The organism is Caldimonas tepidiphila (assembly GCF_003569765.1).
GTDB lineage: Bacteria > Pseudomonadota > Gammaproteobacteria > Burkholderiales > Burkholderiaceae_C > Caldimonas > Caldimonas tepidiphila.
Map to the genome: position 1 here is coordinate 1 of NZ_QXMG01000048.1, position 44,886 is coordinate 44,886.

At 72.2% G+C, this 44,886-nt stretch carries 40 protein-coding genes and 1 riboswitch; of the genes, 19 read left to right on the forward strand and 21 right to left on the reverse strand.

Translation table 11 applies throughout. From position 1 onward, the window contains the following. The 5 genes from D3A59_RS19155 to D3A59_RS19175 all read left to right on the forward strand — a co-directional run. On the forward strand, window positions 1–4,779 hold a 4,779-nt coding region (locus D3A59_RS19155; RefSeq protein WP_119156932.1), incomplete at its 5' end, for a HAMP domain-containing protein. Continuing rightward, complete coding sequence (locus D3A59_RS19160; protein ID WP_240636129.1) at window positions 4,776–6,956, forward strand: hybrid sensor histidine kinase/response regulator; 2,181 nt, start codon at window positions 4,776–4,778, stop codon at window positions 6,954–6,956. The genes D3A59_RS19155 and D3A59_RS19160, both read left to right, overlap by 4 nt. A gap of 97 nt (window positions 6,957–7,053) precedes the next feature. Then, window positions 7,054–7,440 carry a hypothetical protein gene (locus D3A59_RS19165; RefSeq protein ID WP_119156933.1) on the forward strand — a complete coding sequence of 129 codons (387 nt, stop codon included), beginning with the start codon at window positions 7,054–7,056 and terminating at the stop codon, window positions 7,438–7,440. Window position 7,441: 1 nt separating this feature from the next. Next, complete coding sequence (locus D3A59_RS19170; RefSeq protein ID WP_119156934.1) at window positions 7,442–7,705, forward strand: DUF5985 family protein; 264 nt, start codon at window positions 7,442–7,444, stop codon at window positions 7,703–7,705. Beyond that, window positions 7,702–7,974: a DUF5985 family protein gene (locus tag D3A59_RS19175; protein ID WP_119156935.1), complete on the forward strand. Its 273-nt coding sequence runs from the start codon at window positions 7,702–7,704 to the stop codon at window positions 7,972–7,974. The genes D3A59_RS19170 and D3A59_RS19175 overlap by 4 nt, the downstream gene beginning before the upstream one ends. Before the next feature lie 291 nt (window positions 7,975–8,265). Here the strand turns inward: D3A59_RS19175 and cho are convergent, their stop codons facing one another. From cho to D3A59_RS19205, 6 genes are all read right to left on the reverse strand, one after another. Beyond that, the gene (gene cho, locus D3A59_RS19180; protein ID WP_119156936.1) at window positions 8,266–9,123 is read right to left on the reverse strand and encodes an excinuclease Cho; all 858 of its coding nucleotides are present in this window, start codon (window positions 9,121–9,123) and stop codon (window positions 8,266–8,268) included. A gap of 156 nt (window positions 9,124–9,279) precedes the next feature. Beyond that, on the reverse strand, window positions 9,280–9,768 hold the full coding sequence (locus D3A59_RS19185; RefSeq protein WP_119156937.1) for a hemerythrin domain-containing protein: 489 nt from the start codon (window positions 9,766–9,768) through the stop codon (window positions 9,280–9,282). Between the two features lie 107 nt (window positions 9,769–9,875). Beyond that, window positions 9,876–12,290 carry a two-component system response regulator gene (locus tag D3A59_RS19190; RefSeq protein WP_119156938.1) on the reverse strand — a complete coding sequence of 805 codons (2,415 nt, stop codon included), beginning with the start codon at window positions 12,288–12,290 and terminating at the stop codon, window positions 9,876–9,878. Continuing rightward, the gene (locus D3A59_RS19195) at window positions 12,287–14,149 is read right to left on the reverse strand and encodes a PAS domain S-box protein (RefSeq protein ID WP_119156939.1); all 1,863 of its coding nucleotides are present in this window, start codon (window positions 14,147–14,149) and stop codon (window positions 12,287–12,289) included. Before D3A59_RS19195 ends, D3A59_RS19190 begins: the two co-directional genes overlap by 4 nt. Next, entirely contained in the window at window positions 14,116–14,421 is a 306-nt protein-coding gene (locus tag D3A59_RS19200) for a hypothetical protein (RefSeq protein WP_157991594.1), read from the reverse strand. Before D3A59_RS19200 ends, D3A59_RS19195 begins: the two co-directional genes overlap by 34 nt. Window positions 14,422–14,627: 206 nt before the next feature. After that, window positions 14,628–15,125: a hypothetical protein gene (locus D3A59_RS19205; protein ID WP_119156941.1), complete on the reverse strand. Its 498-nt coding sequence runs from the start codon at window positions 15,123–15,125 to the stop codon at window positions 14,628–14,630. Between the two features lie 723 nt (window positions 15,126–15,848). Between D3A59_RS19205 and D3A59_RS19210 the strand changes: the two genes are divergently transcribed. Next, window positions 15,849–17,219, forward strand: coding sequence for a hypothetical protein (locus D3A59_RS19210; protein ID WP_119156942.1), 1,371 nt, complete (start codon window positions 15,849–15,851; stop codon window positions 17,217–17,219). 68 nt (window positions 17,220–17,287) lie between these two features. Here D3A59_RS19210 and D3A59_RS19215 read toward each other — a convergent pair whose 3' ends face one another. Together D3A59_RS19215 and D3A59_RS19220 are read right to left on the reverse strand one after the other, a co-directional pair. Continuing rightward, window positions 17,288–17,620: a hypothetical protein gene (locus D3A59_RS19215; RefSeq protein WP_119156943.1), complete on the reverse strand. Its 333-nt coding sequence runs from the start codon at window positions 17,618–17,620 to the stop codon at window positions 17,288–17,290. Between the two features lie 184 nt (window positions 17,621–17,804). Further along, window positions 17,805–18,905 carry a saccharopine dehydrogenase family protein gene (locus D3A59_RS19220; RefSeq protein ID WP_119156967.1) on the reverse strand — a complete coding sequence of 367 codons (1,101 nt, stop codon included), beginning with the start codon at window positions 18,903–18,905 and terminating at the stop codon, window positions 17,805–17,807. 166 nt (window positions 18,906–19,071) lie between these two features. Between D3A59_RS19220 and D3A59_RS19225 the strand changes: the two genes are divergently transcribed. From D3A59_RS19225 to D3A59_RS19245, 5 genes are all read left to right on the forward strand, one after another. Beyond that, window positions 19,072–19,512: an Lrp/AsnC family transcriptional regulator gene (locus D3A59_RS19225; RefSeq protein WP_119156944.1), complete on the forward strand. Its 441-nt coding sequence runs from the start codon at window positions 19,072–19,074 to the stop codon at window positions 19,510–19,512. Window positions 19,513–19,640: 128 nt separating this feature from the next. Next, complete coding sequence (locus D3A59_RS19230) at window positions 19,641–20,909, forward strand: class I SAM-dependent methyltransferase (RefSeq protein ID WP_119156945.1); 1,269 nt, start codon at window positions 19,641–19,643, stop codon at window positions 20,907–20,909. Next, window positions 20,906–21,229 (forward strand): DUF1840 domain-containing protein, encoded by a 324-nt coding sequence (locus D3A59_RS19235; RefSeq protein ID WP_119156946.1) that lies wholly within the window; start codon window positions 20,906–20,908, stop codon window positions 21,227–21,229. The genes D3A59_RS19230 and D3A59_RS19235 overlap by 4 nt, the downstream gene beginning before the upstream one ends. A 52-nt stretch (window positions 21,230–21,281) precedes the next feature. Beyond that, entirely contained in the window at window positions 21,282–21,911 is a 630-nt protein-coding gene (locus D3A59_RS19240) for a YbhB/YbcL family Raf kinase inhibitor-like protein (protein WP_119156947.1), read from the forward strand. A 116-nt stretch (window positions 21,912–22,027) separates the two neighbouring features. Then, on the forward strand, window positions 22,028–22,723 hold the full coding sequence (locus D3A59_RS19245; protein ID WP_119156948.1) for a histidine phosphatase family protein: 696 nt from the start codon (window positions 22,028–22,030) through the stop codon (window positions 22,721–22,723). Between the two features lie 65 nt (window positions 22,724–22,788). On the opposite strand, the gene ruvB is transcribed toward D3A59_RS19245, so the two are convergent. The 4 genes from ruvB to D3A59_RS19265 all read right to left on the reverse strand — a co-directional run bounded on the left by ruvB (window position 22,789) and on the right by D3A59_RS19265 (window position 27,143). After that, on the reverse strand, window positions 22,789–23,844 hold the full coding sequence (gene ruvB, locus D3A59_RS19250; RefSeq protein WP_119156949.1) for a Holliday junction branch migration DNA helicase RuvB: 1,056 nt from the start codon (window positions 23,842–23,844) through the stop codon (window positions 22,789–22,791). Between the two features lie 46 nt (window positions 23,845–23,890). Then, complete coding sequence (gene ruvA, locus D3A59_RS19255; protein WP_119156950.1) at window positions 23,891–24,466, reverse strand: Holliday junction branch migration protein RuvA; 576 nt, start codon at window positions 24,464–24,466, stop codon at window positions 23,891–23,893. Window positions 24,467–24,517: 51 nt separating this feature from the next. Beyond that, window positions 24,518–25,174: a response regulator gene (locus D3A59_RS19260; protein ID WP_119156968.1), complete on the reverse strand. Its 657-nt coding sequence runs from the start codon at window positions 25,172–25,174 to the stop codon at window positions 24,518–24,520. Window positions 25,175–25,271: 97 nt separating this feature from the next. Further along, on the reverse strand, window positions 25,272–27,143 hold the full coding sequence (locus tag D3A59_RS19265) for a sensor histidine kinase (RefSeq protein ID WP_119156951.1): 1,872 nt from the start codon (window positions 27,141–27,143) through the stop codon (window positions 25,272–25,274). A 105-nt stretch (window positions 27,144–27,248) separates the two neighbouring features. On the opposite strand from D3A59_RS19265, the gene D3A59_RS19270 reads away from it, so the two are divergent. Beyond that, window positions 27,249–28,205 (forward strand): PhoH family protein, encoded by a 957-nt coding sequence (locus tag D3A59_RS19270; protein ID WP_119156952.1) that lies wholly within the window; start codon window positions 27,249–27,251, stop codon window positions 28,203–28,205. 92 nt (window positions 28,206–28,297) lie between these two features. Then, complete coding sequence (ybeY, locus tag D3A59_RS19275) at window positions 28,298–28,744, forward strand: rRNA maturation RNase YbeY (RefSeq protein ID WP_119156969.1); 447 nt, start codon at window positions 28,298–28,300, stop codon at window positions 28,742–28,744. Between the two features lie 30 nt (window positions 28,745–28,774). Here ybeY and D3A59_RS19280 read toward each other — a convergent pair whose 3' ends face one another. The 6 genes from D3A59_RS19280 to D3A59_RS19305 are packed head-to-tail and all read right to left on the reverse strand — an operon-like array spanning window position 28,775 to window position 34,319. Next, window positions 28,775–29,956 (reverse strand): class I SAM-dependent rRNA methyltransferase, encoded by a 1,182-nt coding sequence (locus D3A59_RS19280; protein WP_119156953.1) that lies wholly within the window; start codon window positions 29,954–29,956, stop codon window positions 28,775–28,777. Between the two features lie 51 nt (window positions 29,957–30,007). Beyond that, window positions 30,008–30,943, reverse strand: a complete 936-nt coding sequence (gene xerC, locus D3A59_RS19285; RefSeq protein WP_240636131.1) for a tyrosine recombinase XerC — start codon at window positions 30,941–30,943, stop codon at window positions 30,008–30,010. Between the two features lie 11 nt (window positions 30,944–30,954). Then, window positions 30,955–31,629, reverse strand: a complete 675-nt coding sequence (locus tag D3A59_RS19290; RefSeq protein ID WP_119156971.1) for a DUF484 family protein — start codon at window positions 31,627–31,629, stop codon at window positions 30,955–30,957. Window positions 31,630–31,667: 38 nt separating this feature from the next. Continuing rightward, window positions 31,668–32,534, reverse strand: coding sequence for a diaminopimelate epimerase (gene dapF / locus D3A59_RS19295; RefSeq protein ID WP_119156954.1), 867 nt, complete (start codon window positions 32,532–32,534; stop codon window positions 31,668–31,670). Between the two features lie 38 nt (window positions 32,535–32,572). After that, complete coding sequence (locus D3A59_RS19300; RefSeq protein WP_119156955.1) at window positions 32,573–33,457, reverse strand: LpxL/LpxP family acyltransferase; 885 nt, start codon at window positions 33,455–33,457, stop codon at window positions 32,573–32,575. Further along, the gene (locus D3A59_RS19305) at window positions 33,450–34,319 is read right to left on the reverse strand and encodes a lysophospholipid acyltransferase family protein (RefSeq protein ID WP_119156956.1); all 870 of its coding nucleotides are present in this window, start codon (window positions 34,317–34,319) and stop codon (window positions 33,450–33,452) included. Before D3A59_RS19305 ends, D3A59_RS19300 begins: the two co-directional genes overlap by 8 nt. A 198-nt stretch (window positions 34,320–34,517) precedes the next feature. On the opposite strand from D3A59_RS19305, the gene metK reads away from it, so the two are divergent. Further along, complete coding sequence (metK, locus tag D3A59_RS19310; RefSeq protein ID WP_119156957.1) at window positions 34,518–35,696, forward strand: methionine adenosyltransferase; 1,179 nt, start codon at window positions 34,518–34,520, stop codon at window positions 35,694–35,696. 207 nt (window positions 35,697–35,903) lie between these two features. Beyond that, window positions 35,904–37,526, forward strand: a complete 1,623-nt coding sequence (locus D3A59_RS19315) for a GMC family oxidoreductase (RefSeq protein ID WP_119156958.1) — start codon at window positions 35,904–35,906, stop codon at window positions 37,524–37,526. Window positions 37,527–37,542: 16 nt separating this feature from the next. Here the strand turns inward: D3A59_RS19315 and D3A59_RS19320 are convergent, their stop codons facing one another. Further along, window positions 37,543–37,974, reverse strand: a complete 432-nt coding sequence (locus tag D3A59_RS19320; RefSeq protein WP_119156959.1) for a cupin domain-containing protein — start codon at window positions 37,972–37,974, stop codon at window positions 37,543–37,545. A 173-nt stretch (window positions 37,975–38,147) separates the two neighbouring features. On the opposite strand from D3A59_RS19320, the gene D3A59_RS19325 reads away from it, so the two are divergent. Continuing rightward, window positions 38,148–38,741 carry a TetR/AcrR family transcriptional regulator gene (locus D3A59_RS19325; RefSeq protein ID WP_240636132.1) on the forward strand — a complete coding sequence of 198 codons (594 nt, stop codon included), beginning with the start codon at window positions 38,148–38,150 and terminating at the stop codon, window positions 38,739–38,741. 10 nt (window positions 38,742–38,751) lie between these two features. Here D3A59_RS19325 and D3A59_RS19330 read toward each other — a convergent pair whose 3' ends face one another. Both D3A59_RS19330 and D3A59_RS19335 read right to left on the reverse strand, forming a co-directional pair. Next, window positions 38,752–39,963 (reverse strand): YbfB/YjiJ family MFS transporter, encoded by a 1,212-nt coding sequence (locus D3A59_RS19330; protein ID WP_119156961.1) that lies wholly within the window; start codon window positions 39,961–39,963, stop codon window positions 38,752–38,754. Between the two features lie 7 nt (window positions 39,964–39,970). Further along, the gene (locus tag D3A59_RS19335; protein ID WP_119156962.1) at window positions 39,971–41,587 is read right to left on the reverse strand and encodes a peptide chain release factor 3; all 1,617 of its coding nucleotides are present in this window, start codon (window positions 41,585–41,587) and stop codon (window positions 39,971–39,973) included. A 225-nt stretch (window positions 41,588–41,812) separates the two neighbouring features. Continuing rightward, window positions 41,813–41,909: riboswitch (S-adenosyl-L-homocysteine riboswitch) on the forward strand. Between the two features lie 87 nt (window positions 41,910–41,996). On the opposite strand from D3A59_RS19335, the gene ahcY reads away from it, so the two are divergent. The 3 genes from ahcY to D3A59_RS19350 all read left to right on the forward strand — a co-directional run bounded on the left by ahcY (window position 41,997) and on the right by D3A59_RS19350 (window position 44,839). Beyond that, window positions 41,997–43,436 (forward strand): adenosylhomocysteinase, encoded by a 1,440-nt coding sequence (ahcY, locus tag D3A59_RS19340; RefSeq protein WP_119156963.1) that lies wholly within the window; start codon window positions 41,997–41,999, stop codon window positions 43,434–43,436. Between the two features lie 204 nt (window positions 43,437–43,640). Continuing rightward, complete coding sequence (metF, locus tag D3A59_RS19345) at window positions 43,641–44,480, forward strand: methylenetetrahydrofolate reductase [NAD(P)H] (RefSeq protein WP_119156964.1); 840 nt, start codon at window positions 43,641–43,643, stop codon at window positions 44,478–44,480. A 167-nt stretch (window positions 44,481–44,647) separates the two neighbouring features. Next, window positions 44,648–44,839 carry a hypothetical protein gene (locus tag D3A59_RS19350; protein WP_119156965.1) on the forward strand — a complete coding sequence of 64 codons (192 nt, stop codon included), beginning with the start codon at window positions 44,648–44,650 and terminating at the stop codon, window positions 44,837–44,839. Window positions 44,840–44,886 lie beyond the last annotated feature (47 nt).

Consider the following 44,886-nt stretch of genomic DNA (forward strand, 5'->3'; position numbering starts at 1 on the left):
GTGGACGTCAAGGGCGAGATCCTGGAGCTCAAGGCCACGATCAACACGATGGTGGACCAACTCAGCTCCTTCGCCGCGGAGGTGACGCGCGTGGCTCGCGAGGTCGGCACGGAAGGAAAACTCGGCGGGCAGGCCGAGGTGAAGGGCGTGTCGGGGACGTGGAAGGACCTGACCGACTCGGTGAACTCGATGGCGGGCAACCTGACCTCTCAGGTGCGCAACATCGCCGACGTGACGAAGGCGGTGGCGGCGGGTGACCTGTCCAAGAAGATCACGGTGGACGTCAAGGGCGAGATCCTGGAGCTCAAGGCCACGATCAACACGATGGTGGACCAGTTGCGCCCCTCCGCCGCGGAGGCCCCCCGCGTGGCCCGGGAAGTGGGCACCGAGGGCAAGCTCGGCGGCCAGGCCGACGTGCAGGGCGTCGCGGGCACCTGGAAGGACCTGACCGAGAGCGTGAACTCGATGGCGGGCAACCTGACCTCTCAGGTGCGCAACATCGCCGAGGTGACGAAGGCGGTGGCGGCGGGCGACCTGTCCAAGAAGATCACGGTGGACGTCAAGGGCGAGATCCTGGAGCTCAAGGCCACCATCAACACGATGGTGGACCAGCTCTCCTCCTTCGCCGCCGAGGTCACGCGCGTGGCCCGCGAGGTGGGCACGGAAGGCAAGCTCGGCGGCCAGGCCGACGTGCAGGGCGTGGCCGGCACCTGGAAGGACCTGACCGAGAGCGTGAACTTCATGGCCGGCAACCTGACCAGCCAGGTGCGCAACATCGCCGACGTGACGAAGGCGGTGGCCGCGGGCGACCTGTCCAAGAAGATCACGGTGGACGTCAAGGGCGAGATCCAGGAGCTGAAGAACACCGTCAACACGATGGTGGATCAGCTGCGCTCCTTCGCAGCGGAGGTCACGCGCGTGGCCCGGGAAGTGGGCACCGAGGGCAAGCTCGGCGGCCAAGCCGATGTGCAGGGCGTCGCGGGCACCTGGAAGGACCTGACCGAGAGCGTGAACTTCATGGCCGGCAACCTGACCAGCCAAGACCTGTCCAAGAAGATCACGGTGGACGTCAAGGGCGAGATCCTGGAGCTCAAGAACACCATCAACACGATGGTGGACCAGCTGCGCTCCTTCGCGGCCGAGGTGACGCGCGTGGCGCGCGAGGTGGGCACCGAGGGCAAGCTCGGCGGCCAGGCCGACGTGCAGGGCGTGGCCGGCACCTGGAAGGACCTGACCGAGTCGGTGAACTCGATGGCCTCCAACCTCACGGTGCAATTGCGCGACGTGTCCAAGGTGGCGACCGCGATCGCCGGCGGCGACCTGACGCAGAAGATCACGGTGGACGTGCGCGGCGAGATCCTGCAGATCAAGAACGTGATCAACACCATGGTGGACCAGCTCAGCTCGTTCGCCGCGGAGGTCACGCGCGTGGCGCGCGAGGTGGGCACCGAGGGGCGCCTCGGCGGCCAGGCACAGGTGAAGGGCGTGTCGGGCACCTGGAAGGACCTGACCGACAACGTGAACTTCATGGCCGGCAACCTGACCTCGCAGGTGCGCGGCATCGCCAAGGTCGTGACCGCGGTCGCCAACGGCGACCTCAAGCAGAAGCTGACCGTGGAGGCCAAGGGGGAGATCGCGGCGCTGGCCGAGACCATCAACTCGATGACCGACACGCTCGCGACTTTCGCCGACCAGGTGACGACGGTGGCGCGCGAGGTGGGCGTGGAGGGCAAGCTCGGCGGCCAGGCCAAGGTGCCGGGCGCGGCAGGCACCTGGAAGGGCCTGACCGAGAACGTCAACCAGCTCGCGGCCAACCTGACGACGCAGGTGCGTGCGATCGCGGAAGTCGCGACCGCGGTGACGCAGGGCGACCTGACGCGCTCGATCACGGTGGAGGCCCAGGGCGAGGTGGCGGCGCTCAAGGACACCATCAACGAGATGATCCGCAACCTCAAGGACACCACGCAGAAGAACACCGAGCAGGACTGGCTCAAGACCAACCTCGCGAAGTTCTCGCGCATGCTGCAGGGCCAGCGCGACCTCGTGACGGTGGGGCAGATGATCCTGTCGGAGCTCGCGCCGGTGGTGGGGGCGCAGCAGGCCGAGTTCTACGTGATGAGCAGCGCCGACGAGGCGCAGCGCCTCAAGCTCTTCGCGAGCTACGCCTCGGGCGGGCAGAGCACGCACGGCAAGGAGGTGGCGCTCGGCGAGGGCCTCGTGGGCCAGTGCGCGCTCGACAAGGAGCGGATCCTGCTGACCAACGTGCCCTCGGCCTCCTTCCGCGTCGTCACCGGCCTGTCCGAGACGGCGGCGATGGACGTGCTGGTGCTGCCGATCGTCTTCGAGGGCCAGGTGCGGGGCGTGCTGGAGCTCGCGTCGCTGCAGCGCTTCAACCCCTCGCACGAGGCCTTCCTCGACCAGCTCACCGAGTCGATTGGCATCGTGATCAACACCATCGAGGCCAACACCCGCACCGAGGACCTGCTCAAGCAGTCGCAGTCGCTGGCGCAGGAGCTGCAGAGCCGCCAGCAGGAGCTGCAGCAGACCAACCAGGAGCTGCAGGAGAAGGCCCGTCTGCTCGCCCACCAGAACCAGGAGGTGGAGCGCAAGAACACCGAGGTCGAGCAGGCGCGCCAGGCGCTGGAGGAGAAGGCCGAGCAGCTCGCGCTGACCTCGAAGTACAAGTCCGAGTTCCTGGCCAACATGTCGCACGAGCTGCGCACGCCGCTGAACTCGCTGCTGATCCTGTCGGACCAGCTGTGCAAGAACAGCGACGGCAACCTCACCGTCAAGCAGGTGGACTTCGCCAAGACGATCCACTCGTCGGGCAACGACCTGCTGATGCTGATCAACGACATCCTGGACCTGTCCAAGATCGAGTCGGGCACCGTCGCGGTGGACGTGTCCGAGCTGCGCCTGGACGACCTGCAGCGCTCGGTCGAGCGCAGCTTCCGCCACTTCGCCGAGTCGAAGCACGTGGCCTTCAAGGTCGAGATGGAGCAGCCGCTGCCCAAGACCATGGTCACGGACGTCAAGCGGCTGCAGCAGATCATCAAGAACCTGCTGTCCAACGCCTTCAAGTTCACGCACGACGGCCAGGTGTCGCTGACGATCGCGTCGGCGCGCGAGGGCTGGTCGCCGGACCACGAGGAGCTCGGCCGCGCGCCGCAGGTCATCGCCTTCTCGGTGTCGGACACCGGCATCGGCATCCCGCCGGACAAGCAGCAGATCATCTTCGAGGCCTTCCAGCAGGCCGACGGCTCAACCAGCCGCAAGTACGGCGGCACGGGCCTGGGCCTCGCGATCAGCCGCGAGCTGTCGCGGCTGCTCGGCGGCGAGATCAAGCTGGTGAGCGCACCCGGCAAGGGCTCGACCTTCACGCTGTACCTGCCGCAGAGCCACAGCCCCTCGCGCACGGCCCGGCCGCCGGCGCGTGCCGCGGCCGTCCCCGCCGCCGCGCCGCGGCCGCAGAACCCGGCGGAGCGGCAGCGTGCGCAGGAGGCCTCCGTGCTCGTGCCCGCCGCCGTGGCGGAGCCGGCGGAGGCCGCGCCGGCGCCCGCGGACGAGGACGTCGGCGAGAGCTTCCAGAACGTGGCCGACGACGACCGCCACGACATCGGCTCGGTGGACCGGGTGCTGCTGATCGTCGAGAACGACGTGGGCTTCGCCAAGGTGCTGCTGGAGTCGGCGCGGCAGGCCGGCTTCAAGGGCCTGGTCTGCACCACCGGCGCCGCGGCGCTGGACCTGGTGCGCGAGTTCCACCCGGCGGTCGTCACGCTCGACATCCACCTGCCCGACATGCAGGGCTGGCGCATCCTGGACCGGCTCAAGAGCGATCCGCAGACGCGCCACATCCCGGTCTGCGTGGTCTCGACCGACGAGTCGCGCGACCGCGCGCTGCAGGCCGGCGCGCTGCATTTCCTGGCCAAGCCGCTGCGCTCGCGCGATGCGGTGGACGAGGCGGTCGCGGCGCTGTACCGGCTGGCGGAGCAGCCCTCGCGGCGCCTGCTGCTCGTGCTGCCCGAGGGGGAGGTGCGGCAGGCGCTGCAGCGCAGCTTCGAGCACGGCGTCGAGCTGCTGCTGGCCGACGACGGCCCCTCGGCGCTGGCGCTGCTCGCCGAGGCCGACTGCCTGGTCGTCGACGGCCGCTTCGCCGCGCTGGCGCCCGAGGACGTGCGCGAGGCGATGGAGGCGCGCGGCGCGGCGGCGCACCTGCCGGTGGTGCTGTTCGACGAGCGCGAGGACGGGCCGTGGCAGCGGCGTGCCGGGGGCTTCGCGCTGCGGCGCGCCGCCGGCGTGGACGAGTTGCTGGCGCACGCGGCCTTCTGGCTGCACCGCGACCCCGAGGCGATGTCCGCGGCCGAGATGCAGGCGCTCGCGCGCATGCTCGACCAGCGCCGCTCGCTGGCCGGGCGCAAGGCGCTCATCGTCGACGACGACATGCGCAACATCTTCGCGCTCGCCACCGTGCTGGACGACCAAGGCATGCAGATCGTCTCGGCCGACAACGGCCGCGAGGCGATCCGCCTGGTCGAGGCCGACCCGGAGATCGACATCGTGCTGATGGACGTGATGATGCCGGAGATGGACGGGCTGACGACGATGCAGCACATCCGCCGCCTGCCGCGGGGCCGGGACCTGCCGATGGTGGCGGTGACGGCCAAGGCGATGAAGGGCGACCGCCGCAAGTGCATCGAGGCCGGCGCCTGGGACTACGTCTCCAAGCCGGTGGATCCGGGCCACCTGCTCGGCGTGCTGAAGGGGTGGCTGTGCTCGTGAGTCCCGGCGCTTCCTCCCATCATTCCCGCGCCATCGCCAGCGACGTGCTCGCGGCGGTCGATGCCGGCGCCGACAAGGACCGCGGCGCGATCCTGATCGTCGACGACCTGCCCGAGAAGCTGCTCGTGTTCGGCACGCTGCTGGAGGAGCTCGGCCAGGAGCTCGTCTTCGTGCGCTCGGGCAGCGAGGCGCTGCGCGAGGTGCTCAAGCGCGAGTTCGCGGTCATCCTGCTGGACGTCAACATGCCCGACATGGACGGCTACGAGACGGCCGGCCTGATCCGCCAGTACAAGCGCGCGGCGCACACGCCGATCATCTTCATCACCGCCTACGCCGACGAGATGCAGACGCACCGCGGCTACGAGCTCGGCGCGGTGGACTACATCCTGTCGCCGGTGGTGCCGCAGGTGCTGCGCACCAAGGTGCAGGTCTTCGTCGACCTGCACCTGATGCAGCGGCGCGTGCGCCGCCAGGCCGAGGAGCGGCTCGCGCTGGCCGCCGCCGAAGGGGCGCGGCGCGTCGCCGAGGAGAACACGCGACGCTCGAACTTCCTGTCGCAGGTCAGCCGCGTGCTCGGCGGCTCGCTCGAGGCCGAGGTCGGGATGCGCGCGCTGCTGCAGCTGATGGTGCCGGAGCTGGCGCCGCATGCGGTGCTGCAGCTCCAGGCCGACGGCGACGAGGCCGGCCCGGCGCTGCAGGCGCGGCTCGGCGAGGGGGGCGTGGCCGTCGTCGACGCGCTGCCGGACGCCGCGGCGGCCGCGCCGCTGCGGCAATGCCTGGCGCGCGCGCTGCGGGGCGAGCTGGTGGGCGAGGCGGTGTCCGCGGCCGGGCTGGCGGCGGGGACGGTGATGCCGCTGGTGCACGGCGAGCGGGTGCTCGGGGCGCTGTACGCCGCCGGGCGGCCCGACGCGGGCCTGCTGCAGGAGCTGTCGGGCCGCGCGGCCATCGCCTTCGAGAACGCGCGGCTCTACCGCAGCCTGCGCACCGAGATCAACGAGCGCCGTCAGGCCGAGCAGCGGCTGCAGGAGTCCAACCGGCGCAAGGACGAGTTCCTCGCGATGCTGTCGCACGAACTGCGCAATCCGCTGGCCCCGATCCGCAACGCGGTCGAGGTGATCCGGCGCGTCGGGCCGTCCGACCCGAAGCTCGCCTGGGCGGCCGACGTCACCGACCGCCAGGTGCGGCAGCTGAGCCGGCTGGTCGAGGAGCTGCTGGACGTGGCCCGCATCAGCCAGGGCAAGATCGCGCTGCAGATGGAGTCGGTGGACCTGCAGGCCGTGATCGCGCACAGCGTGGAGACGGCCCGCCCGGTGATCGATGGCCGCCGCCACCGGCTGCAGCTGCAGCTGCCCGCGCATCCGGTGTGGCTGCGCGGCGACTTCGCGCGGCTGTCGCAGGTGATCGGCAACCTGCTGAACAACGCCGCGAAGTACACCCCGGAGGAGGGCGTGCTGCAGCTCGCGCTGCAGACGCAGGACGGGCACGCGCTCGTCAGCGTGCGCGACAACGGCGTGGGCATCGAGCCGGAGCTGCTGCCGCACGTGTTCGAACTCTTCGAGCAGGGCAAGCGCTCGCTGGACCGCAGCCAGGGCGGACTGGGCGTGGGCCTGACGCTGGTGCAGCGCCTGGTGGAGCTGCACCACGGCGCGATCGAGGCGCGCAGCGGCGGGGCGGGGCAGGGCGCGGAGTTCGTCGTGCGCCTGCCCTGCCTGCGCGAGGTGCGCGGGCCCGCGCCCGCCGAGAGCCGGGCGCCGGAGCCGCCGAAGAACGGCTGCCGGGTGCTGGTGGTGGACGACAACGCCGACGCCGCCGAGACGGTGGCGATGTTCCTCGAGCTGGAGGGGCACAGCGTGGAGACCGCGGGGGACGGCCTCGAGGCGCTGGGCCGCGCCGCCACCTTCGAGCCCGACGTGGTGGTGCTGGACATCGGCCTGCCGGGCCTCGACGGCTACGAGGTGGCGCGACGCCTGCGGCAGTCCAGCGCCTGCGCCGGCGCCTTGCTGGTGGCGCTGACCGGCTACGGCCAGAGCAGCGACCGGGAGCAGGCGGACGAGGCCGGCTTCGACCACCACCTCGTCAAGCCGGCAGATCCCCGCCAGCTCGCCCGGCTGGTGGCCGACTGGCGGCAGGCGCGCGGTGCGCCGGGGACCGACGCACTGCAGGCAGGCCGTTCATGAGGATCCGCACAGGAGGAGGGGCGATGCGCGCCCGTGAGTCGTCGTTTCTTGCCCGGGCCCGGATGCCGCAGCAGCCGGGCGCGGTTTCCCGTTCCCGATGAGCAACCGGCAGTCCATCCCCGACGACCTGCGCCGATTCGTGCTGACCAGCGTGCCCTCGGTGCCCTACCTGGAGGCGGTGCTGCTGCTGCTGCGCGCCGAGCCCGGCCGCGAGTGCTCGCTGTCCGACGTGGCGCGCGCGCTCTACGTCAGCGAGCGGATCGCGGGCGAGCTGTTGCAGGCGCTGGTCGAGGCCGGCGTGGCGCAGGCCGGCGGTGCAGGCGGCTACCGCTACGGCCCGGCCGACCCGGCGCTCGCCGCGATGCTCGAGCGCCTGGCGCAGGCCTATGCGCAGGACCTCATCGCCATCACCAACCTGATCCACGACCGCGTGCAAAAGAACGCCCAGCGTTTCGCCGACGCCTTCCGCTTGAAGGAGCGATGACATGGCCGCCCTCATCTACACCCTCTGTGCCCTCACCGCCGCGCTGGCGGCCTGGCTGCTGCTGCGCGGCTACCTGCGCACGCGTTTCCGCCTGCTGCTGTGGAGCGGGCTGTGCTTCGCCGGCCTGACGCTGAACAACGTGCTGCTCGTGGTCGACCGGCTCGTCTTCCCGACGGAGGTGGACCTCGGCCTCGTGCGGCTGCTCACCGCGCTGGCGGCGGTGCTGCTGCTGGTGGGCGGGCTGGTGCTGGAGCAGGACACATGAGCCGCGAGGTGTTCCATCCGCTGCTGCTCGGCGCGATCGCCTGCGCCTCGCTGGTGGCGGGACTGTTCTTCCTGCGCTACTGGCTCAGCACGCGCGACCGCTTCTTCCTGCTCTTTTCCGCGTCCTTCCTGATCGAGGCCGGCAACCGCGTCGAGATGGCGCTGTCGCAGGCCTGGGGGGAGGACGCGCCGCTCAACTACGGCGTGCGCCTGCTGTCCTACGGGCTGATCCTGCTCGCGATCTGGGACAAGAACCGCTCGAGCCGCTGAGGCCCGCGCGGCGCCCCGCCTAGAACGGCGCCTCCGGCCAGTCCTGCAGCGGCGCGGCCTCGCGGCGGCGAGGGGCGGGCTTGCGGCGCGGCCGGGGGGCGGGTGGCTGCTCGCCGCCGTCCTCCGGCGCGGCCGCAGGTCCTGCCGCAGTCGTGTTGCGCACCGCCTCGCCGCCAGCCAAGACGCTGACGGGAAACGGCCAGGGGTGCGCCAGCGCGCGAAGCGGCAGCCGCGGCCCGGACGCCGGCCCGGCCGTTCCGGGGACGGACGCGGGGGGAGCGGTGCCGTCGCTCACAGCGGGATGATCTCCGCCGTGCCGCCGAGGATCGGGCGGCACAGGATCTTGTAGCCGTCGGCATCGAATCCCGCCGCCACCGTGTCCAGCGCCCGCGCCTGCGCCTCGTCGGCGACGCTGCCGAGGTAGCACCAGTTGCGCACCACGTGGATCTGGCGCTCGGCGCCGTCGCGCTCGACGAGGCCGACGGCGCCGGCATAGGGCCAGCAGGCCACGCGCAGCGCCTCGAGGCTGCCGAGCAGCCGGGCTTGGTGATCCTGCCGGCTCTCGTCACCGCGGCAGGCGCCCGCGCACTGGCGCAGCATCGCGCGGAAGCACGCGCGCCCCGGCGCCAGCTTCTCCAGCCCGAGCACCCCGTAGCAGAGGCGCTGCGCGTCGGCGAGCGCGCGCAGTGCCTCGAGCGCCGCGTGGCGGCTGGCGTAGAGGCCGTAGAGCTGCGGCTCGGTCGCGAAGTCGATGTCCTTGGAGTAGACGACCTCGGGCACGCCCTCGCGCAGCCGCAGCGAGCACAGCTGCCGGTTGCGGCGCAGCTTCTGGTTCAGCAGCGGATGTTGCTGCTTGATCAGGCGTGCCTCGAGCAGCAGCGCGCCGATCTCGCCGGCGGTGCGCACATGGCTGATGCGGCGCGTCTGCCGCAGCATGCGCGCCTCGTCCGGGTTGCGCAGGTGCGACAGCACGCGCGCGCGCAGGTTGACGCTCTTGCCGATGTAGAGCGGCAGGTCCCCTTCCTCGCCGTGGAAGACGTAGACGCCCGGCGCCGCGGGCAGCGCGGCGGCGGCCTCGCGCAGGTGGTCCGGGTACTCGTGGCTGCGCGCCTGCTCGAAGTCGGGGCGCCGGCGGCGGGGAAGCTGCATGTCGGGGAGGGCGGCGGGCGCCGCCGTCCCCCGCGCGGTCTTGCCGGGGGCGGGAGGGCGGGCGGCAGGGGTGGGTCGGGGCGGGCCCGATGATCCCACCGCAGCGGCGTACGCGGCGCGCGCGCGGGCCTCAGCCGACATGCCGGCAGGCCCTTTTCACTTCAGCGGCGCGGCCGCGTCGGTCTGGTTCACCACGTCCTCGCGCGGCGCGCCCTCGGCGCGCAGGCGCTGCTGCAGCGCCTCCATCTCGCCGCCGAGCCGCCCGAGCTGCTCCTCGCCGAGCAGCTGCCGCACCTTCGGGAAGAGGTGCTCCTCCTCTTCCTTGTGGTGGTGCACCGCCTGCTCGGTCAGCACCTTGAACTTGGCCTCGTAGGTCGGCTCCTCGGGCGAGAGCTCGAGCAGGTCGGCCATCAGGCGCTTGAGCGACAGGTGCTCCTCCAGCGACTCGAGCAGCGTGTCCTCGGTGCGGCGCGCGTTCACCGCCGGATAGAAGATCTCCTCCTCGGACGCGAGGTGGACCGTCAGGTCGTCGGCGGCGCGCCTGAACAGCGCGGCGCGCCGGGCCGGGTCGCTCTCGTCCACCCCCTGCTGCAGCAGGGCCTCGAGCGAGCGGTGTTGCCTCACGAGCAGGTCGATGCCGTCCATGGTCGGGTGTGCCTTTCTTGCGATTCGTCGGGTTATCCACGGACCCGCCGGCGGCGGGCCTCCTGCCGCCTCCCGGCAGGCGGCATGCCCGCCGGGGCGCGCCGGGTTCAGTGGCCCTTGCGGTCCACCAGCGAGGAGGCGTCCTGCGCGCTCAGCGGCCTGCTGAAGTGGAAGCCCTGGCCGCCGTCGCAGCCGAGCTCGTGCAGGAAGCGCGCCTGCGTCTCGGTCTCGATGCCCTCGGCGGTGATCTGCAGCCCGAGCGAATGGCTCATCGCGATGATCGCGCGCGCGATCGCGATGTCGTTGTCGTCGTGCGGCATGTCGCGCACGAAGCTGCGGTCGATCTTGAGCCGGTCGATCGGCAGGTGCTTGAGCAGGCTCAGCGACGAGAAGCCGGTGCCGAAGTCGTCGATCGCGAGCGAGACGCCGAGCGACTTCAGCGCGTCGAGCTGGCGCTGGCTGTCCTCGATCACCTGGATCGTGCTCTCGGTGATCTCGAGCTCGAGCCGGGACGCCGGGTAGCCCGTGTCCTGCAGCACGGCGCCGACCTCCTGCACGAAGCGGCCCGAGGCGAGCTGGCGCGCGGAGACGTTGACCGCGATGCGGTCGATCTGCATGCCGGCGGCGAGCCACGCGGCGCCCTGCGTGCAGGCCTCGTGCAGGATCTGCAGCCCGAGCGGCACGATCAGCCCGCTGTCCTCGGCCACCGCGATGAAGCGGTCGGGGTCGACCGCCGGCGGCATCGACGCGGGCCAGCGCGCGAGCGCCTCGAAGCCCGTGACGCGGTTGCTGCCGAGCGCGACCAGCGGCTGCCACTGGATGCGCATCGAGTGCTCGAGGATCGCCCGGCGCAGGCACTGCTCGATGCGCATGCGCTCGACGGCGGCGCGCGCCATGCCCGAGGAGTAGAACGCGTAGCGGCTGCGCCCGCGTGACTTGGCGCTGTACATCGCGCTGTCGGCGGCCTGGATCAGCGACTCGGGGGTCTTGCCGTTTTCCGGGAACACCGCGATGCCGATGCTCGCCGACACCGTCACGCGCTGCGTGCTCAGCGGGATCGGCTCGCTCACCGCCTGCAGCAGCTTCTCTGCGAGCGTCGCGCAGTCCTCGACATGCTCGAGCATCGGCACGACGACGACGAACTCGTCGCCGCCGAAGCGCGCGGCGAGGTCGCTGCGGCGCAGCGCCTGGCGCAACCGGTTGCCGATCGTGCGCAGCAGCCGGTCGCCCTCGGCGTGGCCGAGCGAGTCGTTGACGAGCTTGAAGCCGTCGAGGTCGATGAACATCAGCGCGAGCTGGCCGCCGTAGCGCTCGACGCGCTGCAGCTCGCTGTCGAGCCGCTCGACGAAGAAGTGCCGGTTGGCGAGCCCGGTCAGCGGGTCGTGGTGCGCGAGGTGCTGCAGTTGCGCCTGCGCCTCGCGCAGGTCGGAGATGTCGCTGAAGGACAGCACGTAGTGGAAGTCCGGCGCATCGGCGTCGTCGGCCGCGCTCACGTGCTGCAGCGCCGGGAAGCTCTGGCCGTTCGCGGTGAGGCAGCGCACCTCGCCCTGCCAGTGCCGCTCGGGCGCGCGCCGCACCGCGTCCCAGAAGCCGGGGCCGTGCGCCTGCTGGTGCAGGAAGCGGTCGGGATGGAGGCCCTTCACGTCCTCGAGCGAGAAGCCGGTCAGGCGCGTGAAGGCGGGGTTGACGGACTGCACGTGCTGGTGCGCGTCGAGGATCGCGACGCCCTCGGACAGCGTGCGGTAGACCACGTCGGCCATGCGCAGCCGCTGCTCGTCGCGCGTGCGCTCGGTGACGTCGCGCATCGCGGCGACGATGCGGCGGCGCCCGCCCGCGGCGTCGTGCCAGCCGCGCGCGTTGAGCTCGACGTTGCGCGTCTCGCCCTCCGCGTCGTTCATCGACGCGCGCAGGTGCAGCTCGTCCAGGTCGGTCGCCAGGCCCCGCAGCGCCTCGCGGTAGGCCTCGTGGAAGCGCCCGACCAGCGCCTCGAAGCCGCGTGCCAGCGGCCCGTCCTCGCCGCCGAGCAGCGGCTCGAGCGGGCCCTCGACCTCGAAGCGGTCGTTCGCCGCGTCCCACTCCCACACGCCGATCGCGGCGGCCTCGGTCGCCAGGCGCAGCCGCTCCTCGGCACGGTAGCGCGCGCGCTCGCTGGCGTGGCGCACCAGCGCCATGCGGATCGTCGCGACGAGCTCGCGCAGCTCGTAGGGCTTGAGCACGTAGCCGTAGGGCAGGCTCTGCTGCGCGCGCGCGAGCGTCTCCTGCTCGGCGTAGGCGGTGAGGAAGATCACCGGCAGCGCCAGCTCCTCGTGGATGCGCCGCGCCGCGCGCGTGCCGTCGCCGCCGACGCCGAGGTTGATGTCCATCAGCACCACGTCGGGGGACTGCGTGCGCGCCGTCTCCAGCGCGTCCTGCTCCGACGCGCACACGCCGACCACCGTGAAGCCCAGCGCCTCCAGCGAGGTCTTCAGGTCGAGCGCGACGATGCGCTCGTCCTCGACGATCTGCACGCGCGCCTCGCTCATCGGCCGCCCTCCATGTCGCCGTCGTCATGGAGCGGGGGCGGTGCCGGCACCTGCAGCGGCATCCGGATCGTGAAGCGGCTGCCGTGGTCGCGGTGCAGCTCGAGCCGGGCGCCGATCTGGTCGGCCAGCATCGGCAGCAGCTGGAAGCCGAGCGACTGCGTCTTGCCCACCTCGATCGAGGGCGGGATGCCGATGCCGTCGTCGGCCACCTCGATCAGCGCGTCGTGCTCGCCGTCGCGGCGCAGGCTCACCGTGAGCCGGCCCTGGCGCCGCCCGGGGAAGGCATGCTTGAAGGCGTTGGTGACGAGCTCGGTGACCAGCAGCGCGCACGGCAGCGCGCGCTGCAGGTCCAGCGGCAGCTCCTCGGTGCCGATGTCGACCACCACCTCGATGTCGCGGTGCCGCCCGCCGTGGCCCTGGCGCAGCAGCTGCACCAGGCGGTGCAGGTAGACGCCCATGTGGACGTGCGAGAAGTCCTCGCGCTCGTAGAGCAGCTGGTGCGTCAGCGCCATCGCCTTCACGCGGCTCTGGCTGTCGGCCAGCGCGTCGCGCGCCTCGGGCGAGGCGTGGCGCGACTGCAGGCTCAGCAGGCTCGAGATCACCTGCAGGTTGTTCTTCACGCGGTGGTGCACCTCGTGCAGCAGCGCGGTCTTCTGGCGCAGCGCCTGCTCGAGCGCGCGCTGCGCCTGCTTGTACTCGCTCACGTCGACGATCGCGGCGATGGTCTGCCGGCCCTCGGGCGTGTTGACCGGCATCAGGCCGATCTCCACCGGGAACTGGCTGCCGTCCTTGCGGCGCGCGTAGAGCTCGCGCTGGCCGCCCATCTCGCGCGCGCTCGGCGTGCCCTGGTAGTGCTCGCGGTGCGCGACATGCCGCTCGCGCAGCTCGGCCGGCACCAGGACGTCGATCGGGCTGCCCAGCAGCTCGCCGCGCTCGTAGCCGAACAGGTCTTCCATCTTGCTGTTGAGTAGTTTGATGATGCCGCGCTCGTCGACCATCGCGAGGCCGTTGGGCGCGGACTCGACCACCGAGCGGAACATCACCGCGCTCGCGCGCAGCGCCTCCTCGCTTCGCTTGCGGTCGGAGATGTCGGTCGCGGAGCTGACCAGGTGCGTGATGCGGCCCTGCCGGTCGCGCAGCGGCGCGATCATGAAGTCGAGCGGGATCAGCGTGCCGGCGCTCGTGCAGCCGCTGAGCTCGATGCGGATCGACTCGCCCTGCAGCGCGCGCGCGTGGAAGTCGCGCAGCCGCGCGGGCAGCGCGGGATCGTGGCGCCACCAGGCGACGTCCCAGTACTTGCGGCCGATCACGTCCTGCCGGCGCAGGCCGGCGACCTCCAGCGGCGCGCGGTTGATCTCGCGCAGCGTGCCGTCGAGGTCGAGCACGCCGACGAAGGCGAACAGGCTGTCGAGCACGCGGCGCGCCAGGTCCTCGCGGTGCTCGCGCGCGGCCTGCGCCGCGCGTTCGGCGCTCAGGTCGCGCGCGGTCAGTAGCACGCCGATCAGCTCCGGCCCCTCGCCCCACACCGGGTGGTAGCTGAACAGCCAGTCGTGCTCCTGCCGCGGCTCGGCGGCGGTGCCACCGGGCATCGCCAGGTCCTGCACCGGGGTGCCGCTGACCAGCACGCTCTGGATCACGTCGCCGGCCTGCGCCGCGAGCGCCGGCGGCAGCACCTCGTCGAGGCGGCGCCCGATGTGCTGGGCCGCGGGCAGGCCGTCCATCGCCGCGAGCTGGGCATTGACGGAGCAGAAGCGCAGCCGCGTGTCGACCACCGCGACGCCGACGGGTGCCGTCTGCAGCAGCGCCGAGGCGAGGCCGGTGTCGCTCAGGCGCGGGTCCAGCGGCGGCTCGTCCTGCATGGAGCTTGCGTGCGGTGGTTCCTGTGCGCGGGGCCGGCGAGCCGGCCCGGGCGGGATCGGTGCGGGCGGCGGCCGGGCGTGCGCGTCCCGGCCAGGCCGACGCCGACGGCACGGCACAGCCGCTCCGGCACGTCGCTGTTGGGGGCGCGCGGCGGATCCTGCACGGGAGGCGTCGGCTCGATGCCGTCCTCGGGCGGATCCTCGATCGGCTCGATGTCCGCCGGCAGCGGCGGCACGGGAGGGGAGGGTTCCGGCGTCGGTTCCACCGGCATGTGCAGATGCCAGCCCTGGCGGGCCGGTTCCCGGTCCCGGCTCGGGCCGGGCCGCATCCTCGTGGCACGGAATCCGTCCGTGAGGCGGTACAACATGCGCTCCCCTTCGCAACGGCGTCCGGGGCTGGGGCGCCCCGACATCGCATGTTGCCACTGCGGCAAGCGACATGCCCGCGCCGGGGCCCACGAGGCCCCGTTCGCGGGGGTCAGGCCACCAGGGCGACCGGCGGTTCGTCGCGCTCGATCTCCTCGAGCAGCGCGCGCTGCTCGCTGGCGTCCTCGCGCAGGTAGTGGTCGCCGGTGCCGGCCTTGTCGGCGAAGCGGCGCGCGTGCTCGACGTCGCTGACCACGTCGAGCTTGACGTCCTCGTCGCGCGCGAACAGCACGATGCAGCGCCCGTTGGAGAGGTGCAGCAGCACGTCGCCGTTGACCAGCGGCTCGGCGGAGCGGATCGTGAGGCCCGTCAGCCGCTCGCAGAGCATGCGGCGGCGGGTGTTCTGGATGTGCTGCGCCTGCAGCTTGCGCTTGGCGCGGTCGGGGGAGAGCTCGTGCTCAGTGGCCTGCAGCAGCGCGTCGAGCTCGACCTTCCAGTCCTTGAGCACATCCAGGCGCAGGCCGGCCGGCGCGCGGGCGAGGCGCTCGCCCATCTCGAGGTGGCCCTCGCCCGATTCCCAGTCCACTTTCAGCGTCGGCGCTTCATTCATTCGTTCACTCCATGCGGGCCCGTGCGGCCGAGCCCAGTCCTGTGCGGTATTGCGGGGGCGCGCAAGGGGCGCCGTCGCGGGCTCCGGGTCGGCGGCGCGCCCTGTCGCCCTGCGCCGCCCGGCTCCGATGATCTTCATGAACGCGCCCGTTTCCAAGCGAAGAAGTCACGGACCGGCCGGCTGCCGCCGGCCGTCGGCATCGGGCCCGGCATCGTGCGGTGCCGCAGCCCGCGGGCCGGCTCCCTGGTCTATCGGCACCGGCCCTTCCAGATGAAGGGCAGGCCGATAAAGCTTGTCCACCATGCGGCCCGCGGCGATAGCTTGCGCTCACTTAATGGGTGCAATTCTGAGGGATCCACGGCCCGGCCGCGCGCGGTGGGGAGAAGCGAAGCGTGACGGACTGCACCGCCGGGGGGCGCAGGTCGGCCCCGGCGGACCCCGGGGTCTTCGAGGACGGCCAGGGAACGGCTCTGATGGAGGGTGGGCGCCATGGTCCGGCCGTCCGGAACGATCCGGTGCCGCCGCGGCAGCAGCCTGACGGCGCAGCGCAGGCGGGCGGACCATGCTCCCTGATTTCGGTGATGTTTCGCATCGATGCGGCATTCGGGGGTACGGGCGCCGCCGCGCGTGCCGAAAATTCTGCCCATGCCAGCCCTCGTCCCTTCCCCCGAATCGTCCTGCCCGAGGATCTTCCTGCCGTCCCCAAGGGGCGCGGCAGGGCCTTTGTGCCGCCTCGTCGCCGTCGCGGCGCTCGGCCTGCTCGCGGCCGGCGGGGCGCTGGCCGAGGAGACCTGCGTGCCGCCGGCACAGGGCAGTGCCTGCCCGCAGGAGGCGGCCGCGCCGGCGCCGGCGCCTGCCGGGGAGCCCACTGCGGACTGCGCCGCCGAGGCGCAGGACTGCGTGCCGCTGCCGGACGAGGCGCAGGCGCAGGGCGTGGCGCCCCCCGCGATCGCGAGCACGCCGATCGGCATGCTGCCTCCTGTCGAGGGCCGCCTCGCCGACGGGGCGCTGCTGCAGGCCAACTTGGCGATGCCCTGGGGCAGCGGCTACCTCGACGCGGTGCTGTCGGCCCGGGAGGGCGGCCGCCTGGTGGCGCGCGGCATGGGGCTGCAGCTGAGGCTGCCGGAGCGCCGCGGCGACCTGCTGGTGGGCCGCTACGTCAGCGGCGGCGCGGGGCTGCGGCCGGACCTGCCGATGGTCGGCCTGCGCTACAGCAGCCGGGGGGCGGCGCTGCCGCAGGCCACGTTCGCGCCACCGCCGCCGCCTTCCGGCGCGCGGGGTTCGCGCGTCGTGCCGGCGGCGCCGCGCGCGCTCGGGCACCGCATCGCGGTGCCGGCCGGCCCCGACGGCGAGACGCTCGGCACGCTGGAGGTGAAGGTGCGCGAGCTGCGCGGCAAGGCGCCGCTTGCGGTGGCAGGCAGCGGGCTGCGGCTGCTGCCGCCCGGGGACAGCGATGTCGCCATGGAGGCGGGCACGCTGGCGCGCGACGCGGAGAGCTTCGAGAGCATCGGGATCCCGGCGGCGTCGCTGACCGTGCGCCACGGCTGGCTCGCGCAGCAGACGCTGTCGGCCCGCGCGGTGCAGGCCGGCGACAGCCTGCTGCTCGCCGGCCTGTCCGAATTCCGGCTGCTGGGGCTGGCGACCGCAGGTGCCACGGTGCGCGAGCGCGGCCAGGGCGCGGAGCCCGGCTGGCTGCTGGCGCACGAATACCAGGAGCAGGGCTTCACGAGCCGCGTGCGCCTCGAGGGCGTGGGCGAGGACGTCGAGCCCGGCGGCGACGCGCTGCTCGGCACGCCGAGCCGCCGCAATGCGGAGCTGGCGGTGTCGTGGGCGCTGAGCCCGGCGCGCGCGATCACGGTGACCGCCGGCGACCGCATCAAGCTCGACGGCGGACGCGCCGAGCTGCTGGCGCTCAGCAGCAGCCTGCGCTCGAGCAGCGGCGGACAGCTGTCCTTCGGCATCAAGCGCGCGCGCGACGGCGACGACTCGACGCAGCTCACGCTCGACTGGCGCATCCCGCTCGAGAGCGGCAGGCCCGCCGCGGGGCGCGGCAACCGGCCGCTGTTCGGCGGCAACGGCGGCGTGCTGCGCTGAGCTGCCGCAGGGGCCGGCCAGGACGGCCGCGCCGTGCCGGCCGCCTCACGCGCCGCTCAGGCCCCGCTTCAGCCGCCGCTGCGCCCGGGCTTGCCGCCCTCGTCCGCGCCGCTGCGGCCCTGCGAGCGCTCCTGCTTCCCGTCCGAGCTCAGGCCGGAGCCGTCGTCGGGCGCCTCGCGCTCGCCGGCGGGCTGGAGCTGCCAGTCGCGGTCGTCCTTGTCGGTGGCGACCGGGCGCGTCGGGTGCGCGGCGGCCCCAGGCGAGATCGGGTCACTGGCCGGGAAGGTCTCCTCCAGCGACTCGTCGAGCAGTTCCTGGTAGGTCGGCACCTTGTCTTCCTTGGCATCGTGCGGCGCCTTCGATCGCGTCGACGCGTTGCTTCCCGAGGGTTTCTGGCTCATGTCGGTCTCCTTGCTCGTGGCTGGCTGAGGCAGCCGGTCTCGGTGCCGGTCCGTGTCCCTGTCCGGCCCTCCGAATCCGGTGACGGGCAAACCGCGCGCCCGCGGCGGCCTCGCGGGCCTCGGAGCCGGCGGGCCGCGCCCCTGCCCGCCGCATGGCGGGTGAGGGCGGCTGCTTCACGCGCGCTCAGGCCGCGCGCGCGAGCGGCGCCTCGGGCGCGTAGACGCGGCCGAAGCGGTTGGCGAGGAAGTCCGCCAGCGCCACGTCCTCCTGGCGCACGAAGCCGCGCTGCGGCAGCCGGCCCTCGACCAGCAGGTCGAGCATCGCGCACAGGCTCGACGCGGTGGTGATCTGGATCGCGCTGCGGGCGCGGCCGGCCAGCGGCGCGCCGTAGACCTTCAGCGCGAAGCTGTCCTGCAGGAAGCGGCCCTCGCGCAGGCCGTCGACGGTAACGAAGACCACCACCACGTCCTGCAGCGTCGCGGGCAGCGCGTGCTCGAGGATGTCCTTGAGCAGCTCGCGCCGGTCCTTCAGCCGCAGGTCGTGCAGCAGCGCCTTCATCAGCGCGGCGTGACCGGGGTAGCGGATCGTGCGGTAGTTCAGCGTGCGCACGCGGCCCTCGAGCGTCTCGCACAGCGTGCCCAGGCCCCCCGAGGTGTTGAAGGCCTCGTAGCGCACGCCGTCGAGCGAGAACTCCTCGCGCTCCTCGAGCGCCGGCACCTCGCGGCGGCGCCCGTCGACGATCGCCTCGCAGGGCTCGCAGTACTCGTTGATGACGCCGTCGGTGCTCCAGGTCAGGTTGTAGTTCAGCGCATTGCTCGGGTAGGCCGGCAGCGCGCCGACGCGCAGTCGCACGCCGTCGAGCGTGTCGAAGCGGCGCGCGAGATCGTGCGCGACGATCGACACGAAGCCCGGCGCGAGGCCGCACTGCGGCACGAAGGCGCGCTCCGAGCCGGCCGCGAGCGCGCGCACCGCGCGCGTGCTCGCGACGTCCTCGGTCAGGTCGAGGTAATGCACCTTCGCGTCGCGCGCCGCCTGAGCCACCGTGCGCGTCATGTGCCAGGGCAGCGCGTTGAGCACCGCGAACTGGCCCGAGAGCGCGTCGCTCAGCGCGCCGGGCTGCGTCACGTCGAGCACGCGCCTGGCGAGCCGCGGATGCTCGGGCAGCGCCGCCAGCCCCGCGGCGTCGCGGTCGATCACGGTCACCTGGTAGTCGCCGCAGCCGGCCAGCAGCTCGGCGGCCGTCGTGCCGATCTTGCCGCCGCCGACGAGGGTGATGGGACGCATCAGCATGGGAGGCTCCTGGAGGTTCGGTTGCAGGAAGGGATGCCCCCATTGTGGGAAGGTCTCGTGCAGAACGCAGCTCGACTTCCGACGTATCCACGGCCATCATTCGCCGCAATGCCGGCATGTTTCGTCGATATGCCGAAGCACCCCCTGAACGGAGGCCCCGATGCCGAGTCCCGAGCTGGATGCCACCGACCGCGCGCTGCTCGAGCTGCTGCGCGACAACGCGCGCGCGTCCACCGCCGAGCTCGCGCGCCGGCTGCGGCTGTCGCGCACCACGGTGCAGTCGCGCATCGAGCGGCTCGAGCGCCACCGCGTCATCGCCGGCTATACGGTGCGGGTGCCCGACGAGGTGGAGGCGTCGCTGGTGCGCGCGCACGTGATGATCGCGGTCGCGCCGAAGCAGAGCGTCTCGATCGAGCTGGCGCTGCGGCGCATTGCCGAGGTGCGGGTGCTGCATTCGGTCAGCGGCCCCTTCGACCTGATCGCGATCGTCGCGGCCGCGTCGATCGGGGAGCTCGACGAGGTGCTCGACCGCATCCGCGAACTCGAGGGCGTCGAGCGCACGACCTCGGCGATCGTGCTGTCGACGCGCCTCTCGCGTTGAAGGCCGCGCCGCTGCGCCTGGGCCGCGTTCCCCCGCCCTGCGGATGCGGGGCGGAGGGGCGCGCTGCAGCAATTCGGGTTCGCGTGTTGCTCGGCGGCCGAGGGGCGGACGACATCGGAGGCATCCCCATGCAGCAGGGACTCTCGGGTCTGATCGACCGGCGCCTGGCGGCGCTGCCGCGGCCGCTGGCGCTGGAGTGGCCGGGCGGGCAGGCGGGCCGCGCGGACGCGCGGCTGCGGCTCAAGCTCGGCGACATGCGCCAGCTCGGCGCGCTCGCGGGCGGCAACTTCGGCGAGCTCGCCGACGCCTACGTGCGCGGCGACGCCGACTTCGAGGGCCCGGTCGAGGAATTGATGGCGCTGGTCGGCGAGATGGCCGGCGACCCGGTGGCGTCGCGCCCGCGCGGCGCCTGGCACGAGTGGCTCGAGCACTGGCGCTCGCTGCGCCTGCACCGCCCGGAGCACGACGTGCGGCAGGTCCGGTTCCACTACGACGTCTCGGACGACTTCTATGCGCTGTGGCTCGATCCGCGCCGCGTCTACTCCTGCGCCTACTTCGCCGAGCCGTCGATGACGCTGGCGCAGGCGCAGGAGGCCAAGCTCGACCTGATCTGCCGCAAGCTGCAGCTCGAGCCCGGCCTGCGCTTCCTCGACGTCGGCGCCGGCTGGGGCGCGCTGCTGCTGTGGGCCGCGGAGCACTACGGCGTGCAGGCGACCGGCATCACGCTGTCGAGGAACCAGCACGCCCACGTCAGCCGGCTGATCGAGGCGCGCGGGCTGCAGGACCGGGTGCAGGTGCGGCTGCTCGACTACCGGGCGCTCGACGAGCGCGAGCCCTTCGACCGAATCGCGTCGGTGGGCATGTTCGAGCATGTGGGGCGCGCCCGGCTCGGCGAGTATTTCGGTAAGCTCTACCGGCTGCTCGCGCCCGGCGGGCTGCTGATGAACCACGGCATCACCGCGCCGAGCCTGCACTACACCGAGATGGGCGGCGGGCTCGGCTCCTTCATCGGCAAGTACATCTTCCCCGGCGGCGAGCTGGTGCACGTCAGCCAGGCGACCGCGCTGATGAGCGACGCGGGGCTCGAGCTGCTCGACGCCGAGAACCTGCGCCCGCACTACGCGCGCACGCTGTGGGCCTGGTCGCGGGCACTGGAGTCGCAGCTGCCGCGCGCCCGCGAGCTGACGAGCGAGGCGACGGTGCGGGCCTATCGGCTCTACCTCGCCGGCTGCGCCTTGGGCTTCGAGCGCGGCTGGGTCACGATCTATCAGCTGCTCGCCGCGCGGCCCGACGGTCGGGCCGGCGAGGTGGCGGGCCGCCCGCTTGCGGGCGCACAATCGGTCTACCCGTTCAACCGCGCCCACATGCTCGGCGCCACAAGGAGCAGCACGCAATGATCTACAAGTTCAAGTCGAAGGCCGCCGGCGATCTGATCCTGCTCGGCCCTTCGGGCGACCAGATCCTGCAAATCATCGGCAAGGAGCCCGCGCCCAAGGGCATCATCCTGCCCGAGGCGATGCCCGAGGCGGTCCGCGCGCTGGAGGCGGCGATCGCCGCCGACGAGGCCGAGCGCCAGCGCCAGGAGCAGGAGGCGGCCGAAGCGGGGGAGCCCTTGCCGCCGCGCGAAGGCATCACGCTGCGCCAGCGCGCCTGGCCGATGGTGGAGATGCTCAAGCGCTGCCATGCGGCCGGCAAGGAAATCGTCTGGGGCGTCTGAGGCGGCGGCAGGCCGCGGGGACGCGAAAAGAAACGACAAGGAGACCTGTGCGATGAAACTCTGGAGCGACAGCTGGCCCGACGGCGCACCGATCCCGGCCCGCTACGCGGCCGGCCGGCCCGATCCCGCCAGCACGGTGGGCTTTTCCGACGACCTGAACCCGCACCTGGCCTGGGACGGCGTGCCCGAGGGCACGAAAAGCCTCGTGCTGATCTGCCACGACCGCGACGTGCCGACCCGGGGCGAGGACGTCAACCAGCCCGACCGCGAGGTGCCGGCGGACCTGCCGCGCACCGACTTCTTCCACTGGGTGCTGGCGGACCTGCCGGCCGGTCTGCGGCAGATCGCCGAGGGCGAGTTCTCGAGCGGCTTCACGCCGCGCGGCAAGAGCGGGCCGCAGACGCTGCACGGCGCGCGCCACGGCCTCAACGACTACACCGGCTGGTTCGCCGGCAACCCGGAGATGGCCGGGCAGTACTTCGGCTACGACGGCCCCTTCCCGCCCTTCAACGACGCGCTGATCCATCACTACGTCTTCACGCTGTACGCGCTCGACGTCGAGCGGCTGGCGGTGGAGGGCGCCTTCACCGGCGCGCAGGCGCGCGAGGCGCTGCGCGGCCACGTGCTGGCCGAGGCCCGCTGGACGGGCACCTACACGCTCAACCGGCGCCTGGCCGGCTGACGCGGGCGCACGAGCCGCCGCCGTCCCCCGCCCCTCCAGGGGGGCGGCTTTTCGACGCGCACCGCACAATGCGGTCTCACGCGCCGCCTCCGGCGCACCCGTCTGCTGCCGCATCCATGCCCCATTCCGAAGTCACCCGCGTCATCGCCATCCGGCATGGCGAGACCGCCTGGAACGTCGACACCCGCATCCAGGGCCATCTCGACATCCCCCTCAACGACACCGGCCGCTGGCAGGCGCGCCGCATGGCGGCGGCGCTGGCCGACGCCGGCATCGACGCGATCTACGCGAGCGACCTGTCGCGCGCCCATGCCACCGCGCAGGCGCTCGCCGACGCGACCGGCCGTCCGGTCGTCGCCGACACGGGGCTGCGCGAGCGCTGCTTCGGCAGCTTCGAGGGCCGCACCTTCGCCGAGATCGAGGCGCAGTGGCCCGAGGAGGCGCTGCGCTGGCGCCGCCGCGACCCGGAGTTCGGGCCGCCCGGCGGCGAGACGCTGCGCGGCTTCTTCGAGCGCGTCGTCGCCACCGCCAGCCGGCTCGCCGCCGCGCACCCGGGGCAGACGGTGGCGATGGTCGCGCACGGCGGCGTGCTCGACTGCCTCTACCGCGCCGCGTCGCGCGTCGACCTGCTGGCCGCGCGCACCTGGCAGCTCGGCAACGCCAGCATCAACCGGCTGCTCTACATGCCCGAGGGCTTCACGCTGGTCGGCTGGGGCGACACGATGCACCTGCAGGGCGAGGGCACGCTCGACGAGAGCAACGACCCGCAGGCCGTCAACGGCGGCAGCGGCCGCGTCGGCCACGCCGCCTGAGCCGCCGGGTCCCGGCTCGCGCCCGCGGCGGTTGCCGGGGCGGGGCCGCGAGCGAAGGCGCGGCCTCAGCCGCCGAACAGGTCGCCCGCCTTGGGCGGCTGCAGCCCGAGGTGGCGGAAGGCGGCAAGCGTCGCGATGCGCCCGCGCGGCGTGCGCTGCAGGTAGCCCTGCTGGATCAGGTAGGGCTCGATCACGTCCTCGATCGTGCCACTTTCCTCACCGATCGCCGCGGCGAGGTTGTCCAGCCCGACGGGCCCGCCGTCGAAGCGGTGGATCACCGCCTCCAGCAGCTTCCTGTCCATCAGGTCGAAGCCCTGCGGATCGACGTCGAGCATTGCCAGCGCCAGGTCGGCGATGGCGCGCGTGATGCGCCCGTCGCCCTTCACGTCCGCGTAGTCGCGCACCCGGCGCAGCAGCCGGTTGGCGATGCGCGGCGTGCCGCGCGAGCGGCGGGCGATCTCCATCGCGCCGTCGGCGTCGATCGGCGCGGAGAGCAGCTGCGCCGAGCGCGTCACGATGCGCGTGAGCTCCTCGGCGGTGTAGAACTCCAGCCGCGCGACGATGCCGAAGCGGTCGCGCAGCGGGTTGGTCAGCATGCCGGCGCGGGTGGTGGCGCCCACCAGCGTGAAGGGCTGCAGGTCGAGCTTGATCGAGCGCGCGGCCGGCCCCTCGCCGATCATGATGTCGATCTGGTAGTCCTCCAGCGCCGGGTAGAGGATCTCCTCGACCACCGGCGAGAGGCGGTGGATCTCGTCGATGAAGAGCACGTCGTTGCGCTCGAGGTTGGTCAGCAGCGCCGCGAGGTCCTTGGGCTTTTCCAGCACCGGGCCGCTGGTCTGGCGCAGGTTCACGCCGAGCTCGTGCGCGATGATGTGCGACAGCGTCGTCTTGCCCAGCCCCGGCGGGCCGAACAGCAGCACGTGGTCGAGCGCCTCGCGGCGCTTGCGCGCCGCGCCGATGAAGATCTCCAGCTGCTCGCGCGCCTTGGCCTGGCCGACGTATTCCGTCAGGCCCTTCGGGCGCAGCGCGCGCTCGATCGCCTCCTCGTTCGGCGAGGCGGGAGCGGCCGACACCACGCGCGAGCGCGGCGGCGGGGTGAAGTCGTCGGTCTGTATGCTCATACAGTGATTGTGCGCGCCGCCCGGGCCGGCTCAGGCGCCGGGGGCTTTACTTCGACAGCGACTTGAGCGCCATGCGGATGCCGTCGGAGACGCCCACGTCGGCGGGCAGCGCCTTGAGCGCCGCGGCGGCCTCCTTGTCGCTGTAGCCGAGCGCGACGAGCGCCTGCAGCACGTCGGCCTGCGCCTCGCTCGCCACCGCCACGGGCGCGTGGCCGAGCTCGGGGCCGAGCTTGCCCTTGAGCTCGAGCAGCAGCCGCTCGGCGGTCTTCTTGCCGATGCCCGGCACCTTCACGAGACGGCCGCTCTCCTGCAGGCTCACCGCCTGCGCGAGCTCGGCGACGCTCAGCCCCGACAGCAGCGACAGTGCCATGCGCGGTCCGACCCCCGAGATGCGGATCAGCAGCCGGAAGGTCTCGCGCTCGGCCGCGGTGAGGAAGCCGAACAGCACCTGCGCGTCCTCGCGCACGACGAAATGGGTGAGCAGCGTGACGCGCTCGCCGAGGTTGGGGAGGTTGTAGAAGGTGCTCATCGGCACGTCGACTTCGTAGCCGACGCCGTTGACGTCCAGCAGCACCAGCGGAGGGGCCTTCTCCGCAATGAGGCCCGTGAGGCGACCGATCATGCCGGGATTATCGGCGGGCGCCGCAGCCCGCCGTCCCGGCGGCGCCGCGCGTCAGCGCGAGCGGCGGAACAGGCCCAGGCGCTGCGCCTCGAGCGCGGCTTCGGCGCGCGAGGAGACGTTGAGCTTGCGGTAGATCTGCTTGACGTAGTCGGCGATCGTGTGGCGGCTCAGGTTGAGCTGCTGGCCGATCTCGGGCAGCGTGAAGCCCTTGGCGACGCGCAGCAGCACCTCGTTCTCGCGGTCGGTCAGCGACACCGCGGGCAGCAGCGGCTCGTTGCGCGGCCGCTCCTGCGAGGCGAAGTAGGCGATGACGCGGCGCGCGATCGACGGCGACAGCGGCGGCTCGCCCTGGCTGATGCGCTGGAGCTGCTCGGCGAGATGGTCGCGCGCCTGCTCCTTCAGGATGTAGCCGAAGGCGCCGGCCTGCAGCGCCGGGAACAGGTGCTCGTCGTCGTCGTGGATCGTCACGACCACCGACTGCGCCTCGGGCTGGTGCTCGCGCAGGTACTCGACCACGTCGGTGCCCGAGCCGTCGGGCAGGCCCAGGTCGATCAGCGCGAGGTCGAAGCGCATCGCGGTGATCTGCTCGCGTGCGTCGTGCACGCGGGCGCTCTCCGAGATGCGGGCGTTGGGGAACACCTGGAGCACCACGGCCTTGAGCCATTGGCGGATTTCAGGCAAATCTTCCAGCAGCAGGATGTGCATCATGGCGGTGAGGTCCAAGCCGTTATACAAGGTAAATTCATGTTAGCAGGCGCCTTTCGGGCCCACCAACACCGCAGGCATGGGGTCCGGGTCCGCTTTCTCACAGCGGCAGCGTGAGCCGCAGCACCGTGCCGCTGCCGGCCGACGACTCCACCAGGCACTGCCCGGCGAGCTGCTTGGCGCGGCGCTTCATGCTCGCCATGCCGTGGCCGCGGTCGAGCCGTCCGTCCACCTCCAGCGGGATGCCGCGCCCGTTGTCGCGGATCATCAGCGAGAAGTCGTTCTCGTCGGCCTCGCAGCGGATGCTGACCGCGTCGGCGCCGCTGTGCTTGATGATGTTGTTGACCGCCTCGCGCAGGATGCGGGTGGTCTGCACGTAGGCGCGCGCCGACAGCGCGCGCTCGTCGTTGTCGTTGCAGCTGATCCATTCGAGCTGCACGTTGGCCTGTCCCAGCCGCGACACGTTCTCGGCGCGCCAGTCGGCCAGCGCATCGGCGATCTTCACCGGCTTGCCGGTGAGGCCCCGCACCGACAGCCGCATCTCCTCGAGCGCCTCGCGCGCGAGCGTCGAGATGCGCTCGTTGTCGCTGGTGTGCACGATCGTCAGCAGCTTGGCGCCGAGGTCGTCGTGCAGGTCGGCGGCGATGCGCTTGCGCTCGGCCTCGGCCACCTGCTCGGCGCGCGCGTCGGCGAGCTCGGCGTAGCTGCGCTCGATCTCGGCGGTCTTGTCGAGCACGCGCTGCTCCAGGTCGAGCCGCGCCTGTTCCGCCGCCTGCAGCGCGCGCAGGAACAGCTGCAGCAGCCGCAGCCCGACGACGACGAACAGCACCGGCATGCCGAAGTGGATCGGATGCACGCGCGGCAGGTCGACCCAGGCGTGCTGCACCCCGACCTCGCCGACGATGAAGAGCGTCAGCAGGCTCAGCACCAGCGCCATCACCGGGAAGTCGCTGCGCTGCTCGCGCCACGCGATGCCGAGGTAGAGCGCGATGGCGGCGAGCACCTCCAGCACGTAGACCGTGTACCAGATGCTGGCCGTCAGGAACACGCGGTCGGCCCCGGCGATCACGAAGCTCAGCGGCACGACCACGCACTGCGCCAGCAGCAGCGCCTCCACCCGGCGCTGGCGCACGCCGCCGTAGTGCATCAGGAACAGCACCGCGCACATCACCACCGGCGGGAACAGCGCGCAGGTCAGCATCTCGAGGTGCGCCGCCTGCATCGGGAAGGGCAGCTCGCGCAGCCACAGCCGCGCGCTGATCAGCGACCAGCCGACCAGCGTCAGGCCGAAGTACAGGTAGGGGCGCTCGCCGCGCCGCGCCAGCGCGAGCGCCAGCATGAACAGCCCCAGCAGCGCGGTGGCGACGCTGGCGATCTGCGCCATCGTGACGTTCCAGAATAGCTGCCGCTCGTACAGCGGCCGCAGCGCGTGGTGCGGGCCGACCAGCAGCTCCGACAGCCCGGCGGCGCGCTGGCGCGCCGCGACGCGCTGCAGCGGATGGCCGGCGAGCAGCACTTCCAGGACGTTGCGCCGGTCCGCGTGCAGCAGCGCGGCGGGCAGCATCACGAGTTGCGGGTGGTAGCAGTTGCGCGCATAGGGCGGCGTCATCGGGCCGCCGCTGGCGACCAGCTCGCCGTTGAGAAGGATGTCGGCGGTGGAGCAGGTGCGCTCGATGTAGAGCGCCTGCAGCGTGCCCGCCTGTCCCGCCGGCAGCTCGAACTCCAGCCGGTAGCGCCGGCGGCCCTCGAAGTCGGGACTGCGGCCCTGCGCCCACTCGTCGGGCAGGTCCACGTCGTCCGCCACGGCCCGCGCCGGTGCGCCGCCGAGGGGTTGTTCCTCGACCACCTGCGCCCGCACCAGCGTCTGCACCCCCGGGGGCGGGGGGGGCTCGGCGCCGGCCGGCCGTGCCAGCAGCAGGCACAGGCAGAACGGCAACATCCAGCGCAGCAGGGCAGGCCATCGGATATACATGCTTGCATTTTGCAAGAAGGCCCGGTCGCGACAGGGCTGGACCCGCAACTGTGCCGCGCGCGCCGCTTGGCGCCAAAATGAGCTCTTTGCATGCCAGGGTCTGCTGTGATACTTCGCCACGCCTTCATCCCGGTCGACAACGAGCGCCTGGCGCACCTGTGCGGCACGCTCGACGAGCACCTGCGCGCCATCGAGGCGGCCTTCGGCGTGAAGGTCACGCGCCGCAACGAGTCCTTCCGCATCGAGGGGCCGAAGAAGCCGGCCGAGCGGGTGGCGTCGCTGCTGCAGTGGCTCTACGAGCGTGCGCGCCGCCCGATCCCGCCCGACGAGTTCCAGCTCGCGCTGGTCGAGGCGCAGAAGAACACCGACCTCGGCCCGCCGGACGGCGACGAGGAGATCGTGCTGCGCACGCGCCGCTCCGACCTGTCGGGGCGCACGCCGACGCAGGAGCTCTACCTGCGCAACATCCTCAACCACGACATCACCTTCGGGATCGGTCCGGCCGGCACCGGCAAGACCTTCCTCGCGGTGGCCTGCGCGGTCGACGCGCTCGAGAGGAGCGCCGTGCAGCGCGTGATCCTGACGCGCCCGGCGGTCGAGGCCGGCGAGCGGCTCGGCTTCCTGCCCGGCGACCTGACGCAGAAGGTCGATCCCTACCTGCGGCCGCTGTACGACGCGCTCTACGACCTGATGGGCTTCGATCGCGTCACGAAGGCCTTCGAGAAGGGCTCGATCGAGATCGCGCCGCTGGCCTTCATGCGCGGACGCACCCTCAACCACGCCTTCGTCATCCTCGACGAGGCGCAGAACACGACGCCCGAGCAGATGAAGATGTTCCTCACGCGCATCGGCTTCGGCTCCAAGGCGGTGGTGACGGGCGACGTGAGCCAGATCGACCTGCCCAAGGGCCAGAGCAGCGGCCTGATCGAGGCCGAGCGCATCCTGCGGCGCGTCAACGGCATCGCGATGACGCGCTTCACCGCCGCCGACGTGGTGCGCCACCCGCTGGTGGCGCGCATCGTCGACGCCTACGATGCCGCGCGCAAGGGCGGCAACGACTGAAGGACAATCTGGGCCTGTCGCCCGCGCCGCATTGCGCGGCCCCCGGCCCGCGCGCGAGCGCCTTCCCCAGGTCCCTTTCGTCCATGCCCCGCATCTCCCGGCCCGAGCTGAGCCTCTCGCTGCAATTCGCCGACCCGCGCCACCGCGCGCTGCTGCCGCGCCACAAGGTGGCGCGCTGGATCCGCGCCGCGCTCGACGCGCCCGGCGAGATCACGGTGCGCGTCGTCGACGCCGAGGAGGGGCAGACGCTCAACCGCGAGTTCCGCGGCAAGGACTACGCGACCAACGTGCTGACCTTCGACTACAGCCACGCGCCGGTGGTCGCCGCCGACCTGATCCTGTGCGCGCCGGTGGTCGAGCGCGAGGCGCAGGCCGAGGGCAGGGCGCTCGAGGCGCACTACGCGCACCTGCTGGTGCACGGCACGCTGCACGCGCAGGGCCACGACCACGAGGAGGAGGCCGAGGCCGAGGCGATGGAGGCGCGCGAGAGCGAGGTGATGCGCGCGCTCGGCTTCGCCGACCCCTACGCCCAGGACTGAAGGCCCGGCCGCGAGCGGCCGGGCGCGCCTTCAGCGCTTGAGGATCACCAGCCCCTTGAGGTACTCGCCCTCGGGGAAGAAGAGGGTCTGCGGGTGGTCGGGGGCCGCCGCGAGCCGGTCGTAGATCAGGCCGTCGACCTGCGCGTCCATCGCCGCGCCGGCGACGATCTTGTGGAACAGCTCCGGCCCCACGCCGCCCGAGCACGAGAAGGTCAGCAGCGCGCCGCCGGGCTCGAGCAGCTTGAGCGCGAGGCGGTTGATGTCCTTGTAGGCGCGCGCGGCGCGCTCGGCATGGCTCGCGGTCGGCGCGAACTTCGGCGGATCGAGCACGATCGCGTCGAAGCGCCGGCCTTCCTTCAGCAGGCGCCGCAGCGTCTCGTTGACGTCGGCGTCGAGGGCCTCGTGGCGGGACGGGTCGAAGCCGTTGAGCTCGACGTGGGCCGTCGCGCGCGCGAGCGCCGGGGCGGAGGAGTCGACGCTCGTGACCTGCGCCGCGCCGCCGGCGAGCGCCGCGACGCTGAAGCCGCCGGTGTAGCAGTAGCAGTTCAGCACGCGGTCGAAGCCGAAGTGGCGCACCAGGTCGGCGAAGCGCTTGCGGTTGTCGCGCTGGTCGAGGTAGAAGCCGGTCTTGTGGCCCTCGGCGACGTCGAGCGTGAGCCGCCAGTCGTGCTCGCGGATCGTCACGCTGGTGGCGCCCTCGCCGCGCAGCCAGCCGGTGGCCGGCTCCAGCCCTTCGAGGCCGCGCACGCCGGAGTCGGAGCGCTCGTACAGGCGCGTCAGCCCGGTGGCCTTCAGCAGCAGGTCGGCGATCGTCTGCTTCCAGCGCTCCGTGCCGGCCGACAGGAACTGCGCGCTCAGGGTGTCGCCGTAGCGGTCGACGATCAGTCCGGGCAGGCCGTCGGCCTCGCCGTGGATCAGCCGCACGCCGTCGCTCGCGATCGGCATGCGCGCGCGCACCGCCAGCGCCTGCGCGATGCGCCGCTCGAAGAAGGCGGCATCGATGCGCTCGGCCTCGTCGTAGCTCCAGGCCCGCACGCGGATCATCGAGGTCGGGCTGAACGAGGCCCATGCGAGGAACTTGCCGTCGTGCGCCTCGACGCGCACCGTCTCGCCGGCGTCGGCGCGGCCGCTGGCGATGCTGCCCTGGAACACCCAGGGGTGCTGGCGCAGCAGCGAGCGCTCCTTGCCTTCTCTCAAACGAATGGATTTCATGGGCGCGGATTGTCGCCGCGCGCCGCGCCGGCCGCCGCTCGCGGCGTGGTTTCAGCCCGCGTCGGGCTCGGGCTTCTTCCTCGCGCGCGGATGCGCCGCGTCGTAGACCTTCGCGAGGTGCTGCCAGTCGAGCCGCGTGTAGACCTGGGTGGTGCTCAGGTGGGCGTGGCCGAGCAGTTCCTGCACCGCGCGCAGGTCGCCGCTGGACTGCAGCAGGTGGCTCGCGAAGCTGTGGCGCAGCATGTGCGGATGCACGTGCGTCGGCAGCCCCGCCTTCAGCGCGCGCTCGCGCAGCCGGCGGCGCAGCTGCTGCGCGCCGAGCCGCGTGCCGTGGCGGCCGAGGAAGAGCGGAGCCGGATCCTCTCGCACGAACTCCGGGCGGCGCGCGAGCCATTCGCGCAGCGCGGCGAGCGCGGCGCGGCCGATCGGCACGCTGCGGCGCTTCTCCCCCTTGCCGAGTACATGCGCCTCGGCCGCGTCGAGGTCGATCCAGCCGCGCGCCGCGGCGCTCGCGCGCGCGTCGAGCGCGACGAGCTCGCCGATGCGCAGCCCGCAGCCGTAGAGCAGCTCGACGATGCAGTGGTCGCGCGCGTCGAGCGCCGGGTCGTCCTGCTCGGTGCGGTGCTCGGCGAGCTGCACCGACTGCTCGACCGACAGCGCCTTCGGCAGCGGCCGCGCCGCCTTCGGCGCGCGCACGCCGTCGACCGGGTTGAAGGCGACGAGCCCCTCGCGGCCGAGCCACTTGTAGAGGCCGCGCCAGGCGCTGAGCGCGCGCGCGATGCTGCGCGGCCCGCGCCCGCCGGCGTGCAGCGCGGCGGCGAAGCGCCGCATCTGCGCGAGCTGCATGTCCTCCAGCGCGGTGCCGGCCTCGCGCGCGAGCGCGCACAGCGCCTCGAGGTCGTGGCGGTAGCTGTCGAGCGTCTGCGCGGCGGCGCGGCGCTCGACGCGCAGGTGCTCCAGGTAGCGCTCGGTGAGCGGCTCCAGCACGGCGCGCGGCCTCAGGCGGCCTGCACGCGCGACAGCGCGGCGCTGGCGATGTCGCCGATGCGCATCAGGAACTCGGTGCCCATGTCGCCGGTGTAGCGCGAGGGGTCGGGCGAGCCGAGCACCAGCATGCCGAAGGCCGGTGCCTGCACGCCGTGGCGCAGGGGGATCAGCGCCACCGACATCACGGTGCCCGGGTCCTCCACCCACTGCACCGCCTCGAAGCCCGAGTTCACGCCGCAGTAGGGCAGCATCAGGCTGCTGGCGAAGGTCTTGACGTCGTCGCTGACCGGCTGCGCGAAGGGCATGCGGCGGTAGGCGTCGAGCACGCTCCAGACGCGCACGCCGGCCTGGGGCACGAGGAACTGGCTCTTGAGCTCGCGCACCAGCACCGCGGGCAGGTCCGCGGCGTTGGCGGTCAGCATCAGCGCGCGCGTCCAGCGGTGCAGCCGGTCGGCGGTGGCGGTGTTCTCCTGGCCGTGGCGGATCATCTCGACGATCTTCTGCTCGAGCGCCTTGTTCTTCTCGCGCATCATCTCCATCTGCCGCTCCTGCAGCGAGACGGCGCGCAGCCCGTGCGGGCTGGTGAGCTGGATCGTCGCGAGCAGCTCGGCGTGGCGCTCGAAGAAGCCCGGCGTGTTGACGAGGAAGTTGGCGATCTCGTCTTCGGTGATGCCGTGGATTTTCATGCTCATGGATGCTTTCCTGCGAGGCGCGCGGCGCGACCTCAGATCTCGATCTCGCCCTCGAACACGGTGACGGCGGGGCCCGTCATGCGCACCGGCTGCCCGATGCCGTCCCAGGCGATCGTGAGCCGCCCGCCGCGCGTCTCGACGTCCACCACCCGGTCGAGCCAGCCGGCGCGGATGCCGGCCACCACCGCCGCGCAGGCGCCGGTGCCGCAGGCGAGCGTCTCGCCGGAGCCGCGCTCGTACACGCGCAGCCGCACCCGGGCGCGGTCCACGACCTGCAGGAAGCCCGCGTTCACCCGCCTGGGAAAGCGCGCATGGCGCTCGACGAGCGGGCCGAGCGCGGCCACCGGCGCGTCGTCCACGTCGGCGACGCCGAACTGCGCGACGTTCATCACCGCGTGCGGGTTGCCCATCGACACCGCGGCGGCTTCCACCGTGCGCCCGTCGACGTCGAGCGGCCACAGCTCGAAACCGTTCTCCAGGCGCGGCGCCAGCGCGGCGGGGTCGAAGGGGATGCGCGCCGGCTCGAACACCGGCGCGCCCATGTCGACCGTGACGCGGCCGTCGGGCTGCAGCGCCGGCTCGATCACGCCGCTCATCGTCTGCACGCGGATCGCGGTCTTGTCCGTCAGGCCCTTGTCGTGCACGAACTTCGCGAAGCAGCGCGCGCCGTTGCCGCACTGCTCGACCTCGGAGCCGTCGGCGTTGACGATGCGGTAGATGAAGTCGATGCCCGCCGCGGGCGAGGGGCCGACGATCAGGATCTGGTCGGCGCCGACGCCGAAGCGCCGGTCGGCGAGGCGGCGGAACTGGTCGGGCGAGAGCGCGAGCGGCTCCCGGGTGGCGTCGAGCACGACGAAGTCGTTGCCCGCGCCTTGCATTTTGGTGAAGCGCAGCAGCATGGGCGCGATTATCGCGGCGGCGGCAGGGCACGCACCCGTCAGTACAGCCCGGGCTCCCCTTCCGGCCGCGTCTTGAAGCGCTTGTGCACCCACAGGTACTGCGCCGGCATCCCGCGGATCTCGTCCTCGATGAAGCGGTTCATGCGCAGGGTGTCGGCGACCGCGTCCTCGGTGGGGAAGCCCTCCCAGGCCTCGAGGAAGCGCACGCGGTAGCCGCGCCCGCCGGGCAGCATCTCGGCGATGATCGGCTGCACCGCCATGCCGAGCGAGCGCGCCATGCGCGAGGGGGCCAGCAGCGTCGCCGCGGGCACGCCGAAGAAGGGCACGAAGGCGGCGTCGCGCAGCCCGAAGTCCATGTCCGGCAGGTTGAAGAAGGCCGCCCCCTGGCGGATGCAGCGGATCAGCGGCTTGGCGGTCTCGTGGCGCGCGAAGATCTGCGCGCGCCCGAAGCGCAGCCGGCCGCGGCGCATCGCGGCGTCGACGGCGCGGTTGGCCTGGCGCTGGTAGATCGACGCGGCCTGCCTGTCCACGAAGAGCTGCGCCGCGGCGCCCGCCACGTCGAGCGCCATGAAGTGCGGCACCAGCCACATCACCGGCCGCTCGCTGCGCTCGGCCAGCTTCACGTCGCCCTCCACGTGGATCAGCCGGCGCAGCCGCGCCTCGCTCGCGAACCACAGCAGCCCGCGCTCGAGCAGGCTGCGCCCGAGCCACTGGAAGTGCTCGCGCACCAGCTCGCGCCGCCGCGCCTCGTCCAGCTCCGGCATGCACAGCTCGAGGTTGCGCAGCGCGATGCGCCGCCGCCGCTCGGCGGTCGCGTGCAGCAGCCGCCCGAAGCCGCGGCCGAGCGCGGCCAGCAGCGGCAGCGGCAGCCAGTGCAGCAGCCACAGCAGCGCGACCAGCGCGCGACCGCCCGCCTCAGACATCCGCCACCCCGGCGGTGTGGCGCGGGGTCTTGTAGCGGTGGTAGCCCCAGAGGTACTGTCCGGGGCACTGAAGGATGAGTTCTTCCATGGCGTGGTTGATGGCGGCGGCGGCGGCCGATTCTGCCTGCTCCGCGCCGGGCAGCGCTTGAGGCAGCTCCGAGACGTGCACGATCCAGCCGGCGCCGCGCGCCAGCCGCTCGCCCCAGACCAGCACCACCGCGGCCCCGGTCTGCTGCACCAGGCGCGCCGCGAGCGTCATCGTGTAGGCGGGCCTGCCGAAGAAGGGCGCCCACACCCCCATGCCCTCGGGCGGCACCTGGTCGGGCAGCAGGCCGACCGCCTCGCCGCGGCGCAGCGCGCGCAGCATCTGGCGCACGCCGGCGAGCGTCGCCGGCGCCGCGGCGAGCCCCGGACGCTGGCGCGCGGTGTCCACCAGCTCGCGCAGCGCTGCCTTGCGCGCCGGGCGGTACAGCACCGTGATCGGCCCGTGCGAGGCGGCGAAGCGCTCGGCGTAGGCCTGCGCGGTGACCTCGAAGCTGCCGAGGTGCGGCGTCAGGAAGACGATGCCGCGGCCGCGCGCGTGCGCCGCCTCGATCCGCTCCAGCCCGCGCCACTCGACGCGCGCGCCGAGCGGCTCGTCGTGCGGGCGCATCCACAGCCACGGCAGCTCCGCGGCCATGCGGCCCGCGTGCGCGACCGCCGGCCGCGCGGCTGCGGGGGGAACCCCCGCCTGGGTGGCATTGGCGCGGAAGCGCTGCCGGTATACCGGCGAGGCAATCCAGCTCAGCCATCCCAGCAGGGCGCCGAACAGGTGAAGACTCCACAGCGGCCAGCGGGACAGGAGCCGGAACAGCAGGACCATCGATCGGTTTTCTATATCATCGGCTCATCGCCGAGTTAAGGGACAACTTGCGGGGCGACAGCAGGCGGCGCGAGAGCGCCGGGGCCTGCCGGGCGGCAGCCCAACAAATCCGCTAAAGCGTTCGCCGCTCCTCCAGCTTCGTAGCATGGCCGGCGACGACGCCCGGTGTCTTATTGCCCAACCCATGGAGTTTATAGAGTGGCGAACGACTTCCTCTTCACGTCCGAATCCGTCTCCGAAGGCCACCCCGACAAGGTCGCCGACCAGATCTCCGACGCGATCCTCGACGCGATCCTCGCGCAGGACCCGCGCTCGCGCGTCGCGGCCGAGACGCTGTGCAACACCGGCCTCGTGGTGCTCGCCGGCGAGATCACGACCAACGCGCATGTCGACTACATCCAGGTCGCGCGCGACACGATCAAGCGCATCGGCTACGACAACACCGAGTTCGGCATCGACTACAAGGGCTGCGCGGTGCTCGTCGCTTACGACAAGCAGAGCAACGATATCGCGCAGGGCGTGGACCATGCCTCGGACGACCACCTCAACACCGGCGCGGGCGACCAGGGCCTGATGTTCGGCTACGCCTGCGACGAGACGCCGGAGCTGATGCCCGCGCCGATCTACTACGCGCACCGGCTGGTGGAGCGCCAGGCCCAGCTGCGCAAGGACGGCCGCATGCCCTACCTGCGCCCGGACGCCAAGAGCCAGGTGACGATGCGCTACGTCGACGGCAAGCCGCACTCGATCGACACGGTGGTGCTGTCCACGCAGCACAGCCCCGAGATGAGCGACGGCAAGCACATGAAGGCCGAGTTCACGGAAGCCGTCATCGAGCAGATCATCAAGCCGGTGCTGCCGGCCGAGTGGCTCAAGGAGACGAAGTTCCTGATCAACCCGACCGGCCGCTTCGTCATCGGCGGCCCGCAGGGCGACTGCGGCCTGACCGGGCGCAAGATCATCGTCGACACCTACGGCGGCGCCTGCCCGCACGGCGGCGGCGCGTTCTCCGGCAAGGACCCGACGAAGGTGGACCGCTCGGCGGCCTACGCGGCGCGCTACGTCGCGAAGAACGTCGTCGCCGCGGGCCTGGCGCGCCAGTGCCAGGTGCAGGTCGCCTACGCGATCGGCGTGGCACGCCCGATGAACGTGACGGTCTACACCGAGGGCACCGGCGTGATCCCGGACGCCGAGATCGCCAAGCTCGTCACCGAGATGTTCGACCTGCGCCCGAAGGGCATCATCCAGATGCTCGACCTGCTGCGCCCGATCTATTCCAAGACCGCCGCCTACGGCCACTTCGGCCGCGAGGAGCCGGAGTTCACGTGGGAAAGAACGGACAAGGCAGCCGCGCTGCGTGCGGCTGCGGGCCTGTAAGGCCCCGAGCGAAGCGAGCTTGACCGTTCTTCGGTGCAGGCTCACATCGCGCAGCGATGTGAAGGCCCGCAAGGGCCGGCCGGAGCCAACGCACCGACAAGGCGGCTGCCCTGCGTGCGGCGGCGGGCCTGTAAGCCCGGGCGCCGCGCCCCTCGCTCCCCGACGTAACATGCGCCCTCGCGCGCGAGGTGCGCCGGGGAGCCGGGAGTGGAGTTCGACCATGTGATCGTCGGCGGCGGGTCCGCCGGCTGCGCCGTCGCCGGGCGCCTCGCCGAGGACCCGGCGCTGCGCGTGTGCCTCGTCGAGGCCGGCCCGCCGGACGGCAGCGCGCTCGTCACGACGCCGGTCGGCGCCGCCGCGCTGCTGCCCTGGCGCAACGCGCGCAACTGGGCTTTCCAGACGGTGCCGCAGCCGGGCCTGAACGGCCGCCGCGGCTACCAGCCGCGCGGCCGCGGCCTCGGCGGCTCCTCGTCGCTGAACGCGATGATCTACCTGCGCGGCCACCCCGAGGACTACGAGGACTGGGCGCGCGCGGGCTGCACCGGCTGGGGCTGGGCCGAGGTTCTGCCGGTGTTCCGCCGCGCCGAGGACAACGCGCGCGGCGCCGATGCCTTCCATGGCAGCGGCGGCCCGATGCATGTCTGCGACGGCCGCTCGGCCAATCCCTTCGCCGCGCTCTTCATCGAGGCCGCGCGCCAGGCCGGCCTGCCCTTCAACCCCGACTTCAACGGCGCGAGCCAGGACGGCGCCGGCTGGTTCCAGCTCACGCAGCACGGGGGCGAGCGCTGGAACGCGGCGCGCGCCTACCTGCATGCCCGGCCCCGGCCGAACCTGCACGTCGTGACCGGTGCACAGGTCGAGCAGTTGCTGCTCGATGCGCGCGACGGCGGCCTGCGCGCCCGCGGCGTGCAGCTGCGCCGCGGCGGGGCGGCGGAGACGATCGCGGCGCGCGGCGAGGTGGTGCTCGCCGCTGGCGCCTTCGGCTCGCCGCAGCTGCTGATGCTGTCGGGGATCGGGCCGGGTGAACACCTGCAGTCGCTCGGCCTGCCGGTGCGGCTCGACCGCCCGGCGGTCGGCGCGAACCTGCAGGACCACCTCGACATCGTCGCGCACCATCGCTTCCGCGCCGACCCGGGCTCGCCGCGGCGCGCCACCGAGCTGTTCGGCCTGTCGGCGGCGGGCGCGGCGCGGCTGCTGGCGCGCGAGCTGCCGCGCTACCTGCGCGAGCGCCGCGGGCTGCTGACCTCGAACTTCGCCGAGGCCGGCGCCTTCCTGCGCACCGGGCCCGGGCTGTCGCGGCCCGACGTGCAGCTCTATTTCGTCGTCGCGATGGTGGACGACCATGCGCGGCGCGTGCACCTGGGACACGGTTATTCCTGCCATGCCAGCGTGCTGCGGCCCAAGAGCCGCGGCAGCGTGCGGCTCGCGTCGCCGCACGCGCACGACACGCCGCTGATCGACCCGGCCTTCCTGTCGCACCCCGAGGACCTCGCCGCGACGATGCGTGCCGAGCGCGCGATGCGCCATGTGCTGGCGCAGCCGGCGCTCGCACGCCACGCCGGGCCCGCGCTGCACGCGCTGCCGCAGGACGATGCGGCGCTCGCGGCCGACATCCGCGCCCGCGCCGACTCGATGTACCACCCGGCGGGCACGTGCCGCATGGGCGGCGACGTCGACGCGGTGGTCGATCCCTTCTTGCGCGTGCGCGGCGTCGCAGGCCTGCGCGTCGCCGACGCGTCGGTGATGCCGACCCTCGTCGGCGGCAGCCTGCACGCGGCGGCGGTGATGATCGGGGAGCGCGCGGCCGGGTTCATCCGCGGCGACGCGTGAGCGCCGCCGCCCGGGTTCAGGACAGGTGCATGCCGTAGCGCTCGACGCTGCGCACCACGTTCTGGATCACGTCGGGGTCCACCGAGCGCCGCACTGCGTCCGCCGTGTCGACCGGCACGCCGAAGTCGGCGAAGAACTGCTGGAAGCCCTTGGGCCGCCAGCCCGTGACCCAGACCACGTCCTCGTCGGTGTTGTTGATGAAGGTGTGCGTCGTGCCGGGCGGCAGGTCGACGAAGCTGCCGGCCGCATGGCGCTCCCAGCGGCCGTCGTGCATCACGTCGAGCGTGCCCTTCACGACGAGGAAGAACTCGTTCGCGTCCTTGTGGAAGTGCGGCGGCGGCCCCGGCACCCGGGGCGGCGAGGTGACCTCGACCATGCCGTAGGACTCGTCGGTCTCGAGCGGGCGGATCCGGTGCCCGAGCACCCACATCGCGTTGCCAGCGTTCATGCTCTGCTCTCCTCGTGCGGCGACGGCTTGCCGACCCGGGATCGCCCTCGTCGCCGCGGCCGATTCCGTATACTCGCGAGAAAAATTTCTTCGTGAGATTTTTCTCAATTATGAGCGCCTGTCCCCCTCCGTCAAGCCCACGTCCGAAACGTGCCCTCCTGCATTCCGGGCGCGTGAACCAGAAGCGTCGCACGCAGCAGGCGCTGATGGAAGCGGCGCTGGCGTTGCGCGACGAGGGGCGCGAGCCGACGCTGCAGCAGGTGGCCGAGCGCGCGCAGGTGTCGCGCGCCACCGCCTACCGCTACTTCGGCTCGCTCGAGGCGCTGCTCGCGATGGCGCGCTTCGAGCACGCGGTGCCGCCGCTCGACGCGGTGCTGGAGCCGGGCGGCGACCCGGTGGCGGCGATCGGCCGCGCCTGCGAGCACGTCAACCGTGCGCTGCTCGACGACGAGCAGGGCGTGCACGTGCTCGCGCGCAGCGCGATGCAGGTCTGGCTCGACGGCCCGCCCGAGGCGCGCCCGCCGCGCCCGGCGCGGCGGCTGCAGATGATCGAGCCGATCCTCGACGCCTGCGGCGAGCGGCTCGACGCGGCGGCGCGCCGCCGCCTGCGCGCGGCGCTATCGCTGGTGATCGGGGTCGAGGCGGTGCTGTCGCTGCGCGACGTGGCGGGCGAGTCGCGCGAGGGGGCGCTCGAGGCCGCGCGCTGGGCCGCCGAGACGCTGCTGCGCGCGGCGCTGGCCGAGGGGGAGGGCCAGCCGCGCGACTGAACCGCGCGCTTCAGCGGCCCGGCAGCAGCGCCCTCTGCCGCGACGCCAGCAGCGCGCCGAGCGCGAGCAGTGCGGCCGAGGCGAGGAAGCCGCGCTCGAGCCCGCCGGCGCCGTCCGACAGCCAGCCCACCAGGCTCGGGCCGACGATCTGCCCGGCGGCGAACACGACCGTGAAGGCGCCGATGCCCGCCGCCCAGGCCGCGGGCGGCAGGTTGTGGCGCACCAGCGCGGTGGTCGACGCGACCACCGACAGGAACACCGCGCCGAACAGCAGCCCCGACGCGGCGACCGCCAGCGGGTGCGCGCTCAGCACCGGCAGCGCGGTCGCCAGCGCCAGCAGGCCGTTGAGCAGCGCCATCGGCTGCCCGCCGCGAAAGCGCTGCAGCAGCCCGGCCCACAGCCAGGACGAGGCCACCACGCCGGCACCGAGCAGCGCGTAGAAGGCGGTGATCGCCCCGGGCGACAGACCCTGCTCGCGCAGCAGCGTCACGACGAAGGTCATGTAGCCGATGTAGCCGAGGCCGAACATCAGGTAGCCGGCCAGGCCGAAGCCGAAGGGCGCCCAGGCGAAGGGCAGCCGCTCGCCGGCCTGCGGCGGCGGCGCGCGCAGCGCGCGCGTGCCGGCGGCGGTGGCCAGCGTCGCGAGCAGCGCCGCGGCGGCGAGCGCCTGCCAGGCGCCCTGCCAGGCATGCGGCACGTCCAGCCCCGCGAGCGGCGGCACTAGGAGCGCCGACAGCACGATGCCGAGGCCCGTGCCGCCGTAGTAGAGCCCCAGCACCAGCCCGCCGCGCGCGGCGGCGGCCGACGCCAGCCGCGCCGCCAGCACGCCGCCGGCGACGAAGCTCGCCGCGCTGCTCGCGCCGACCAGGAAGCGCAGCGCATAGAGCCAGGCGTCGCTCTGCACCAGCCCGTGCAGCGCCAGCAGCGGCACCGAGCCGAAGCCGCCGGCGAGCAGCACCCGCCGCGCGTCGATGCGCGCCAGCACGCGCGGCAGCAGCAGCGCGCCGGCGAGGTAGCCGGCGGCGTTGGCGGTGTTCATCGCGCCGGCAGTCAGATAGCTCCAGCCGAGGTCGGCGCGCATCGGCGGCAGCAGCAGCGCGTAGGAGAAGCGCGCGAGGCCGAGCGAGACCGCGGCGGCCAGCGCCAGCGCGAAGGCGGCCGCCAGCGGCGAGGCGGCCGGGCCCCGGGGGCCCTCTTCCGCGACGCCGCCCGCCTGCGCCACGACCGCGTCAGCTCGTCTGCAGCGCGAGGCCGGAGTGCTCGCGCAGCGGGTGGAACACGACCTTGGGGTGCCGCTCCTGCGTCAGGCGCAGGTCGTAGGGCGAGGTCATCATGTAGGCGAGCGTGTCGGCCGCGTCGAGCGCGAGCTTGCTCGCCGCCTCGGCGGTGAACTTGCGCATCGCCGCCTCGTCGTCGCAGGTGACCCAGCGCGCGCCGACGAAGCGGCAGGGCATCAGCCGGATGTCCACGCCGTACTCGGCCTTCAGCCGGTGCTGCACCACCTCGAACTGCAGCTGGCCCACCGCGCCGAGCAGCATCGAGCCGCCGACCTCGGGCCGGAAGACCTGGATCGCCCCTTCCTCGCCGAGCTGCATCAGGCCGGCCTGCAGCTGCTTGCTCTTCATCGGGTTGGCGAGCTCGACCGTCTGGAACAGCTCCGGCGCGAAGAAGGGCAGGCCGGTGTACTGCAGGCTCTCGCCCTCGGTGATGGTGTCGCCGAGCTGCACGCCGCCGTGCGTGGTGAAGCCGATGATGTCGCCCGCGTAGGCCTCCTCGACCGCCTCGCGGCGCTGCGACAGGAAGGTCACGACGCTGGTCGGGCGCAGCTCCTTGCCCGAGCGCTGCACCTTGAGCTTCATGCCGGGCGTGTACTTGCCCGAGCACACGCGCAGGAAGGCGATGCGGTCGCGGTGCGAGGGGTCCATGTTGGCCTGCACCTTGAACACCACGCCCGAGAAGCCCTCGCGCTCCGGCGCGATCTCGACCGTGCCGCCGTCCTTCCGCGTGGACAGGCGCGGGCGCGGCGAGGGCGCGAGGTCCGCCAGCGCATCGAGCACCTCCTGCACGCCGAAGTTGTTCACCGCCGAGCCGAAGAACACCGGCGTCTGCTTCGCGGCGAGGAAGGCCTCGAGGTCGAAGGCGGGCGCGGCCTCGGCCAGCAGCTCCATGTTGCCCTCGGCGAGCTCCCAGTCGTGGCCGAAGCGCGCGTGCAACTCGTCGCGGCGCTCGAGCGGCACGATCTCGTCGTCGTCGCTGCGCTTGTCGGCGCCGGCGGCGAAGAGCCGCATGTTCCGCTGGCGCAGGTTGACGATGCCGCCGAAGGCCTTGCCCTGGCCGACCGGCCAGGTCATCGGCACGCAGGGCATGCCGAGCTCGGCCTCGATCTCGTCGAGCAGCGAGATCGGGTCGCGCCCCTCGCGGTCCATCTTGTTGACGAAGGTGATGATCGGCGTGTCGCGCTGGCGGCAGACCTCGATCAGGCGCTTGGTCTGCGCCTCCACGCCGTTGGCCGCGTCGATCACCATCAGCGCCGAGTCCACCGCGGTCAGCACCCGGTAGGTGTCCTCGGAGAAGTCCTTGTGGCCCGGGGTGTCGAGCAGGTTGATGACGTGGTCGCGGTAGAGCATCTGCATCACCGACGAGGCCACCGAGATGCCGCGCTGCTTTTCGATCTCCATCCAGTCGGAGGTCGCGTGGCGGCTGGCCTTGCGCGCCTTCACGGAGCCGGCGATGTGGATCGCGCCGGAGAACAGCAGCAGCTTCTCCGTCAGCGTGGTCTTGCCCGCGTCGGGGTGGGAGATGATGGCGAAGGTGCGACGCTTGCGCGTCTCCTGGGCGAGTGACACGAGAGAACTCCAGTGGGCCGCCCGGGCAGGGAAAGTGCCGGGGGCCGGACAAACGGTGCGGGGGCGCGGGCCGGCGGGGGCCGCCGCGCACGGCTTCGGTGCCGGGGCGGACAGCCGGGCACCGCACCGCGCAAGGCCGAAATGCTACCGGGTTTGGCATGGCCGCAGCGGGGACAAAGCTTCCCCGGCGTGACGAAGCGCCGCCGGGACCGCTAGAATTCGCCGCTTCCGAGGAGCGTTGCAAGGCCCCCGGCCGTCGAAGAGGACGGCTGCGCGCGAGGCCCCAGGCTCGGAATTTCAATTGCAACGGCGCTCACCCGCAGTCTCTCCGGCACGGGTGGGCGTTTTCGTTTCCGGCCCCTTTCCGTCGAGCGCTGCGGGTTCTTTTCCCCTCTCAGGAGAGAAACGCATGAACGCTGTCCTCAAGCCCGCCTCGCTGCCCGCCGACCAGTACGCCATCGCCGACCTGTCGCTCGCCGACTGGGGCCGCAAGGAAATCCGCATCGCCGAGACCGAGATGCCCGGCCTGATGGCGATCCGCGAGGAGTACGCCGCCAAGCAGCCGCTCAAGGGCGCGCGCATCACCGGCTCCCTGCACATGACGATCCAGACCGCGGTGCTGGTCGAGACGCTGCAGGCGCTCGGCGCCGAGGTGCGCTGGGCCTCGTGCAACATCTTCTCGACGCAGGACCATGCCGCCGCGGCGCTCGTCGCCACCGGCACGCCGGTGTTCGCCTACAAGGGCGAGAACCTGACCGACTACTGGGACTACACCCACCGCATCTTCGAGTTCGGCCCGAAGGGCTCGGACGCCGAAGGTCCGAACATGATCCTCGACGACGGCGGCGACGCGACGCTGCTGATGCACCTGGGCAAGCGCGCCGAGAAGGACCTGTCGCTGCTCGACAAGCCGACCAGCGAGGAGGAGACCTGCCTCTTCGCCGCGATCCGCGCCAAGCTCGCGCAGGACCCGACCTGGTACAGCCGCAAGAGCGCGCAGATCATCGGCGTGACCGAGGAGACCACCACCGGCGTGCACCGCCTCAAGGAGATGTCGGTCAAGGGCACGCTGATGTTCCGCGCCATCAACGTCAACGACAGCGTCACCAAGAGCAAGTTCGACAACCTCTACGGCTGCCGCGAGTCGCTGGTGGACGGCATCAAGCGCGCCACCGACGTGATGATCGCCGGCAAGGTCGCGCTGGTCTGCGGCTACGGCGACGTGGGCAAGGGCTCGGCGCAGGCGCTGCGCGCGCTCTCCGCGCAGGTCTGGGTCACCGAGATCGACCCGATCAACGCGCTGCAGGCGGCGATGGAGGGCTTCCGCGTCGTCACGATGGAGTACGCCGCCGACAAGGCCGACATCTTCGTCACCGCCACCGGCAACAAGGGCGTGATCACGCACGACCACATGGTGCGCATGAAGGACCAGGCCATCGTCTGCAACATCGGCCACTTCGACAACGAGATCGACATCGCCTCGGTCGAGAAGTACCAGTGGGAGGAGATCAAGCCGCAGGTCGACCACATCGTCTTCCCCGACGGCAAGCGCATCATCATGCTGGCCAAGGGTCGCCTCGTGAACCTCGGCTGCGCCACCGGCCACCCGAGCTTCGTGATGTCCTCCTCCTTCGCGAACCAGACCATCGCGCAGATCGAGCTCTTCACGCACAGCGACTACTACGAGGTCGGCAAGGTCTACGTGCTGCCCAAGCACCTCGACGAGAAGGTCGCACGCCTGCACCTGAAGAAGGTCGGCGCGATGCTGACCGAGCTGTCCGACGAGCAGGCCGCCTACATCGGCGTGCCGAAAGAGGGCCCCTACAAGCCGGACACGTACCGCTACTGATCGGGTCTGGCGGCTACTGCGCGGGCGCCATGCGTCGTTGCGCGGTGCTCGGAATCCTCACGTACAGGAAGTACGTTCCGGTTCCTGCGCGCCGCGCGCCTGGCCTGGCACCCGCTCGCTACGCCGCGATGCGCTCTGGCATCGAAATACGGGCGCCTCTGGCGCCCTTCCTTTGTGCACTGTGTTTCCTGAAAGCCTGACGACATGACCCTGCCGATCAGTCTCGAATTCTTCCCGCCCAAGACGCCCGAGGGCGTGGACAAGCTCGCGGCGGTGCGCCGGCAGCTCTACGCGCTCAAGCCCGCCTACTGCTCCGTCACCTACGGCGCTGGCGGCTCGACGCAGGACGGCACGCTGCAGACGGTGCAGTCCATCCTCGCCGAGGGCGTGGATGCCGCGCCGCATTTCTCATGCATCGGCGCGAGCCGCGACAGCATCCGCGCCAAGCTGCGCGAGTTCATCGCCACGGGCGTCAAGCGCATCGTCGCGCTGCGCGGCGACCTGCCCTCGGGCTACGGCGGCTTCGGCGAGTTCCGCTACGCCAGCGACCTCGTCGCCTTCATCCGCGAGGAGACCGGCGATCACTTCCACATCGAGGTGGCGGCCTATCCCGAGGTGCACCCCCAGGCGCGCTCGCCCGAGGCCGACCTGCAGGCCTTCGCGACCAAGGTCAAGGCCGGCGCCGACGCCGCGATCACGCAGTACTTCTACAACGCCGACGCCTACTTCCGCTTCCGCGACGAGGCGGCGCGGCTCGGCGTGGCGATCCCGATCCTCGCCGGCATCATGCCGATCACGAACTCGTCGCAGCTGCTGCGCTTCTCGGACGCCTGCGGCGCCGAGATCCCGCGCTGGGTGCGGCTGCGGCTGCAATCCTTCGGCGACGACAAGGCCTCGATCCAGGCCTTCGGGCTCGACGTGGTGAGCGACTTGTGCGAGCGGCTGCGCGCCGGCGGCGTGCCGGGCCTGCACTTCTACACGATGAACGGCGCGAAGGCGACGCTCGACGTCTGCGAGCGGCTGTCGCTGATTTCCAACAGCTGACGCGCCCCGCGATGCTGCCCCGCTGACCTGCGTCAATGCGCGCCGGCCGCCCGGGCACGCCCGCCGGGGACGGCGGGAGGCGCTTGAGGCAGCGCAATTTCGTGCTGCGGGCCGCGCGATGGAATGCGCTCCGGGAATGGTCCCTCACACCGAATCTGGAGCCCCGCATGAAGAAGAACATCCTCGCCGTGTCCGCCGCCGCCGTCGCGCTGATGGCCGCCGTGCCCGCTGTCCAGGCTCAGGAATCGCCGTGGCTGGTGCGCGCGCGCGCGGTGAACCTCGATCCGGCGAACGAGGACACCGTCACCGGCAACCTGAACATCAACGACAAGACGATCCCGGAAGTCGACATCACCTAGATACCGTTGGCGAAATCAAGCTGGCGTGGGAGCCAGCTTGGCGAAGC

Coding starts and splice junctions, on each gene's coding strand:
- D3A59_RS19165 (WP_119156933.1), top strand. CDS start 7,054: ATGAGCAACCGGCAGTCCATCCCCGACGACCTGCGCCGATTCGTGCTG.
- D3A59_RS19170 (WP_119156934.1), top strand. CDS start 7,442: ATGGCCGCCCTCATCTACACCCTCTGTGCCCTCACCGCCGCGCTGGCG.
- D3A59_RS19175 (WP_119156935.1), top strand. CDS start 7,702: ATGAGCCGCGAGGTGTTCCATCCGCTGCTGCTCGGCGCGATCGCCTGC.
- cho (WP_119156936.1), bottom strand. CDS start 9,123: ATGCAGCTTCCCCGCCGCCGGCGCCCCGACTTCGAGCAGGCGCGCAGC.
- D3A59_RS19185 (WP_119156937.1), bottom strand. CDS start 9,768: ATGGACGGCATCGACCTGCTCGTGAGGCAACACCGCTCGCTCGAGGCC.
- D3A59_RS19190 (WP_119156938.1), bottom strand. CDS start 12,290: ATGAGCGAGGCGCGCGTGCAGATCGTCGAGGACGAGCGCATCGTCGCG.
- D3A59_RS19195 (WP_119156939.1), bottom strand. CDS start 14,149: ATGCAGGACGAGCCGCCGCTGGACCCGCGCCTGAGCGACACCGGCCTC.
- D3A59_RS19200 (WP_157991594.1), bottom strand. CDS start 14,421: ATGCCGGTGGAACCGACGCCGGAACCCTCCCCTCCCGTGCCGCCGCTG.
- D3A59_RS19205 (WP_119156941.1), bottom strand. CDS start 15,125: ATGAATGAAGCGCCGACGCTGAAAGTGGACTGGGAATCGGGCGAGGGC.
- D3A59_RS19215 (WP_119156943.1), bottom strand. CDS start 17,620: ATGAGCCAGAAACCCTCGGGAAGCAACGCGTCGACGCGATCGAAGGCG.
- D3A59_RS19220 (WP_119156967.1), bottom strand. CDS start 18,905: ATGCGTCCCATCACCCTCGTCGGCGGCGGCAAGATCGGCACGACGGCC.
- D3A59_RS19225 (WP_119156944.1), top strand. CDS start 19,072: ATGCCGAGTCCCGAGCTGGATGCCACCGACCGCGCGCTGCTCGAGCTG.
- D3A59_RS19230 (WP_119156945.1), top strand. CDS start 19,641: ATGCAGCAGGGACTCTCGGGTCTGATCGACCGGCGCCTGGCGGCGCTG.
- D3A59_RS19235 (WP_119156946.1), top strand. CDS start 20,906: ATGATCTACAAGTTCAAGTCGAAGGCCGCCGGCGATCTGATCCTGCTC.
- D3A59_RS19240 (WP_119156947.1), top strand. CDS start 21,282: ATGAAACTCTGGAGCGACAGCTGGCCCGACGGCGCACCGATCCCGGCC.
- D3A59_RS19245 (WP_119156948.1), top strand. CDS start 22,028: ATGCCCCATTCCGAAGTCACCCGCGTCATCGCCATCCGGCATGGCGAG.
- ruvB (WP_119156949.1), bottom strand. CDS start 23,844: ATGAGCATACAGACCGACGACTTCACCCCGCCGCCGCGCTCGCGCGTG.
- ruvA (WP_119156950.1), bottom strand. CDS start 24,466: ATGATCGGTCGCCTCACGGGCCTCATTGCGGAGAAGGCCCCTCCGCTG.
- D3A59_RS19260 (WP_119156968.1), bottom strand. CDS start 25,174: ATGATGCACATCCTGCTGCTGGAAGATTTGCCTGAAATCCGCCAATGG.
- D3A59_RS19265 (WP_119156951.1), bottom strand. CDS start 27,143: ATGTATATCCGATGGCCTGCCCTGCTGCGCTGGATGTTGCCGTTCTGC.
- D3A59_RS19280 (WP_119156953.1), bottom strand. CDS start 29,956: ATGAAATCCATTCGTTTGAGAGAAGGCAAGGAGCGCTCGCTGCTGCGC.
- D3A59_RS19290 (WP_119156971.1), bottom strand. CDS start 31,629: ATGAAAATCCACGGCATCACCGAAGACGAGATCGCCAACTTCCTCGTC.
- dapF (WP_119156954.1), bottom strand. CDS start 32,534: ATGCTGCTGCGCTTCACCAAAATGCAAGGCGCGGGCAACGACTTCGTC.
- D3A59_RS19300 (WP_119156955.1), bottom strand. CDS start 33,457: ATGTCTGAGGCGGGCGGTCGCGCGCTGGTCGCGCTGCTGTGGCTGCTG.
- D3A59_RS19305 (WP_119156956.1), bottom strand. CDS start 34,319: ATGGTCCTGCTGTTCCGGCTCCTGTCCCGCTGGCCGCTGTGGAGTCTT.
- D3A59_RS19320 (WP_119156959.1), bottom strand. CDS start 37,974: ATGAACGCTGGCAACGCGATGTGGGTGCTCGGGCACCGGATCCGCCCG.
- ahcY (WP_119156963.1), top strand. CDS start 41,997: ATGAACGCTGTCCTCAAGCCCGCCTCGCTGCCCGCCGACCAGTACGCC.
- metF (WP_119156964.1), top strand. CDS start 43,641: ATGACCCTGCCGATCAGTCTCGAATTCTTCCCGCCCAAGACGCCCGAG.
- D3A59_RS19350 (WP_119156965.1), top strand. CDS start 44,648: ATGAAGAAGAACATCCTCGCCGTGTCCGCCGCCGCCGTCGCGCTGATG.